General features: G+C 73.8%; 52 protein-coding genes (1 of these 52 only partly in view). 18 read left to right on the top strand and 34 right to left on the bottom strand.

Annotated elements, in window-relative coordinates:
* Window positions 1–240: 240 nt before the first annotated feature.
* Window positions 241–1,161, bottom strand: a complete 921-nt coding sequence (locus tag ACR80Q_RS14775) for a DMT family transporter (protein WP_435378403.1) — start codon at window positions 1,159–1,161, stop codon at window positions 241–243.
* A 68-nt stretch (window positions 1,162–1,229) separates the two neighbouring features.
* On the opposite strand from ACR80Q_RS14775, the gene ACR80Q_RS14780 reads away from it, so the two are divergent.
* The 4 genes from ACR80Q_RS14780 to ACR80Q_RS14795 are packed head-to-tail and all read left to right on the top strand — an operon-like array spanning window position 1,230 to window position 6,403.
* On the top strand, window positions 1,230–2,588 hold the full coding sequence (locus tag ACR80Q_RS14780) for a magnesium transporter MgtE N-terminal domain-containing protein (protein WP_435378404.1): 1,359 nt from the start codon (window positions 1,230–1,232) through the stop codon (window positions 2,586–2,588).
* On the top strand, window positions 2,581–3,264 hold the full coding sequence (locus ACR80Q_RS14785) for a DUF1003 domain-containing protein (protein ID WP_435378405.1): 684 nt from the start codon (window positions 2,581–2,583) through the stop codon (window positions 3,262–3,264). The genes ACR80Q_RS14780 and ACR80Q_RS14785 overlap by 8 nt, the downstream gene beginning before the upstream one ends.
* A 53-nt stretch (window positions 3,265–3,317) precedes the next feature.
* The gene (locus tag ACR80Q_RS14790; protein ID WP_435378406.1) at window positions 3,318–5,261 is read left to right on the top strand and encodes an ATPase, T2SS/T4P/T4SS family; all 1,944 of its coding nucleotides are present in this window, start codon (window positions 3,318–3,320) and stop codon (window positions 5,259–5,261) included.
* Window positions 5,258–6,403: an Mrp/NBP35 family ATP-binding protein gene (locus ACR80Q_RS14795; RefSeq protein WP_435378407.1), complete on the top strand. Its 1,146-nt coding sequence runs from the start codon at window positions 5,258–5,260 to the stop codon at window positions 6,401–6,403. Before ACR80Q_RS14790 ends, ACR80Q_RS14795 begins: the two co-directional genes overlap by 4 nt.
* A 39-nt stretch (window positions 6,404–6,442) precedes the next feature.
* Here ACR80Q_RS14795 and ACR80Q_RS14800 read toward each other — a convergent pair whose 3' ends face one another.
* From ACR80Q_RS14800 to sigE, 4 genes are read right to left on the bottom strand one after another with little or no spacing between them, the layout of a single operon-like run.
* Window positions 6,443–7,000: a twin-arginine translocase TatA/TatE family subunit gene (locus ACR80Q_RS14800; protein WP_435378408.1), complete on the bottom strand. Its 558-nt coding sequence runs from the start codon at window positions 6,998–7,000 to the stop codon at window positions 6,443–6,445.
* A 44-nt stretch (window positions 7,001–7,044) separates the two neighbouring features.
* Window positions 7,045–8,670: a S1C family serine protease gene (locus ACR80Q_RS14805; protein ID WP_435378409.1), complete on the bottom strand. Its 1,626-nt coding sequence runs from the start codon at window positions 8,668–8,670 to the stop codon at window positions 7,045–7,047.
* A 12-nt stretch (window positions 8,671–8,682) separates the two neighbouring features.
* Entirely contained in the window at window positions 8,683–9,282 is a 600-nt protein-coding gene (locus tag ACR80Q_RS14810; protein ID WP_435378410.1) for an anti-sigma factor family protein, read from the bottom strand.
* A gap of 9 nt (window positions 9,283–9,291) precedes the next feature.
* Complete coding sequence (sigE, locus tag ACR80Q_RS14815; protein WP_435378529.1) at window positions 9,292–9,954, bottom strand: RNA polymerase sigma factor SigE; 663 nt, start codon at window positions 9,952–9,954, stop codon at window positions 9,292–9,294.
* A gap of 184 nt (window positions 9,955–10,138) precedes the next feature.
* On the opposite strand from sigE, the gene ACR80Q_RS14820 reads away from it, so the two are divergent.
* Window positions 10,139–10,774, top strand: a complete 636-nt coding sequence (locus tag ACR80Q_RS14820) for an O-methyltransferase (RefSeq protein ID WP_435378411.1) — start codon at window positions 10,139–10,141, stop codon at window positions 10,772–10,774.
* 84 nt (window positions 10,775–10,858) lie between these two features.
* On the opposite strand, the gene ACR80Q_RS14825 is transcribed toward ACR80Q_RS14820, so the two are convergent.
* Entirely contained in the window at window positions 10,859–11,026 is a 168-nt protein-coding gene (locus tag ACR80Q_RS14825) for a DUF3117 domain-containing protein (RefSeq protein ID WP_380166139.1), read from the bottom strand.
* Between the two features lie 193 nt (window positions 11,027–11,219).
* On the opposite strand from ACR80Q_RS14825, the gene ACR80Q_RS14830 reads away from it, so the two are divergent.
* A complete protein-coding gene (locus ACR80Q_RS14830; protein WP_435378412.1) occupies window positions 11,220–12,035 on the top strand; it encodes an enoyl-CoA hydratase/isomerase family protein in 816 nt (271 codons plus the stop codon).
* A gap of 13 nt (window positions 12,036–12,048) precedes the next feature.
* On the opposite strand, the gene ACR80Q_RS14835 is transcribed toward ACR80Q_RS14830, so the two are convergent.
* The 8 genes from ACR80Q_RS14835 to dapE all read right to left on the bottom strand — a co-directional run bounded on the left by ACR80Q_RS14835 (window position 12,049) and on the right by dapE (window position 19,749).
* The gene (locus ACR80Q_RS14835; protein ID WP_435378413.1) at window positions 12,049–12,642 is read right to left on the bottom strand and encodes a DNA-3-methyladenine glycosylase I; all 594 of its coding nucleotides are present in this window, start codon (window positions 12,640–12,642) and stop codon (window positions 12,049–12,051) included.
* The gene (locus ACR80Q_RS14840; protein WP_435378414.1) at window positions 12,639–13,064 is read right to left on the bottom strand and encodes a hypothetical protein; all 426 of its coding nucleotides are present in this window, start codon (window positions 13,062–13,064) and stop codon (window positions 12,639–12,641) included. Before ACR80Q_RS14840 ends, ACR80Q_RS14835 begins: the two co-directional genes overlap by 4 nt.
* Window positions 13,065–13,120: 56 nt before the next feature.
* Window positions 13,121–13,561 carry a DivIVA domain-containing protein gene (locus tag ACR80Q_RS14845; RefSeq protein ID WP_435378415.1) on the bottom strand — a complete coding sequence of 147 codons (441 nt, stop codon included), beginning with the start codon at window positions 13,559–13,561 and terminating at the stop codon, window positions 13,121–13,123.
* A 42-nt stretch (window positions 13,562–13,603) separates the two neighbouring features.
* Window positions 13,604–14,704: a glucosyl-3-phosphoglycerate synthase gene (locus ACR80Q_RS14850; RefSeq protein ID WP_435378416.1), complete on the bottom strand. Its 1,101-nt coding sequence runs from the start codon at window positions 14,702–14,704 to the stop codon at window positions 13,604–13,606.
* The gene (gene folP, locus ACR80Q_RS14855; protein ID WP_435378417.1) at window positions 14,701–15,606 is read right to left on the bottom strand and encodes a dihydropteroate synthase; all 906 of its coding nucleotides are present in this window, start codon (window positions 15,604–15,606) and stop codon (window positions 14,701–14,703) included. Before folP ends, ACR80Q_RS14850 begins: the two co-directional genes overlap by 4 nt.
* A gap of 214 nt (window positions 15,607–15,820) precedes the next feature.
* Window positions 15,821–17,662 carry an LVIVD repeat-containing protein gene (locus tag ACR80Q_RS14860; protein WP_435378418.1) on the bottom strand — a complete coding sequence of 614 codons (1,842 nt, stop codon included), beginning with the start codon at window positions 17,660–17,662 and terminating at the stop codon, window positions 15,821–15,823.
* A 131-nt stretch (window positions 17,663–17,793) separates the two neighbouring features.
* The gene (locus tag ACR80Q_RS14865) at window positions 17,794–18,570 is read right to left on the bottom strand and encodes an LOG family protein (RefSeq protein WP_435378419.1); all 777 of its coding nucleotides are present in this window, start codon (window positions 18,568–18,570) and stop codon (window positions 17,794–17,796) included.
* Between the two features lie 60 nt (window positions 18,571–18,630).
* On the bottom strand, window positions 18,631–19,749 hold the full coding sequence (gene dapE / locus ACR80Q_RS14870) for a succinyl-diaminopimelate desuccinylase (protein ID WP_435378420.1): 1,119 nt from the start codon (window positions 19,747–19,749) through the stop codon (window positions 18,631–18,633).
* A gap of 71 nt (window positions 19,750–19,820) precedes the next feature.
* On the opposite strand from dapE, the gene dapD reads away from it, so the two are divergent.
* The 3 genes from dapD to ACR80Q_RS14885 all read left to right on the top strand — a co-directional run bounded on the left by dapD (window position 19,821) and on the right by ACR80Q_RS14885 (window position 25,815).
* Window positions 19,821–20,798 carry a 2,3,4,5-tetrahydropyridine-2,6-dicarboxylate N-succinyltransferase gene (gene dapD, locus ACR80Q_RS14875; RefSeq protein ID WP_435378421.1) on the top strand — a complete coding sequence of 326 codons (978 nt, stop codon included), beginning with the start codon at window positions 19,821–19,823 and terminating at the stop codon, window positions 20,796–20,798.
* 89 nt (window positions 20,799–20,887) lie between these two features.
* On the top strand, window positions 20,888–21,883 hold the full coding sequence (locus ACR80Q_RS14880) for a hypothetical protein (RefSeq protein WP_435378422.1): 996 nt from the start codon (window positions 20,888–20,890) through the stop codon (window positions 21,881–21,883).
* A 140-nt stretch (window positions 21,884–22,023) separates the two neighbouring features.
* Complete coding sequence (locus ACR80Q_RS14885; protein ID WP_435378423.1) at window positions 22,024–25,815, top strand: reprolysin-like metallopeptidase; 3,792 nt, start codon at window positions 22,024–22,026, stop codon at window positions 25,813–25,815.
* 74 nt (window positions 25,816–25,889) lie between these two features.
* Here ACR80Q_RS14885 and ACR80Q_RS14890 read toward each other — a convergent pair whose 3' ends face one another.
* From ACR80Q_RS14890 to fdxA, 3 genes are all read right to left on the bottom strand, one after another.
* Window positions 25,890–27,182 carry a citrate synthase gene (locus ACR80Q_RS14890; RefSeq protein WP_435378424.1) on the bottom strand — a complete coding sequence of 431 codons (1,293 nt, stop codon included), beginning with the start codon at window positions 27,180–27,182 and terminating at the stop codon, window positions 25,890–25,892.
* 71 nt (window positions 27,183–27,253) lie between these two features.
* Window positions 27,254–28,411, bottom strand: a complete 1,158-nt coding sequence (dapC, locus tag ACR80Q_RS14895) for a succinyldiaminopimelate transaminase (protein ID WP_435378425.1) — start codon at window positions 28,409–28,411, stop codon at window positions 27,254–27,256.
* Window positions 28,412–28,434: 23 nt separating this feature from the next.
* Window positions 28,435–28,767: a ferredoxin gene (gene fdxA / locus ACR80Q_RS14900; protein WP_435378426.1), complete on the bottom strand. Its 333-nt coding sequence runs from the start codon at window positions 28,765–28,767 to the stop codon at window positions 28,435–28,437.
* A gap of 88 nt (window positions 28,768–28,855) precedes the next feature.
* Here fdxA and ACR80Q_RS14905 point away from each other — a divergent pair, with 88 nt between their 5' ends.
* Window positions 28,856–29,116 carry a hypothetical protein gene (locus ACR80Q_RS14905; RefSeq protein ID WP_435378427.1) on the top strand — a complete coding sequence of 87 codons (261 nt, stop codon included), beginning with the start codon at window positions 28,856–28,858 and terminating at the stop codon, window positions 29,114–29,116.
* Between the two features lie 30 nt (window positions 29,117–29,146).
* Here the strand turns inward: ACR80Q_RS14905 and ACR80Q_RS14910 are convergent, their stop codons facing one another.
* The 8 genes from ACR80Q_RS14910 to ACR80Q_RS14945 all read right to left on the bottom strand — a co-directional run bounded on the left by ACR80Q_RS14910 (window position 29,147) and on the right by ACR80Q_RS14945 (window position 39,602).
* On the bottom strand, window positions 29,147–30,886 hold the full coding sequence (locus tag ACR80Q_RS14910) for a VanW family protein (protein WP_435378428.1): 1,740 nt from the start codon (window positions 30,884–30,886) through the stop codon (window positions 29,147–29,149).
* A gap of 170 nt (window positions 30,887–31,056) precedes the next feature.
* A complete protein-coding gene (locus tag ACR80Q_RS14915) occupies window positions 31,057–31,587 on the bottom strand; it encodes a flavin reductase family protein (RefSeq protein WP_435378429.1) in 531 nt (176 codons plus the stop codon).
* Entirely contained in the window at window positions 31,584–32,036 is a 453-nt protein-coding gene (locus ACR80Q_RS14920) for a hypothetical protein (protein WP_435378430.1), read from the bottom strand. The genes ACR80Q_RS14915 and ACR80Q_RS14920 overlap by 4 nt, the downstream gene beginning before the upstream one ends.
* A gap of 85 nt (window positions 32,037–32,121) precedes the next feature.
* On the bottom strand, window positions 32,122–34,119 hold the full coding sequence (locus ACR80Q_RS14925; RefSeq protein WP_435378431.1) for an AAA family ATPase: 1,998 nt from the start codon (window positions 34,117–34,119) through the stop codon (window positions 32,122–32,124).
* Window positions 34,120–34,298: 179 nt separating this feature from the next.
* Window positions 34,299–35,285 (bottom strand): PIG-L family deacetylase, encoded by a 987-nt coding sequence (locus ACR80Q_RS14930; protein ID WP_435378432.1) that lies wholly within the window; start codon window positions 35,283–35,285, stop codon window positions 34,299–34,301.
* A gap of 110 nt (window positions 35,286–35,395) precedes the next feature.
* Complete coding sequence (typA, locus tag ACR80Q_RS14935; RefSeq protein WP_435378433.1) at window positions 35,396–37,342, bottom strand: translational GTPase TypA; 1,947 nt, start codon at window positions 37,340–37,342, stop codon at window positions 35,396–35,398.
* Window positions 37,339–37,830 carry a (deoxy)nucleoside triphosphate pyrophosphohydrolase gene (locus ACR80Q_RS14940; RefSeq protein ID WP_435378434.1) on the bottom strand — a complete coding sequence of 164 codons (492 nt, stop codon included), beginning with the start codon at window positions 37,828–37,830 and terminating at the stop codon, window positions 37,339–37,341. The genes typA and ACR80Q_RS14940 overlap by 4 nt, the downstream gene beginning before the upstream one ends.
* On the bottom strand, window positions 37,827–39,602 hold the full coding sequence (locus ACR80Q_RS14945) for a BCCT family transporter (RefSeq protein ID WP_435378435.1): 1,776 nt from the start codon (window positions 39,600–39,602) through the stop codon (window positions 37,827–37,829). Before ACR80Q_RS14945 ends, ACR80Q_RS14940 begins: the two co-directional genes overlap by 4 nt.
* Before the next feature lie 145 nt (window positions 39,603–39,747).
* On the opposite strand from ACR80Q_RS14945, the gene ACR80Q_RS14950 reads away from it, so the two are divergent.
* On the top strand, window positions 39,748–40,452 hold the full coding sequence (locus tag ACR80Q_RS14950) for a 4a-hydroxytetrahydrobiopterin dehydratase (RefSeq protein ID WP_435378436.1): 705 nt from the start codon (window positions 39,748–39,750) through the stop codon (window positions 40,450–40,452).
* Window positions 40,449–41,159 (top strand): VIT1/CCC1 transporter family protein, encoded by a 711-nt coding sequence (locus ACR80Q_RS14955; protein ID WP_435378437.1) that lies wholly within the window; start codon window positions 40,449–40,451, stop codon window positions 41,157–41,159. Before ACR80Q_RS14950 ends, ACR80Q_RS14955 begins: the two co-directional genes overlap by 4 nt.
* Here the strand turns inward: ACR80Q_RS14955 and ACR80Q_RS14960 are convergent.
* The 6 genes from ACR80Q_RS14960 to ychF all read right to left on the bottom strand — a co-directional run bounded on the left by ACR80Q_RS14960 (window position 41,156) and on the right by ychF (window position 49,256).
* On the bottom strand, window positions 41,156–42,211 hold the full coding sequence (locus ACR80Q_RS14960; RefSeq protein WP_435378438.1) for an ABC transporter ATP-binding protein: 1,056 nt from the start codon (window positions 42,209–42,211) through the stop codon (window positions 41,156–41,158). The two genes, ACR80Q_RS14955 and ACR80Q_RS14960, sit on opposite strands and share 4 nt — an antisense overlap.
* Window positions 42,208–43,383: an ABC transporter ATP-binding protein gene (locus ACR80Q_RS14965; RefSeq protein ID WP_435378439.1), complete on the bottom strand. Its 1,176-nt coding sequence runs from the start codon at window positions 43,381–43,383 to the stop codon at window positions 42,208–42,210. The genes ACR80Q_RS14960 and ACR80Q_RS14965 overlap by 4 nt, the downstream gene beginning before the upstream one ends.
* A complete protein-coding gene (locus ACR80Q_RS14970; protein ID WP_435378440.1) occupies window positions 43,380–44,405 on the bottom strand; it encodes an ABC transporter permease in 1,026 nt (341 codons plus the stop codon). The genes ACR80Q_RS14965 and ACR80Q_RS14970 overlap by 4 nt, the downstream gene beginning before the upstream one ends.
* A gap of 46 nt (window positions 44,406–44,451) precedes the next feature.
* Window positions 44,452–45,978 carry an ABC transporter permease gene (locus ACR80Q_RS14975; protein WP_435378441.1) on the bottom strand — a complete coding sequence of 509 codons (1,527 nt, stop codon included), beginning with the start codon at window positions 45,976–45,978 and terminating at the stop codon, window positions 44,452–44,454.
* 239 nt (window positions 45,979–46,217) lie between these two features.
* Complete coding sequence (locus ACR80Q_RS14980; RefSeq protein ID WP_435378442.1) at window positions 46,218–47,972, bottom strand: ABC transporter family substrate-binding protein; 1,755 nt, start codon at window positions 47,970–47,972, stop codon at window positions 46,218–46,220.
* Between the two features lie 186 nt (window positions 47,973–48,158).
* Window positions 48,159–49,256: a redox-regulated ATPase YchF gene (gene ychF, locus ACR80Q_RS14985; RefSeq protein ID WP_435378443.1), complete on the bottom strand. Its 1,098-nt coding sequence runs from the start codon at window positions 49,254–49,256 to the stop codon at window positions 48,159–48,161.
* An 86-nt stretch (window positions 49,257–49,342) separates the two neighbouring features.
* On the opposite strand from ychF, the gene ACR80Q_RS14990 reads away from it, so the two are divergent.
* Both ACR80Q_RS14990 and ACR80Q_RS14995 read left to right on the top strand, forming a co-directional pair.
* Entirely contained in the window at window positions 49,343–50,581 is a 1,239-nt protein-coding gene (locus ACR80Q_RS14990) for a DNA recombination protein RmuC (RefSeq protein ID WP_435378444.1), read from the top strand.
* A 61-nt stretch (window positions 50,582–50,642) separates the two neighbouring features.
* Complete coding sequence (locus ACR80Q_RS14995) at window positions 50,643–51,617, top strand: HNH endonuclease (protein WP_435378445.1); 975 nt, start codon at window positions 50,643–50,645, stop codon at window positions 51,615–51,617.
* 19 nt (window positions 51,618–51,636) lie between these two features.
* On the opposite strand, the gene ACR80Q_RS15000 is transcribed toward ACR80Q_RS14995, so the two are convergent.
* Entirely contained in the window at window positions 51,637–51,894 is a 258-nt protein-coding gene (locus tag ACR80Q_RS15000) for a hypothetical protein (RefSeq protein WP_435378446.1), read from the bottom strand.
* Between the two features lie 25 nt (window positions 51,895–51,919).
* Window positions 51,920–52,903 (bottom strand): 4-hydroxy-3-methylbut-2-enyl diphosphate reductase, encoded by a 984-nt coding sequence (locus ACR80Q_RS15005; protein ID WP_435378447.1) that lies wholly within the window; start codon window positions 52,901–52,903, stop codon window positions 51,920–51,922.
* Window positions 52,904–52,926: 23 nt separating this feature from the next.
* Here ACR80Q_RS15005 and xseA point away from each other — a divergent pair, with 23 nt between their 5' ends.
* Together xseA and ACR80Q_RS15015 are read left to right on the top strand one after the other, a co-directional pair.
* Window positions 52,927–54,303: an exodeoxyribonuclease VII large subunit gene (xseA, locus tag ACR80Q_RS15010; RefSeq protein WP_435378448.1), complete on the top strand. Its 1,377-nt coding sequence runs from the start codon at window positions 52,927–52,929 to the stop codon at window positions 54,301–54,303.
* Window positions 54,300–54,530, top strand: a complete 231-nt coding sequence (locus ACR80Q_RS15015) for an exodeoxyribonuclease VII small subunit (protein WP_435378449.1) — start codon at window positions 54,300–54,302, stop codon at window positions 54,528–54,530. Before xseA ends, ACR80Q_RS15015 begins: the two co-directional genes overlap by 4 nt.
* Here the strand turns inward: ACR80Q_RS15015 and ACR80Q_RS15020 are convergent.
* The gene (locus ACR80Q_RS15020; protein ID WP_435378450.1) at window positions 54,527–55,300 is read right to left on the bottom strand and encodes a DUF4245 family protein; all 774 of its coding nucleotides are present in this window, start codon (window positions 55,298–55,300) and stop codon (window positions 54,527–54,529) included. The genes ACR80Q_RS15015 and ACR80Q_RS15020 overlap by 4 nt on opposite strands.
* Here ACR80Q_RS15020 and ACR80Q_RS15025 point away from each other — a divergent pair.
* A complete protein-coding gene (locus ACR80Q_RS15025) occupies window positions 55,223–56,167 on the top strand; it encodes a carbohydrate kinase family protein (protein WP_435378451.1) in 945 nt (314 codons plus the stop codon). The genes ACR80Q_RS15020 and ACR80Q_RS15025 overlap by 78 nt on opposite strands.
* A 68-nt stretch (window positions 56,168–56,235) precedes the next feature.
* Window positions 56,236–56,853 carry the 5' portion of a carbonic anhydrase gene (locus tag ACR80Q_RS15030; RefSeq protein ID WP_435378452.1) on the top strand. The gene runs 42 nt beyond the window's last position, so only the first 618 of its 660 coding nucleotides appear in the window; the start codon lies at window positions 56,236–56,238; its stop codon lies off the right edge, out of view.

Below are 56,853 nucleotides of genomic sequence, written 5' to 3' on the forward strand. Positions count from 1 at the left end.
CCCACGTCCCGACAGCAGCCGCCGCCGTCGTCCCGCATCGCCCTGCCGATCAGAGCGACCCGGTCGCGCCGGGGCTGCCCCTGACCCTGGGGACCCTCGAGCCGGACGACCCGCCGCCCTTCTGACCCGACATGCACGGCCGACCGAGACGTCGGCCGGCCGTGCATGGTCGGACGGGGTGCGGTCTGGCCGGCATACCCCGTCACAGGCTGCCCGCCGCCCATCGGGCGCCCGGTACCGCTAGGCCGGTGACTCCGTCGGTTGTCGCCGCCCGGTGACCACCACCGCGAGACCCAGCAGCACCAGCACCGCGCCCGGCACCACGAGCACCGGCGGCAGGTCCCCCAGCCAGAGCCAGGCGATGAGCGACGCGGTCGGGGTCTCGAGCAGGATCGCCAGCGTCACGGTCGTCGCCCCGGCCCGCAGGATCGCCAGGTTGAGCAGCGCGTGCCCGATGATCTGCGACGCCACGGCGATCACGGCGACCTCGACCCAGGTGACCGCGTCGAACCCCAGCAGCGGGACCCCCAGCGACAGGCACACCAGCAGCGTCAGCGTCGCGCAGACGCTGTTGGCCACCGCCGAGTACGACGCGGTCGACATCTCCCGTCGTGCCGTCTCGGCCGTCAACGAGTACCCGGCCGCCGCCGCCCCGCCCGCGAGCGCCATGGCGTCGCCCAGCAGGGCTGTCGCGGACACGGTCGCGTCCACGCCGGTGATGAGCAGCACCCCGCCGAAGGCGAGCAGCACCCCGACCAGGACCCGTCTCGACACCGGCCGGCCGCGCAGCCGCTGGATGAGCACCACCCACAGCGGGGTGGTCGTGACCAGGGCGGTCGAGGCCGTGACGCTGGTCAGCCGCAACGACGGGATCCACAGCATGAAGTGCACCGACAGCAGCGCCCCCGACCAGAGCACGGCGGTCACGGCCTGCCGGGACAGCGGGCCGTGGCGGAGGCGACGACGACGCAGGCCCCGCAGCCCGGCCGGCAGGTAGAACAGCGCGCCGGCGAACGTCCGCCAGAACGCCACCGCCAGCGCGGGCGCCAGCGTCGCTCCCGCCACGGGTGCCGCCACGGAGACCCCGACGACACCGACGGCGATGACGGCGAGGTCGACGCCCGTCAGCCGGTGCGGCACGGGCTCGGGGGGCAGGCTCACGAGGGGGAACTGTGCCTCACCACGCACGTGCCCCGTCAGTCGGCCGACCTGCGGGATACTTCCCGATCGTGAGCACATCCCCGACGCGCGTCTTCGCCGCCCGCCTCGCCGGCCTCGCGGTGTTCGACCCGTCGGGCGACCAGGTCGGGCGGGTCCGCGACGTCGTGGTGGTGCTCGGCGCCACCCGCGCCCGCGCGGTGGGTCTGGTGGTGGAGGTCCCCGGTCGACGTCGGGTCTTCCTGCCCCTCACCCGGGTGACGTCGATGGAGGCGACCCAGGTCATCACCACGGGCCTGGTCAACATGCGCCGCTTCGAGCAGCGGGCCGCGGAGACCCTGGTGCTGGCCGAGCTGCTCGACCGCCAGCTGGAGCTGACCGACGGCAGCGGCCCGGTGACCGTCGAGGACGTCGGGCTCGAGCAGTCACGCGGCCACGACTGGGTCATCACCCGGTTGTTCGTCCGTCGCTCCCGCCCCAACCGGGGCAGCGTCCGGCTGCGCCGACGGGGCGAGACCTTCCTGGTCGAGCTGGACGAGGTGAGCAGCCTGGTCACCCAGGGCAGCGGCCCGCAGGGGGCCGCGAGCCTGCTGGCCGCCTTCGACGAGCTCAAGTCCGCCGACCTCGCCGAGGTGCTGCACGCCATGGCGCCCAAGCGACGCCTCGAGGTCGCCGCCGCCCTGGACGACGAGAAGCTCGCCGACGTCCTGGAGGAGCTCCCCGAGGACGACCAGATCGAGATCGTCACCGGCCTCAAGTCCGAGCGCGCCGCCGACGTGCTGGAGGCGATGGAGCCGGACGACGCCGCCGACCTGCTGTCGGACCTGCCCGAGGAGACCGCCGCCAAGCTGCTGGCGATCATGGAGCCGGAGGAGGCCGCGCAGGTCAGGCGGCTGCTGGCCTACGACGAGGACACCGCCGGCGGCATCATGACCAGCGAGCCGGTGGTGCTCCCGCCGGAGGCCACCGTCGCGGAGGCGCTGGCCATGGTGCGCCGGGCCGAGCTCGCCCCGGCCATGGCCGCCGCGATCTTCGTCTGCCGTCCGCCGCTGGAGGCCCCCACCGGTCGGTTCCTGGGCGTGGTTCACGTCCAGCGACTGCTCCGTGAACCACCCCACTCCCAGGTCGGGAACGCCGTCGACCGCGCCCTCGAGCCGCTGCCGACCGACGCGAAGCTGCTGTCGATCAGCCGCCACCTCGCCACGTACAACCTGGTGTCGGCCCCCGTGGTCGACACCGACGGTCGCCTGGTGGGCGTGGTCACCGTCGACGACGTGCTGGACCACCTGCTGCCGGACGACTGGCGTGAGCAGGAGGACCCCGCCGAGGTCGTGCGCAGCTTCGCGCGGCGCCGCGCCGCCGCACTGGCCTCGACCACGGCCGAGGGGCTCGTCGGGCGACGTCGGAGCGAGGACCGGGCCGATGGCTGAGGACGACCGTCAGGACAAGGGCGCGCGGCAGGACAAGAGCGCGCGGCAGGACAAGAGCGCGCGGCAGGACAAGAGCGCGCGGCAGGACCGGGGCCCGCGCCGGAACGGCAGCGGCCGCCGCGGCGAGCGGGCTTCCCGCCCGGGTCTGGACACCCCCCAGCCACGGACGCGGCGTCGCCTGCGGCTGCGTCCGAACGTCGACCCGGAGAGCTTCGGCCGCGGCGCCGAACGGTTCGCCCGCTTCATGGGCACGGCGCGGTTCCTGGTCTACATGTCGGCCTTCGTGGCCGTCTGGCTGCTGTGGAACACGCTGGCGCCGACCGACGCGCAGTTCGACCCGCGCGCCCTCAACTACACGCTGCTGACGCTGATCCTGTCGCTGCAGGCCTCCTACGCGGCCCCGCTGATCCTGCTCGCGCAGAACCGGCAGGACGACCGCGACCGGGTGCAGGGGGCCCAGGACCGGGCCGAGAGCGCCCGGGCGCTGGCCGACACCGAGTTCCTGACCCGCGAGGTCGCCGCCCTCAAGATCGCCCTGCGGGACGTCGCCACCCGCGACTTCCTGCGCTCGGAGCTCCGCACCCTGCTGGAGGAGCTGGACGAGCGCCGCGACGAGGACCGCCGCGACGACGACCTGCCGCCGGTCGCGCGCGAGGACCCCCGCGACCAGGCCTGAGCCGCCGACGCCCCGACCTAAGGACCGGGGCCGCTCCTGCCGATCCCCCTGGGGTGAGCCTCATCGACGCCCCAGACGGCCTCCGCCCCCCGCAGGACGACGACGACCGTCGACGTCTGGGCGACCTCCTCGTCGACGCGGGCGTGGTCAGCGCCGAGCAGCTGCAGCAGGCCCTGGCCGCCCAGCAGCAACCCGGACCGCGCCGCCGGCTGGGTGAGATGCTCATCAACCTGGGTTTCGTCGACGAGCGAGACATCGCCGTCACCCTCGCCGAGCAGCTCGGCATGGACACCATCGACCTGTCGACGCTGGCCATCGACGCCGCCGTGGTGCGCCGCCTGCCCCAGCAGCTGAGCGAGCGCAGCGGCAGCGTCGTCGTGCAGCAGCTCGGCGACGGCCGCTACGTCGTCGCTATGTCCGACCCCACCAACGTGCTGGCCATGGACGACGTCCGGCTGACCCTCGGCACCGAGGTGCTGCCGATCATCGCCATCGAGTCCCAGATCCGGGACCAGCTCCGGCGCGCCTGGGGCCTGTCCGCGGGCGGCGGCGGGCTGAGCGAGATGGTGTCGAACATCGGCGAGGACATCGCCGACGACATCGACACGGGCGGCGTCGACGACGCCCCGACCGTCCAGCTGGTGACCAAGATCCTCCACGAGGCCGTGCAGCTCAACGCCAGCGACATCCACGTGGAGACCCAGCGCGACAGTCTGCGCGTCCGGTTCCGGGTCGACGGCATCCTCCGCGACGTCATGACGGCCCCCCGCAAGGCGGCCGGGGCGGTGCTGAGCCGCATCAAGATCATCTCGGGCCTCGACATCGCCGAACGGCGGGTGCCGCAGGACGGCCGTACCCAGATCGTCGTCAACGGCACCCGGGTCGACACCCGCGTCTCGACCCTGCCCAGCCTGCACGGCGAGAAGGCCGTCATCCGCATCCTCGCCAAGGGTGACGACGTCCCGACGCTGGCGGTCCTGGGCTTCGAGCCGGACCAGCTCGCCGCCTTCCGGCGCGCCCTGGCCACGCCCCAGGGCCTGGTCCTCATCACGGGCCCGACCGGCTCGGGCAAGACGAACACGCTGTACGCCGGCATCTCGGAGGTCCTCGACCCGGAGAAGAACATCGTCACCCTCGAGGACCCCGTCGAGGTCCAGCTGCCCGGCATCACCCAGGTGCAGGTCAACAACAAGGCGGGGATGACCTTCCAGGCCGGGCTGCGCTCCATCCTGCGGCAGGACCCGGACATCGTCCTGGTCGGCGAGGTCCGCGACGGCGAGACCGCGGAGCTGGCCCTCAAGGCCGCCCTGACCGGTCACCTGGTCCTCACCACGCTCCACACGAACTCGGCCGCGGCGGCCCTCACCCGGCTCATCGACATGGGCTCGGACCCGTTCCTGGTCGCGAGCTCCCTCAGCCTGGCCATCGCCCAGCGCCTGGTGCGCCGTCCCTGCTCGCGGTGCAGCGAGCCCTACGTCCCCGCGGTGGACCTGCTGGCGCTGCTCGGGCTGCGGGTCGAGGACATCCTGGAGGCCACCCCGCGCCGCGGCCTGGGCTGCGACGACTGCGGCGGCACCGGCTACAAGGGCCGGACGGCCGTCTACGAGGTCCTGGTCGTCGACGCGGAGATGCGCCGCATCCTGGTCCGGGACCCCTCCGAGGACGCCGTCCTGGCCCAGGCCAAGGTCGCCGGCATGCAGACGCTGCGGGCGTCGGCGCTGGCCAAGGCCATGGACGGCCGGACGACCTTCGAGGAGGTGCTGCGCGTCACCACCAGCGACCACACCGGCGCAAGCGCCTGCTCGGTGTGCGAGCGTCCCGTCGAGCGCGGCATGGTCGCCTGCCCGTGGTGCTCCGCCGACCTCGAGGCCGCCCGCTGCCGGTCCTGCGCCAAGGAGCTCGACCCCGCCTGGGCGCTGTGCCCGTGGTGCCGCACCCCCCACCCGCACGGGGCCGGGTCGGGCCACGCGGTTCCGGCTCCTACCCTGGAGGGGTGACCACCTCCCTCACGGCCCCCCCGAGCGCCGACGCGGTCCGCACCGCTCTGGCCTCGGTCGACGACCCCGAGATCCGCCGCCCGATCACCGAGCTGGGCATGGTCAAGGACGTGGTCGTGGGCCCGGACGGTCAGGTGCACGTCGCGCTGTACCTGACGGTGGCCGGTTGTCCGATGAAGGACACCCTGACCAGCTCCGTCACCGCGGCGGTGAGCGCCCTGGACGGCGTCGGCGAGGTCACGGTCGAGCTCGACGTGATGAGCCCGGAGCAGCGGGAGGAGCTGCGCACCCTGCTGCGCGGCGGCACCCCCGAGAAGGAGGTGCCGTTCTCGCGGCCCGGTTCGCGCACCCGGGTCTTCGCGGTGGCCTCCGGCAAGGGCGGCGTCGGCAAGAGCAGCGTCACGGTCAACCTGGCCCTGGCGATGCAGCAGCAGGGGCTGTCGGTGGGGGTCCTCGACGCCGACGTCCACGGCTTCTCGGTGCCGCGGATGCTGGGCGTGGACCGCCCGCCCACCCGCGTCGACGAGATGATCCTGCCGCCCATCGCCCACGACGTGAAGGTCATCTCGATCGGCATGTTCGTCCCCGGCAACCAGGCCGTGGTGTGGCGCGGGCCGATGCTGCACCGGGCGCTCCAGCAGTTCCTGGTCGACGTGTTCTGGGGCGAGCTGGACGTCCTGCTGCTCGACCTCCCGCCCGGCACCGGTGACATCGCGATCAGCGTCGCCCAGCTGCTGCCCGGCTCGGAGCTGCTGGTCGTCACGACCCCGCAGCAGGCCGCGGCGGAGGTCGCCGAGCGGGCCGGGTCGATCGCCGCGCAGACCCGTCAGCACGTGGCCGGCGTGATCGAGAACATGTCCTGGCTGGAGCTGCCAGACGGCTCCCGGATGGAGGTGTTCGGCCACGGCGGCGGTCAGCAGGTCGCGGACTCGCTCAGCCGCTCCCTCGGCACCGACGTGCCGCTGCTGGGCCAGGTGCCGCTGGACGTCAGGGTCCGTGAGGGCGGCGACGCGGGTCGTCCCGTGGTCGTCGGCGCCCCCGACTCCCCCGCCGCGACGGCCCTGCGCGGCATCGCCCGCGGGCTGTCACGACGTCGTCAGAGCCTGGTGGGCAAGCCGCTGGGTCTGAACCCGGCCGGCTGAGCGGAGCGCTCACGCCTGGGTGCGACGGGACGCCGAGGTTCAGGTCGCGTCGTCGTCGACGCCCACACGGCGGGCGGCCTCGGCCCAGCTGGTCGGCGCCGGGCTGGGACCCACCGACGCACCGCCGTTGCTGCCGCGGGCGCTGTCCCGCGCCGCCGAACCGGGCCCGGCGCCTGCGGCCCTCGTGGTGCCGCCCGGGCGGACCGTGCCACCGGGGCGAGTGGTCGGGGTGCCGGCCGGAGCCGTCCGGGCCGCCTCGGCGCGCTTGGCGGCCGACGCGGCCGCTCCCGCCTTGCTCCCCGCCGCGCTCGAGCCCGTGCGGGGCGGGCCGTCGTCCTCCTCGAAGGCGTCGCTGAGCGCGTTCTGGACGATCCTCCGCGGGTGGTACTGCCGCGGGTCGTAGCGGCGCCAGTCGACCCCGTCGAGGTCTACACCCATCTCGTCCTTCATCTGCGCCGACGCCCCGGTGGCGAAGTCGCGGCCCCGTCGGATCAGCCGCGCCGCCCCCCGGGCCAGCTCCGGCAGCCGGTCCGGCCCCAGCAGGAGGGCGGCGAGCAGCGCGAGGACCACGAACTCGCCACCGTTGATGTCCAGCACAGCGCACCTCCTGCAGGGGTCGACCTGAGCCTAGCCGTGCCGACTCAGTCCTGGTCGCCGGCTTCGAGCACCAGGCTCACGTCGAACACGTCGTCGTCCCGACGGACCGTCAGGGTGACCTCGTCCCCGGGCTCCCGCGCCCGGATGGCCACCACGAGCTCGTCGGACTCCGTCATGGGTCGGCCGTCGAAGGCCAGGATGACGTCGCCCGCGCGCAGCCCGGCGGTGTCGGCCGGCCCGCCCGGGGTCACAGGCGCAGCGTCGGTGGCGTCCTCCTCCGTCACGATGCGGACGCCCTCGCCGGTGTACGAGCGGTCCAGCAGGACACCGACGACCGGGAACGTGGCCACCCCGTCCTCGACCAGCTGTCCCGCGGTGCGGGCGGCCTGGTTGCTGGGGATCGAGAACCCGAGCCCGATGCTGCCGCCGGTCTGCCCGCCCGGCGCCTGCGCGATGGCCGAGTTGACGCCCACGACCTCGCCGCGCATGTTGACCAGCGGTCCGCCCGAGTTGCCGGGGTTGATGGCGGCGTCGGTCTGGATCGCGTTGATGAAGGCCGTCTGCTGCGCTCCCCCTCCGGCCGACACGGGCCGGTTGAGCGCGCTGACGATGCCGGTGGTGACGGTCGCGTCCAGCCCGAGGGGGGCGCCCACGGCCACCACCTGCTCGCCGACGACGACGCGGTCGGAGTCGCCGAACGGCAGCTCGGTCAGGCCACCGGTGTCGTCCGGGTCGACCCGGAGGACGGCGATGTCGTAGGAGGCGTCCGCCCCGACCACCTCGGCCGCGGCCTGCGAGCCGTCCGACAGCTCGACGACGATGTCCCCCGCGGGCTCCGTCCCACCTGCGGCGATGACGTGGTTGTTGGTGACGATCAGGCCCTCGTCGTCGATGACGAACCCGGAGCCCGTGCCGTTGCCCTGCCCCGTGCTGACGCTGATCGACACGACGCTGGGCAGGACCCGCGCGGCGATTTCCGCGACGGACCCGGTGTCGGCGGCGGGGGCCGCGGCGGGGTCGGCACCGTCGGGCTCGTCGGCCGAGGAGGCACTGCCGTCACCGCTGCCGCCGGTGCTCCGGCCCTCGCCGACCAGTGCGGACAGGCCGTCGCGGTCGACCACGAGGGAGCCCATGACCCCACCGACGAGACCCGCCACCAGCGCCAGGGCGACGACGAGGGCGACGAAACCGCCCCGTCCTCCCCGGCCGCGACGGGTTCGTCCCAGCGTGTCCACGGCCGGTGCGGGCCCGTTCGAGGGCGGCGCCCACCCGGCTCCGCCGTCCCAGCCCACCCGCTGCGGCCCGGGGGGCTGGGCATAGGGCTGCGCGTAGGGCTGGGCGGGCTGCTGGCCGGGCTGCTGGGCCCAGGCCGACGGCTCCGACGCCCACGGCTGGGCCGCGACCGGTGGGAGCGGCTGGGTGCCGTCGTGGTCGTCATGGGCACCCCAGCCCTCGGAGCCGTCGCGGCCGTCGCGGCCGCCGTCGCGGCCGCCGTCGCGGCCGTCGCCAGTACCGCGGCCCTCGGAGCCGTGGCCGGGCTGCGGCCGCGACCACGGGTCGGCCGGTTGCGCGTACCGGGGCTGCTCGGCCGCCCACGGGGACGGCTCGGGCGTGGGGTCGTCGAGCGAGCCTCCCGGACGGGCCGGGGGCGTGGGCTCGGTGTCAGTCATGAGGACCTCTCGTCAGGGACGGTCGCCATTGTCGACCGGTCGCACGGTCGCCGCAGCGCCAGGGTCCACGGGCCAGGACAGCAGGCGCGGGAGCACGGTGGTCAGCGAGGCCCGCGGGGGCGTACCGGGCGCGGGGGTCGTCACCCCGGTGACCAGCGCCCCGGCCCCGGCGGCCCCCAGGACCACCAGGCAGGCCGCCATCACGCCCACGGCGCCCACGAGCGGTCGTGGGGACGCTCGGTCGGTGCCCGGGGCGTCGGCCGGGTCCTGCGCGGAACGCTGCGCCGCATCGTGCTCCGGACCCTGCTCGGAACCCTGCTCCGGTCCTTGCGTCAGCCCCCTCACAGACCCCGGTCCCGACGCAGGTCCCGACGCAGGGTCGGGCCGCTCGTCGGCACGGGCGATCCCCAGCAGCCGGTCCTGCAGGCCCGGCGGCACCTCGGGAGCGGCTGGCGAGGCCAGGAACACCCGCAGCGCCCGGATCTGCGCGACCTCCAGGGCGCAGCGCGTGCAGCCCACCAGGTGCCGTTCCACCACCGCCCGGCGCCAGGACGGCAGCCGACCGTCGACGTACGCGCTCAGCGAGAGACAGGGATGCGGCGGCCCGGGCACCAGGACGCCTCAGGCGACGCCGCCGGAGAGCAGCGACGTCATGGCCGCGCCTCGCCGGGGACGGCGGTGCTCGAGCGCGCGACGGAGCTGGGCGCGTCCCCGGTGGATCCGGGACCGCACCGTGCCGAGCTTGATCCCCAGCGTGGTGGCGATCTCCTCGTACGACAGCCCCTCGATGTCGCTGAGCACCACCGCGGCCCGGAAGTCCGGCGACAGCGCGTCCAGGGCCGCCTGCACGTCGTCGGTGAGGTGGCGGAACTCGTACTCGCGCTCCGGACCGGGCTCACGGCCGGGCAGCCGCTCGGCCGCGTCCTCGGCCAGGGCGTCGGTGCGCTGGCGCTGCTTGCGCCGCACGGTGTCCAGGAAGAGGTTCGTGGTGATCCGGTGCAGCCAGCCCTCGAAGGTGCCGGGACGGTAGGAGTCCAGGGACCGGAAGACGCGGACGAAGACCTCCTGGGTGATGTCCTCGGCGTCGTACGGGTTGCCCGTGAGCCGGTAGGCCAGGCGGTACACACGACCGGAGTGGTCGCGGACGACCTCCTCCCACGTCGGCTTCACCCAGACGTTGCCCTCGGCGTCGAGCAAGGGGGTCTCGACCACGGCCGTCGTGCCGGACCGTTCGGGCGTAGAAGCCACCGTGCCTGTCGTCGCGCTGCCACCACTGGTGTCCATCACGCCACCTCCTCGCCCCATGGTCCCCGTAGAACCTGGGGACAACCTGTGAGCGCCCGGTGCGGTCGGTCCATTCCCCCGGTTGCCGCGGTGGCCTGTCCGGGTGGCGCTCCGGCGACCTCGCGGGCGGTCGGTTGCTCGTGGCGGCGCGGCGAGGGGCCGTGTCGTCACTAGGGTGAGGCGCATGAGCGCGTCGAAGGCAGGCAGCTGGACGTGGACCGAGGGCTGGGTCGAGGAGTCCACCGCCGTGCTCGACGCCCGCACCCGGGCCGCCGAGCTGGGCGTGGCAGCCGTGTCCCCGGGGACCGGGGCCCTGCTGGCGGTGCTGGCGGCGTCGCTGCCCGGACGGGCCGTGGTCGACGTCGGCACCGGTGCGGGCGTGGCGGCGCTGCGGATGCTGGAGGCCATGCCCGACGACGGGGTCCTGACCAGCATCGACACCGAGGTCGAGCACCAGAACGCGGCCCGCGCGGCGCTGACCGCCGCCGGGGTCCGGGGCAACCGGGCCCGGATCATCCACGGCGACGCCGTCGACGTGCTGCCCCGCCTCGCCGACGGCGGGTACGACCTGGTGCACGTCGACGTGGACGACCCCCGCGTCAGCGCCCTCGTGCTCGCGGAGGCGCTGCGGCTGCTGCGGCGCGGCGGAATGCTGGTGGTGTCCGACGCGCTGGCCCGGGACCGGGTGCCGGACCCCGCCCAGCGGGACCAGCGGACGACGGCCTCGCGGGAGCTGCTCAAGGCGGTCGCCGAGGACGAGAGCCTGGTCAGGACGGTCGTCCCGGTGGGCGACGGGGTCCTGCTGGCCGTCCGGCGCTGACCCCGGACGCCGGACGACCGGCCCCCGGGCTCTCGCCCGGTGGACCGGTCGCGGTGCGGGGACGGTCGGTCTCCTGCGGCTACGTCAGCTGACGACGGCCTTGAGGGCGTCGCCGAGCTCGCCGGCCTCGGCCGGCGTCATCTCGACGACGAGTCGTCCACCGCCCTCCAGCGGCACCCGCATGACGATCCCGCGGCCCTCCTTCGTGACCTCCAGAGGCCCATCCCCCGTGCGGGGCTTCATCGCGGCCATTTCCACTCCTTCGGTGTCGTGACCGTTCGGCCACCTCGCAGCCGACCACGAGGTGCGGACGGCGGTGATGGACCATTATCCCCCTCCGACGGCCCACGGTGCGGCCATCCCGCCCACGTCCACCACCTCGGCTAGCGTCGCGGGCACCACGAGGCCCTTCCGAGGGCACCACCACGAGCACCGGGAGCACGGCGTGAGCGAGCAGGACAGCACTTCCCAGGACGCCCCCGTGCGGGTCGAGACCACCGGCGCGGTCGCCACCGTCGTCCTGGACCGGCCCGCGGCCATGAACTCGATGACCACCCCGGTCAAGGTCGCGCTGCTGGCGGCGCTCGAGCAGGTCGCGGCCGACGACGCCGTCCGCTGCGTCGTGCTCACGGGCACCGGACGGGCGTTCTCGGTCGGGCAGGACCTGCGCGAGCACGCCGAGGTGCTGGACTCCGGCGACCTGACGTCGCTGTGGTCGACGGTGCCCACCCACTACAACCCGATCAGCACGCTGCTCGCGAGCATGCCCAAGCCCGTCGTGGCCGCGGTGAACGGGGTCGCCGCCGGCGCCGGGGCGTCGTTCGCGATGGCCGCCGACCTCCGGCTGGTGGGCAGCTCGGCCGGGTTCAACCTGGCCTTCACCGGGATCGGGCTGTCGGCGGACTCCGGGTCGACCTGGTACCTGCCCCGCCTCGTCGGCAGCGGCCGGGCGATGGACCTGCTGCTGCGCCCGCGGACCGTCCGGGCGGAGGAGGCGCTGGCCATCGGCCTGGCGTCGGAGGTCGTGCCCGACGCCGACCTGCCGGCCCGGACCGCCGAGGTGGCCGCGACCCTGGCGGCCGGTCCGACGCTGGCCTACGCCGCCGTGCGGCAGGCCGTCGCCTTCTCGGCCAGCCACGACCTGGCCGCGTCGCTGGCGAACGAGTCGGACCGGATGACCGCGACCGGTTCCACCCAGGACCACGCCGACGCCGTCCGGTCGTTCCTGGCCAAGGAGCGGCCCACCTTCCACGCCCGCTGAGGGCGGGCCCGCGTCAGGCGCGCGTGCCGGGGGCGGGCGGGACGTGGCAGCCCGCCAGGTGGTCGTCGACCAGCCCGCAGGCCTGCATGGCCGCGTAGGCCGTGGTCGGCCCGACGAACGTCATCCCCGCCCGCTTCAGCGCCTTGGCCAGGGCGACCGACTCCGGTGTCGTGGCGGGCACGTGCTCCAGGTAGACCGGACGCCCGACCCGGGGGGCGGGTCGGTGGGCCAGCACCAGGTCCTCCAGCCCGCCGGTCTCGCGCAACGCCACCATGGCGCGCGCGTTGGCCAGCGTGGCGCGCACCTTGGCCCCGTTGCGGACGATCCCCGCGTCGGCCATCAGGCGGGCCTCGTCGGCGGCGTCGAACCGGGCGACCGCGTCCGGGTCGAACCCCGCGAACGCAGCCCGGAAGGCCTCACGCTTGCGCAGGATGGTCAGCCAGGACAGCCCCGACTGGAAGGCCTCGAGGCTGAACCGCTCGAACAGGGCCTGCTCGCCGCGGACCGGGCGACCCCACTCGTCGTCGTGGTAGGCCGCGTACTCCGGCGGCGCGACGCCCCAGGGGCAGCGGGCCAGGCCGTCCGGCCCGGCCACGACACCGGTCACCGGCGGGCCGTCAGCTCGCGACCCATGGTCCGCAGCGTGGCGGTGAAGGCCAGCCGCCCGGCCAGGGCCACCAGCGGGGCCAGGAACCGGGTGAGCGCACGGGGGGCGATCTGGATGTCCTCCTCCCACACCACCCGGGTGAGCGGGCGGCCGTCGTCCTGGGGCACCGGCACCACGTCGAACGCCGCCGTGCCCGTCACCACCCGCCCGAGCTTGCGGACCTCGCACCGGCCGGGGCCCGTGCCCGACGGCGGCCGCCAGAGCGTCACCTCCATGGGGTCGTCGAAGCCCAGCACGTCCAGACCGACCACGGCCAGGGAGCTCCGCCCGACGAACCTGGCCCCCACCCCGCCCGCGAGCGGTGTCAGCACCCGCACGGTGGTCATCGGCACCCACCGGCCGTGGGCGGGCCAGTCCGTCATCCGCGCCCACACGTCCTCCACAGGGGCACGGACGTCCGTGCTGGCGACGAACCGGGTCATGATCGGGTGTCGCGGCGCTGGAAGGGGTCGGCCTCGACGGGCTGCTCGCGCCCGCCGGGCTGCTCACGCCCGACGGGCTGCTCACGCCGGACGGGCTGCTCAGGCTCGAGCGCCTCGCGGCTGTCGGCCGGCTGGTGGGCCGCCGCGGGCTGCGGCTCGGCCGGCAGGAGCTGGTGCAGCCGGGCGATCTCGTCGTCCCGGGCCACGAGCAGGTCGCGCGCCTCGTCGAGCACGGCGTCGACCTGGTCCATCCGGTACCCGCGCACCGCGAGGGTGAAGCGGGCCCGGTCCAGGTCGCCCGGCCGGCTGAGCGGCTCGTCGAGGGCCGGGGCGGCGTCCGGCTGGACCGGGGCCAGACCGCCGCCGACCTTGCCGAGCGCGACGACGACGACCGCACCCACGGCGGCCAGGAGGAGGGCGATCAGGAGCAGGTCCACCCGCGGATCGTCCCATGCACCGTCCGCGTGCGCCTCACGCCCTCAGGCCGACCGTGCCCCCACCCCGGCCGGCCAGCTGCCGGAGCGCAGCGCCGCCAGCACGTCCAGCATCGGTGGCCGGTCGTGCACCATGACGTGCGTCGTCTCCGGGCGCCACCGACCGTCCGGCGCCTGGTCGAACTGGACCAGGTCCACCCCGCCGTCGGCGCCGGGACCGCCCCGTGCGATGGCCCGGGCCAGCTCCAGCCCGGCGGTGCGCCGCGCGATCGTCAGCATGATCTCCTGCGCGGCGACGCCCAGGCTGAGCAGGTCGCGGTGGCGGTGCTTGCGGACCCCCACGTCGACCTGCGCGATCGCGTCGAGGCCCATGCAGGTCAGGGTGTCCAGCAGCAGCCCCACCTCGACGCCGTAGCCACCGGCGAACGGCACCTGCTCGAGCAGCTCGCGGGTGCCGGCGTACTCGCCGCCGAGCGGCTGGACGACGCCGCCCAGCTCGGGCGCGAACGTGGCGAGCGCCGGGCGGGCCAACAGCTCGGTGACGCGGCCTCCCCCGGCGCGCTGGGTGGCGGTCTCCAGCCGGAGCGGGCGGGCGTAGAACGCCTTGACCAGGTGCACGCCCTCCGCGCGCAGGATCGGGCCGAGCAACCCGGTGACCAGGCTGGCGTGGACGTCGACCAGGTCGGAGTCCGCGTAGACGATGACGTCGGCGTCGGTGGCGGTCAGCGCCCGCCACAGCACCTCGCCCTTGCCGGCCCGCACGGGCACGTCGGGGAGCGCCTCCTCGCGGGTGACGACGCGGGCGCCGGCGGCGCGGGCCACCTCGATGGTGCGGTCGGTCGAGCCGGAGTCGACGACGACGATCTCGTCCACCAGCGGCCCCAGACCGGGCCCCTGGCGCAGGGTCAGCGGCTGGAAGGCCCGCACCACCCCGGCCACGGTCGTCTCCTCGTCCAGGGCCGGCAGGACGACGGCGACCGTGCGGCCGCCCTTGGCCCGGACCAGGTCCTGCGCGGACCAGGTGACGTCGTGCCAGGTGCGGTTGCGGTACCAGTCGGCCAGACCGGGGACCCCGAGCGCATCGGGGTCGTCGGGGACCGCGGTGACGGCTGCGGGCGGGGCGAAGTGGTGCTCGTAGGGGTTCATGCGAGTCCTCTCAGGGCTCGGGGCGGGACCAGGTCGCCCCGGACGGCCTCGACGACGTCGAGGGCCCTCCGGGTGGCGCGGGCGTCGTGGCAGCGGAAGACGGTGGCCCCCAGCCAGGCCGCCACCGACGTGGCGGCGAGGGTGCCCTCGAGGCGCTCGTCGGGCGGTAGGTCGAGCGTCTCGCCGATGAAGTCCTTGCGGGACAGCGCCATCAGGACCGGGTGCCCGATGGCGACCACCGCGTCGGTCCGGCGCACCAGGGTCAGGCTGTGCCAGGTGTTCTTGCCGAAGTCGTGGGTCGGGTCCACCAGCACCGAGGCGGGGTCGACGCCGGCCGCCACGGCGCGCGCGGCCCCGGCGGTGAGCGTGCGCACCACGTCGTCGACCACGCCGTCGGGGTGGCTGCCGTAGGTGACCCGGAAGGGCCGGGTGCGCGGCGTCGCCCCGCCGGTGTGCGACACCACGTAGCCGGCGCCGTGACGGGCGGCGACGTGCACCAGGTCGGGGTCGTGACCGGCCCAGGTGTCGTTGACCAGGCCGGCGCCGGCCGCGCAGGCGTGCTGGGCGACCTCGGCCCGCCAGGTGTCCACCGACAGCACGACGCCCGGGTGGCGCTCCCGCACCGCGGCGACGAAGCCGACCACCCGGTCGACCTCCTGCTGGGGGGACACGTCGTCGCCGGGGCCCGCCTTGACGCCGCCGACGTCCAGGACGTCCGCGCCCGCGGCCACGGCCTCGTCGACCGCGGCGAACGCCACGTCGTCGTCGAGCTGCCGCGCCCCGGCGAAGAACGAGTCCGGGGTGCGGTTGACCACGGCCATCACCACCGTGCGACCGGGCGCGAACGCCCGACCCCCCAGCCGTAGCCCCGTCACGGGCGAGGCCTCACCGTCGCGTGCCATGGCGTGAGGGTGACACGAGGGAGGCCCCCCGGCACCGGCAGGAGGGCCGATGGGGCCGATCGTCATCGTGGCGCCCGGATCGTCACCTGGGTGAAACACCGGCGACCCGGCGGCGTCACGCACGGGCCCCGACAGCACGGCGCCGCCGCCCGACGACATGGCGCCGCCCCCGCCGCGGTTGCGACGGGGGCGGCACCGAGCCGGGAGCCGGACCTCAGGGGAGGGTGTCGGCGAGCTCCTGGAGGTCGGCGATCAGCAGCTGCTGACCGTCGACGTTGCGCAGCTGCCGCGCAGCCGCGTCGAGCTGGGCGGAGGCGGCCCGCCGCTGGGGGCCGGCCGCGAACTGCTCGGCCCGGTCGATGAACTTCTGGACCCGCTCGCCGTCGCGCTCGCTCAGCGTGCCCGCCCGGACGTTCTGGTCCAGCCGGGAGCCGACGACCGCGTAGCTGATGTCGGCGGTGAGCTCCGACTGCAGCTGGGCGTTGAACTGGTCCTGCCCGACCTCACGCGCCGCGTCGATCTCGTTCTGCGACATGTGGTCGCTGGTGGTGAGACCGAAGGAGTCGATGCCGCGCGCGATCTCGGTGCCGAGCACCTCGCCGTCGTACCAGTAGGTCGACCAGAACCCGCCGAGCACGATGTTGGTCGGGCTGATCGGGCCGCGGTCGAAGTACGCGATCTCCTGCGGGTCGGTCGGGTCGGTGAAGTCGAACATCGACATGCCGCCCTGGTACCAGGCCTGGACCATGATGTCGCGGTTCGGGACCGGGACGATCGACCCGTTGTGGGCCACGCAGTTCTCGGAGCTCGTCTGCGGCACGGGCAGCTTGTAGTAGCTGGCGAACTCCATCTCACCGTCGACGATGTCGAAGATGGCGTTGGCGCCCCACTCGGGCCGGTCGGTCACCCGGCAGCGAGCACCGGTGCCGCCGCCCCACTCGTCGGTGAAGACGACCTTGGTGCCGTCGTTGCTGAAGGTGGCCGAGTGCCAGTACGAGAAGTTGGGGTCGGACACCGCGTCGATGCGCTCCGGGTTCACCGGGTCGCTGATGTCGACGAGGATGCCGTTGCCCTGGCAGGCGCCGGCCAGCAGGCCGACCTCGGGGAACGCCGTCACGTCGTGACAGGTGTTGGTGTTGGGCAGCGGGCTGTAGTTGGTCGGGCCGTAGACCTCGCTGGCCGGGTGCCGCGTGCCGGGCAGGGTGTTCTGCAGCCCGTTGTAGGCACCGGTCGCCTCGTCGGTGAAGATCCGGGGCTGGCTGACGACCGCGGCCGAGGCCGGGTCGTCCAGGGGCACCTCGATGACGTCGATCCGCCACTGGGTCGGGTTGCCGGTGGTCACGGGGGCCTGGGTGAGGCCGGCGTTCTCGCAGCCCGCGAGCTCGGCAGCAGGACGGACGCCCGCGGTGCCGGAGTTGTAGACGTAGACCTTGCTGTCGTCGTCCGGGTCCGTCACGAGGGTGTGCGTGTGCGAGCCGCGGCAGGTCTGGACCGCCGCCACCTGCACGGGGGCGTCGAGGTCGCTGATGTCGAAGATCCGGACGCCGCGGAAGCGGTCGGGGTTCACCGACCCGGGCGCACCCTGGGTGCCGCAGTCGATGCGTCCGCGGGTCTCCTCGACGGAGATGAAGAGCAGGTCGCCGTAGACCGACGGGTCACCCTGCCCGCCGGGGCAGAGCACCTCGGTGCGGAGCTCGATGTCGGAGGGGTCGGACACGTCGAAGATCTGAAACCCGCCGAAGTTGCCGGCGATCATGTGGTCCCCGGTGAACGCCGCGTCGGACATGGCGAACGCGAAGCTGCCGACGTTGGCGGGGTCGAACAGGCCGCCCTCGCTCTTCTTCCACTGGTCGAGCTTCTCGACGCCGCTGATCGCCTCCCCCGCGTCGTCGAAGCCGGGCGAGAGGCCCACCCGGGGGTCGTTCTCCTGCGCCTGGGCGCCCACGGGCACCAGGGCCACGGCGACGAGCGCCGTCGCGGTCGCGAGCTGGACGGACCTGCGCGCCAGGTGGCGCGAGGCGGGGCCGGAGCTCGTCCGGCCTCTTCTGATCGACATAGCTGCTCTCCTTTGAGTAGCTGCCCTTCACCCAGGGCCACGGGCCGACGTCGGGAGCCGTCGTGGGGTCACCCGACCGAACGTTAGTACGGTGAGTCGACGTGAGACCAGGGTCTCGGCATCTGCTCGTCTCAGGTCCGGGGGTCGGCGTCCCGCGCGGCCACCATCAACGCCACGGCTTCCTCGGGGTCGTCCGTGAGCTGCAGCAGGTCCAGGTCCTTCTGCGCGATCGTCCCGGTCGCGAGCTGGGTCGAGCGCACCCAGTCCAGCAGCCCGCCCCAGTACTCGCTGCCCACCAGGCACAGCGGGAACGCGCTCACCTTGCCGGTCTGGACCAGCGTCAGGGCCTCGAACAGCTCGTCGAGGGTGCCGAAGCCGCCCGGCAGCACGACGAAGCCCTGCGAGTACTTGAGGAACATCGTCTTGCGCGCGAAGAAGTACCGGAAGTTCACGGCCAGGTCGACCCAGTCGTTCATGCCCTGCTCGTGGGGCAGCTCGATGCCCAGGCCCACGCTGGTGCCACCCGCCTCGCAGGCGCCCTTGTTGGCGGCCTCCATCAGACCGGGGCCTCCCCCGGTGACGACCGCGAACCCGGCCTCGACCAGCAGCCGGCCGACCGTCACGCCCGTGGCGTAGATCTCGCTGTCGACCGGGGTGCGGGCGGAGCCGAACACCGACACGGCCGGCCCGAGCTCGGCCAGCGCGCCGAAGCCCTCGACGAACTCGCTCTGGATCCGCAGCACGCGCCACGGGTCCTGGTGCAGCCAGCTGGAGTCCCGGGGGGTCTCCAGGAGCCGCTCGTCGGTGGTCTGCGCCGGGACCTGGCTGCGGCGGAACCCGATGGGTCCGCGGCGGTACCAGGGGTCGTCGTCCCCGGGGCGGCGGGTGGCTCCGGCGTCGGCGTCCATGGGGCGAGCCTAGGCGCACCCCGGCGTCCGGCCGGTGGCCGCCGACGCCTCGTCAGGCCCTCACCCTCGGAGCCAGCGCACCAGGGCGTCGCTGCAGGCCTGCAGCTGCGCGATCGGCACCCGCTCGTCGTCGGCGTGGGCCAGCTGCGGGTCCCCGGGGCCGAAGTTGACCGCCGGGACGCCGAGCGCGGCGAAGCGGGCGACGTCGGTCCAGCCCAGCTTGGCCCGCGGCGGCTGCCCGGCCACGGGCGCGACCGCGTCGACGAAGGCCTGCGCGGCCGGACGGTCCAGACCGGGTCGAGCGCCCGCGGCGGAGTCGCGCAGCTCGAGGGTGACGTCCAGGCCCGCGAGGACCTCCTGCACGTGGGCGAACGCCTCCGCGACGCTGCGGTCGGGCGCGAAGCGGTGGTTGACCTGCACGGTGCTCACGTCGGGCACGACGTTGCCCGCGATGCCACCGGTGATGCCGACCGCCTGCAGGCCCTCGTGGTACTCCAGGCCGTCGACCACGGGGCGACGCGGCTCGTAGGCGGCCAGGCGGAGGAGCACCTCGCCCAGGCCGTGGATGGCGTTGACGCCGCGCCAGGCCCGCGCGGAGTGCGCGGCCCGGCCCCGCGCGGTCACGTCGACCCGCAGCGTGCCCTGGCAGCCGCCCTCGACCAGTCCTTCGGTGGGCTCGCCGAGCACGGCGAGGTCGGCCACCAGCCAGTCGGGCACGGTGCGCGCCAGCCGGCCGAGGCCGTTGCGGTCCGCCTCGACCTCCTCGCAGTCGTAGAACACGTAGGTCACGTCGCGGACGGGCTCGGGCACGGTGCAGGCCGAGACCAGCGCCATCGCCACACCGCCCTTCATGTCGGTGGTGCCCCGGCCCCACATCAGCTCACCGCCCTCGGGGTCGTCCCCCTCGCCCGGGACCGCCCGCCACGAGGGGACGTTGTCCTTGACCGGCACCGTGTCCAGGTGCCCGGCCACCACGACCCGCTCGGCCCGGCCCAGGTCGGTCCGGGCCAGCACCGCGTCGCCGTCGCGCCGCACCTGCAGGTGCGGCTGGGCGCGCAGCAGCGCCTCGACCGCGTCGGCGACGGCGGCCTCGTCCCCGGACACGCTCGGCAGGTCGACCAGGGCCGCGGTCAGCGCCACCGGGTCGTCGACGGGCAGGGCGGCAGGCTGGGTGCTCACCACCGGACCGTACCGACCGGACCGCACCGGCTGGACCGAGGTGGCCCCGGGGCCTGTCTAGGCTGTCGACCATGAGCCGACCTGCCTCCGGAACTGCACTGGTCACCGTCGTCGACGGGTCCGTCCACGGCGCCGAGCACGACGGCCGGGTGCTCGACGCCTGGTTCCCCGCGCCCGCCCTCGGCGAGGCCGGCGTCGACGCCGCCTGGGAGGAGCGGCTCGCCGCGCTCGCCGGCGCGGACGAGGCGCGCGGCGTCCGACGTGAGGTGCGCACCACGACGATCGACCTGGACGTCGCCCCCGCCGACGCCGTCGACTCCTACCTGCGCCTGCACCTGCTCAGCCACCGGCTCGTGCACCCGCACGAGGTCGCCCTGGACGGGCTGTTCGGCACGCTGTCCAACGTCGTCTGGACCTCGCTCGGGCCCTGCCCGGTCGAGGGCTTCTCCGAGACCCGCGCCCGCCTGCTGGCCGCGCACCCCGGCGAGCGCGTGGTCGTCACCAGCGTCGACAAGTTCCCCCGGATGACCGACTACGTCGTGCCCAGCGGGGTCCGCATCGCCGACGCCGACCGGGTCCGCCTCGGCGCGCACCTGGCCGAGGGCACCGTCGTCATGCACGAGGGCTTCGTCAACTTCAACGCCGGCACGCTGGGCACGTCGATGGTCGAGGGCCGCATCAGCGCGGGCGTCGTCGTCGGCGAGGGCTCGGACGTGGGCGGCGGCGCGTCGATCATGGGCACCCTGTCCGGCGGCGGCAGCGAGGTCATCCACGTCGGGGAGCGCTGCCTGGTCGGCGCCAACGCCGGGCTGGGGATCAGCCTGGGCGACGACTGCGTGGTCGAGGCGGGCCTGTACCTGACCGCCGCCACCAAGGTCGCGCTGCTGCCCGGGGCGCAGGACGGTGTGGCCTCCCAGACGGTGGTCAAGGCCAGCGAGCTGAGCGGGGCCAGCGGGCTGCTGTTCCGCCGCAACTCGGTCACGGGTCAGGTCGAGGCCCTGCCGCGCAGCGGCGTCGGGGTGCAGCTCAACCCGGCGCTGCACAGCTGAGCCGGGACGACGGCATCGCCACCACCGACCCCGGACCCCGCCGCGGCGGCCACGGGCGGCGCGCCCCTTCGCGGCTCGTCCGGGCACTGGTGGTGCTGCTGGTCCTGCTGCTGCTGGTGGTGGGGCTGGTCGTCGGGCTCGTCGCCGCCGCGGCCCGGTTGTTCGCGCCCGACCCCGCCGCCCGGGCCCAGTCCTGCGTCGCGACGGTCGCGCCGCCCGAGGCCGACGAGGAGGAGCTCCGCGCCGAGCTCGCGCCGGACCAGGCCGTCTACGCGGCGCTGGTCGTCGGCGTGGCCAACCAGCGGGGTCTGCCCGCCCGGGCCGCGACGATCGGCATCGCCACCGCCATCCAGGAGTCGGGGCTGCGCAACATCGACTACGGCGACCGAGACTCCCTCGGCCTGTTCCAGCAGCGGCCCTCGCAGGGGTGGGGCAGCGAGGAGCAGGTGCAGGACCCGCTGTACTCCACGAACACGTTCTACGACGCCCTCGTCGAGGTCGACGGGTACACCGAGCTCGACGTCACCGTCGCCGCCCAGGAGGTCCAGCGCAGCGGGTTCCCCGACGCCTACGCCGACCACGAGGGCGAGGGCCGCGCCCTGGCCAGCGCCCTGTACGGGTTGTCCCCCGCGACGCTGACCTGCGACCTGCGACCGGTCGAGGACGACCCGGACCGGGCGACCCCGGACGAGCAGGCGGCCGAGCTGCTCGCCAACCTGGGCGACTTCGGCCCGCTGGGCTGGGAGGCCGGGGACGTCGCCCCGGTCGGCACCGGGGACGACGCGGCGGGACCGACGGCGTCGGGCACCGGCCGCGCGGCGGTGGTCGTCGACCTGTCCGTCGCCGGCGCGGCCGACCCGGACCGGGTGGCCTGGGCGCTCGCGCACGCCTCGGTGGCGATGGCCTCCGCCCGGGACGTCGTGCTGGTCGAGGTGGACGGCCAGGTGTGGGACCGCACCCGCCCCGGGGACGGCTGGACGTCCGTGGCCGACGGGACCACGAACGGGTCCGAGACCGGGTCCGAGGCGGGGTCCGACGAGCGGCCCGCGCCCGCCGCGGGGACGGTCCGCGTCACCGTCGGCTGAGCAGGACCGCGGCACTCCGGACCAACCGGGCACGCTCGGGCGATTTCACCCGAACGGCCTACCCGGACGGTCGGTGAGCACCTACTGTCGCAGCGAGTCGGACCCCGTCGTGTCCGGTCCCGCCACGGAAGGTCACCCCCATGCGTCCTCGCTCCACGTTCCTGCCCGGACTACGACGGCAGGTGGGCGGGGTCGCGACCGCCGCCCTGGTCGCCGCCGCCCTCGTCATGGTCGACCTGCCCGCGGGCGCGTCCGCCGACGACGCCCTGGACCCCTCGGCCACCGCGGAGGTGTGGTCGTCGGTGCGCGGCACCCCCGCCCCCGAGGTCGAGGGCGCCGAGCCCGTGCTGGAGCCGGAGCAGTTCCGCGCCGTGCGCCTGGACCGCGACGCCCTGGTCGAGGCCCTGGCGACCGCCCCCGTCGAGGAGGGCGCCCCGGCGGCCACCGCGCTGGGCGGGCTGTCCGCGCGCCGCGCCGCCCCCACGGCCGAGCCGCTGGAGCTGTCGCTGCCGCGCCCCGAGGGCGGTTTCGAGCGGTTCGCCGTCGAGGCCGTACCGATCATGGAGCCCGGCCTGGCCGCGCAGCACCCTGACATCGCGACCTTCGCCGGCCGCGGCATCGACGACCCCACGACGACCGTGCGCGCCGACATCACCGGGCTGGGCTTCCACGCGTCGGTCCGCGGCTCCGACGGCGCCTGGTACGTCGACCCGTACTACCACCTGGACGACAGCCTCTACTCCAGCTACTACGCCGCCGACGTGCCCGAGAACCCGCACGGCGTGTTCGTCGAGCACGGCGACGAGGGCCTGGCCAGCGTCGAGACGCACGTGGGCGACCTGCTGGACGGCGCCGTCGCGTCGGAGCAGTCCGTGCAGGCCGTCGACGGGCCCGTCGTGCAGCTGCGCGAGTACCGCCTGGCCCTGCTGTCCGACCCGACCTACGCGGGCTTCTTCGGCGTCGAGAACGTCATCGACGCCAAGGTCACGCTGATGAACCGCGTCAACCAGATCTACGAGGACGAGTCCGCCATCCGGATGCTGCTCATCGACGGCACCGAGCGGATCAACCTCGACACCGCCGCGCAGATGACCGGCGCCGACGGCCCCTGCGGCAGCTCGCCCTGCTTCACCCCGCAGCAGGCCCGCGGCTGCAGCGGCGCCACCCTGCAGCGCAACCGGATCGTCATCGGCCAGCTCGTCGGCGCCAGCGCCTACGACGTCGGGCACATCATCTTCGGCCTCGCCGGCGGCGGCATCGCCAGCCTCGGCGCCGTCGGTGGCAACGCCAAGGCCCAGGGCTGCACCGGTCTGCCCCAGCCGGTGGGCGACTTCTTCGCCGTGGACTACGTGGCGCACGAGATCGGTCACCAGTTCGCCGCGAACCACACCTTCAACGGCAACCAGGCCAACTGCGCCGGCGGCAACCGCAGCGCCGCCAACTCCGTCGAGCCCGGCAGCGGGTCCTCGATCATGGCCTACGCCGGCATCTGCCGGCAGGACGACCTGCAGCCCCACACCGACCCCTACTGGAGCCAGCGGAGCTACCAGGAGGTCAACACCTTCGTGAACGCGGACCGCCCGGCCATCAACGAGGTCCAGACGGTGTCGCTGCGCAACTTCGACACCGACGGCGACGCGTTCCTGCTGCGGTGGGACCGCACCCTCACCCGCCCGGTCGTCCGGGGCCCCGGGTACACGCCGGCCGCGATCAAGGCCGCCATCGAGGGCCTGCGGGACTTCCCCGTCGGGGGCACCGTCACCGTCGCCCCGTGGGGCGGCGGCGGCGCCACCGCACCCCTGAACGACTTCGGCTTCCAGGTCACCTTCGGCGGCACCCTCGCCCAGACCGACGTGCCGATCGAGCTCGAGGTCGTCGGCCGCAGCGGGGTGCAGGCCTTCACCGGCGAGACCGCCAAGGGCGGCCCCGTCGACAACCAGGGCCACACCGTCACCGAGACGTCCAACCGCGCCCCGGTCGTCGAGACGGTGGGTTCCTGGACCATCCCCTACCGCACCCCGTTCGCCCTGACCGGCAGCGCCACCGACGCCGACGGCGACGAGCTCACGTACCTGTGGGAGCAGAACGACCGCGGGCTCACCGCGGTCGGCCTGGTCGACCAGGCGAAGACCTCCGGCCCGCTGTTCCGCCAGTTCGGCACCGCGCTCGACATGAGCCGGTACGCGCCGTCGGAGTACTTCAACGCCGGCACCAACGCGGTGAACGGCAACCCCGAGCGCGTCTTCCCCGACCTGGCCCAGGTCCTCGCGGGCAACACCAACGCGGCGACCGGGTCCTGCCCGCAGGCCGTGCCGCCGTCGCCGACCCCGCTGCCGGCCGACCTCAAGGACTGCCTGTCGGAGTTCCTGCCGACGTCGGTCTACGCGGGCCCGATGAACTTCCGTCTCACCGCCCGTGACGGCAACCCCGGCGCCGGCGGCGTCGGCAGCGCCGACACCCAGGTGTCCCTGGCCCCGGGCTCGGGCCCGTTCCTGGTCACCTCGCAGACCGAGGGCACCGCGCTGGCGGCCGGCTCCACGCAGACCGTCACGTGGGACGTCGCCGGGACCGACCAGGCCCCCATCAGCACCAGCCAGGTGCGGATCAGCCTCACCACCGACGGTGGCGAGACCTGGGAGGTCCTGACCGAGACCGCCAACGACGGCACGGCGGACGTGCAGCTGCCCGACGTGAGCGTGGCCGCGGCCCGCATCAAGGTGGAGGCCGTCGGCAACGTCTACTTCGCCGTCAACGGCGCCGACTTCGCGGTCCGCGCGGCCCCGGTCGTCACGACCGACGCCGCCGGTGACGTCACCGTGCAGTACAGCGACGCCCTGGTCCCCGCGGTCACCGTCAGCGCCACCGACACCGACAGCGACGGGTCCGACCTGGCCGCCGTCGCCGAGGGCCTGCCCGCCGGGCTGAGCCTGCTGGCGAGCGCAACGAGCGCCGACGACACCCGCCCGGGCACCCGGACGTGGACCGTCGCCGGCACCGTCGACGCGGAGCCCGGGACCTACCCGGTGACCGTCACCGTGACCGACGACGCCGGGATCACCGGCACCGTCGCGCTCACGGTGGTCGTGACCGCCGAGGACGCGGCCCTCACCCCGGTCGGCGACACCCTCGTCACCGCCGGCACCGGGACCGCGACCGGCACCGCCCAGGTGTCGCTGCGGGCCACGGTGCGCGACGGCGGGGTGGTGGCCGGGTCCACCGACACCACCCCCGGCGACATCACCCGGGCGACGGTGACCTACTCCACCTCGGCGGGGCCGCTGTGCGGCCCGGTCGCGGTCGACGAGGTCGTCGCGGGCACCGCCACGACCGGCTCGGCGACCTGCGACGTCGACCTGGCCCCGGGCACGTACACCGTGCTCGCCCAGGCCGGCGGCAGCTGGACCGGCAGCACCAGCTGGCAGCTGCGGGTGCTCCCCGCCCGCACCGGCCTGGTGTCCGGCACCGGTCAGGCGACCACGACCACATCGGCCGGCACGGTCGCGGCCGACCCCGGCACCGCGGTCGCCACCACCGTCAACGTCCGCAGCACCGCCGGGCGGGACCTGACGGGCTCCGTCACCGTCCGCACCACCGCCGGCGGCACCGTCTACGAGGCGCGCAGCACGTCGCTGGACGCCCTGGGCACGTCGCTGCAGACCGCCTCCGGGGCGACCTGCGGCAGCACCAGCCAGACCTGCACCGGCACCTCGGAGGTCCGCGCGACGGTCTCCGTGCTCGACGTGGCCACCGGCACCACCGTCGCGACGGGTCTGGAGCTGCGGCTGGTCGTGTCCGACCGGGGCACCCCGGGCGGCAACGACGCGGTGTCGGTGACGCTGTGGGACGGGAGCACCCTGGTGCACTCCTCGGCGTGGGACGGCGCGGGCACGACGCCGCGCACCCTGTCCTCGGGCAACCTCACGGTGCGATGACCGCACGCTGAGCACGACGAAGGCCCCCACCTCGGTGGGGGCCTTCGTCGTGGTGGTGCTGGTGGTGCTCCGGCTCAGCGCTGGCCGAGCGCCACGTAGTCGCGCTCGGTGGCGCCGGTGTACACCTGGCGCGGTCGGCCGATCTTGGTCGCCGGGTCCTGGATCATCTCGCGCCACTGCGCGATCCAGCCGGGCAGGCGCCCGATGGCGAACAGCACCGTGAACATCTCGGTCGGGAACCCGAGCGACTGGTAGATCAGGCCGGTGTAGAAGTCGACGTTCGGGTACAGCTTGCGCTCGACGAAGTAGTCGTCGGCGAGCGCGATGCCCTCGAGCTCCTTGGCGATGTCGAGCAGCTCGTTGCCCTGGGTTCGCTCGAACATCTCGTCGGCGGTCTTCTTGATGATCGCCGCGCGCGGGTCGTAGTTCTTGTAGACCCGGTGCCCGAAGCCCATGAGCCGGACGCCCGGCTCCTTCTTCTTGACCTTGGCCATGAACGACTCGACGGTCTCGTCGGAGTCCCGGATGGTGGTGAGCATCTCGAGCACGGCGGAGTTGGCGCCGCCGTGCAGCGGTCCGGACAGGGCGTGGATGCCCGAGGACACGCTGGCGAAGAGGTTGGCCTGGGCGGAGCCGACCAGGCGCACGGTCGAGGTCGAGCAGTTCTGCTCGTGGTCGGCGTGCAGGATGAGGAGCTGCTCCATCGCCTTGACCGTCAGCGGGTCGGCCTCGTAGGGCTCCGCCGGCAGGCCGAACGTCATCCGCAGGAAGTTCTGGACCAGCGACAACGAGTTGTCCGGGTACAGGAACGGCTGCCCGACGCTCTTCTTGTAGGCGTAGGCGGCGATGGTCGGCAGCTTGGCCAGCAGCCGCACGGTGGTGATCTCGACCTGCTCGGCGTCGAACGGGTCGAGGGAGTCCTGGTAGAAGGTCGACAGCGCCGACACGGCGCTGGACAGCACGGGCATCGGGTGGGCGTCGCGCGGGAACCCGTCGAAGAACCGCTTGAGGTCCTCGTGGAGCAGGGTGTGACGCTGGATCCGCTCGGTGAACGCGGACAGCTCGGTCTCGCTGGGCAGCTCGCCGTAGATCAGCAGGTAGGACACCTCGAGGAACGAGCTCTTCTCGGCCAGCTGCTCGATCGGGTAGCCGCGGTAGCGCAGGATCCCCGCGTCACCGTCGATGTACGTCACCGCGGACGTGCACGACGCGGTGTTGACGAAGCCGGTGTCGAGGGTCACCTTGCCCGTCGTCTTGAGCAGCTTTCCGATGTCGAGGCCGTCGGAACCCTCGGAGGCCCCGACGACGGGCAGCTCGAGGGGCTCGCCGGGTCCGGTGATCGCGAACGGGCTCTGGGCGTCGGGCATCGCTGCTCCTGGTGTCTGGCGGTTGGTCGGGCGGCGCACCGGTCGGGCAGGGGCCGCGGTCGCGCCCGAGGTTACCGGTTGGTACCGGGGCCAGCAGGCGTTAGCCGCCGGGCGGCGGCCCGGACCCGCTCGTCGGGGGCGGTCAGGGCCATCCGGACGTGACGTGCGCCACGCGGACCGTAGAAGCTGCCGGGGGCCACCAGCACCCCCAGCTCCGCCAACCGGGCGACGAGGTCCCAGCCGTCGGAGCCCGCCGGGGCGGCCGGGTCGGTGACCCACAGGTACAGCCCGGCCTCGGAGCCGTCGACCCGTAGCCCGGCCTGCTCGACGGCGGGCAGCAGGACGTCGCGGCGGGCCCGGTAGCGCGCCTTCTGCTCCGCGACGTGCGAGTCCTCGCGCAACGACGCGACGAGGACCGCCTGGACGGGCGCCGGGACGATCATGCCGGCGTGCTTGCGCACCTGGACGAGCCGCTCGACCAGCACGGGGTCCCCGGCCACGAAGGCCGCCCGGTAGCCGGCCAGGTTGGACCGCTTCGACGCGGAGCAGACCGCCAGCACCCCGCTCAGGTCCCCGCCGGTGACCCGGGGGTCCAGGACGCTGGGGACGCGCTCACCGCCGACGGACGGGTCCCAGCGCTCGTGCCAGCCCAGGTCGCAGTAGCACTCGTCGGAGGCGACCACGGCGCCACGGGACCGCGCCCACGCCACCACCTTGGCCAGGTGCTCCACACCCAGCACCTGACCGGTCGGGTTGCCGGGGCTGTTGAGCCAGACCAGCCGCACCGTGCTGTCCGGGCCCAGCGCCGTCGTCGCGTCGGCGGCCACGGGGGTGGCGCCGGCGAGGCGGGCGCCCACGTCGTACGTCGGGTACGCGATCTCCGGGTGGACGACGGTGTCCCCGGCCCCCAGGCCGAGCAGCGTCGGCAACCACGCCACCAGCTCCTTGGAGCCGATCACCGGCATCACGCCGAGGCCCGGCAGCGGACCGGTGCCCCGCACCCGCTCGAACCAGGCCGCGACGGCGTCATGCACGTCCTCGGTGCCGGCCACCGTGGGGTAGCCGGGCGCGTCCGCGGCGTCGGCCAGCACCTGCTGCAGCAGGGCGGGGGTGGCGTCGACCGGGGTGCCGACGGACAGGTCGACGACGCCGTCCGGGTGCTGCCGGGCCCGCTGCGCGTAGGGGCGCAGCGAGTCCCAGGGGAAGTCGGGCAGTCCGGTGACGGGCACGGTCGCGGGCCTGAGGCGGGGCCTCAGGCGTTCTCGCCCTGCGGCTGCGGGGGCAGGGCCGCGACGACCGGGTGGTCGTAGTCCAGCGCGCCGGTCTTGGCCGCACCGCCGGGGCTGCCCAGCTCGGAGAAGAACTCGACGTTGGCGTCGTAGAACGGCTTCCACTGCTCGGGGACGTCGTCCTCGTAGTAGATCGCCTCGACGGGGCAGACCGGCTCGCAGGCGCCGCAGTCCACGCACTCGTCGGGGTGGATGTAGAGCGACCGCTTGCCCTCGTAGATGCAGTCGACGGGGCACTCCTCGATGCAGGCCTTGTCCTTGAGGTCGACGCACGGCTGGGCGATCACGTAGGTCACGGTGGGGTCTCCTCGGGGCTGCGGGCGGGGTGGGTCCCGACCTGGTCCTGGCGGCTGCGGTCGGGTCGCTGTCCATAGGATGCCGGACGTGGAGCGCTCTGTCGTCGCCGGGCTGCCCGGCTGGGTGGGTCGGCGTGTCGTGGTGCGGCACCTGCTGCCGGACGGGCGAGCCACCGACGCGCTCGGGACCCTGCTGCGGGTGGACGACGAGCACCTGACGGTGCGGCGGGACCGGGTCCCCGCGGGCGACGAGGACGGGACGGCTGACGTCGAGGTGGCCCTGGCCGACGTGGTGCTGGCCAAGCCCGTCCCGCCGCCCCCGGCACGACGGGCCAGCCGTCGGGCCTGAGCGGCCCTGCGTCGGGCCGCGGGCCGGGGCTCAGGCGTCGGGGTCGGTCCCGCAGATGATCCGGTCGCCCTCGGAGTAGCGCCAGGTGTTGGTCTCGCGCTTGACCTCCTCGCCGCTGTCCAGGTCGCGCCAGATCCGCGTCGTGTCGACGGTGAACCCGGTGTTGGCGGCCTGGCCGGTGCACTCGTCGGAGTCGTCGTAGCGGACCCCGCCCTCGCGGACGTCGCGGCGCGAGGACGTCACCGACTCCACGTCCCAGGTCTTCGTGCCCCAGAACGTCACGGTGATCTCGCCGCCGCCGATGCCGGCCTGCACGAGGATGCCGGTGTCGGTGTCGTTGCGGAAGCGCATGTCCACCGGCGGGCTGTAGTTCAGGGTGGCCTCGCGGCCCACCGGGTAGCGGTCGATGTAGTAGCTGTGCGGCTTGAAGTCGAGCACCTCGAGCCCGGCGAAGAACGCCGCGTTGTACGTCGTGGTCGAGACCTGCGACACCCCGCCGCCGACACCCTCGGTGAAGACGCCGTCGCTGATGACCCCGGCGGCCTGGTAGCCCTTCGCGGTGGTGCGCTCGCCCAGCACCTCGTTGAGGTCGAAGACGTCGTCGGGCGCCAGGAGCGTGCCGTCGATCGTCTCCGACGCGACCCGCAGGTTGTTGGTCCGGGGCGCGTTGTCGGCCGGGTACTCGGTCGTGAAGGTCGACACCACCTCGACGATGCCCAGCGCCTCCGCGTCGGCGGTGCTGAACTCCGGCTCGACCGTCGCGCCCTCGACCAGGGCCCGGCGGTCCCCGTCCGGCGCGAGCGCCACCACGGCGGCCGCACCGAGCGCGTCCTCCGGCAGGCTCCGCCCGACGGTGCCGGGGACGACCGTCGGGGCACCGTCGGCCAGCACCACCTGGGCGTCGACGGCCTCGGTCTCCAGCTCCGGGTCGGCGGCGAGCGTGACGGCCCGCAGGGCGCTGACGTCGACCGCGAGGCCCAGCCCGCCGGCGTCCACCGGGTCCATCACCAGCGTGGGCCCGTACTGCGCCGGCGTCAGGGCGACCTCGCGGTCGCCGACCACGACCACCAGGTCCCCGGCCACGGCGGCCTCGGCGGTGAGCAGGGCCGCGTCGACGTCGTCCTGCCCGATCTGCACGGCCACGGTGTCGGCGGGCAGCGGGATCGGTCCGTCGGTGGCCAGCCACATGGACCGCACGGCGGCCGACGCGCCGGCCACGTCGACGGCCCGGCCCTCGACCGGGTCCACCCGCGTGGGCACGCCCTCGGGGAACGTCACGTCGCCGTCCGCGGCGGGCACGTCGAGCCGCGCGGCCACCTCGGCCAGCTCGGCGTCCAGCCGGGTGGCCTCGACGTCGGTGAGCAGGTCGAGCCGCCCCGCCCCGACCACGTGGCGCCACATCCGCTGCGGGGCGAGCGAGAAGCCGGTGACGGAGCCGACGGTGGACTCCAGGTCGACCGCGAGCCCGGCCTCGGCCGGGTCGATCTCGTCGACGTCGGCGCCCACGGACACCTGGACGGGCCGGGTGGCGCGGTCGCCGACCTCGGACTCCAGCAGCGCGACGGCCTCCTCGGCCGACCGGCCACCGATGGCCACCCCGGCCGCCGTCGTGTTGAACGGCACCCGGTCGGCCAGGGCGTAGGCCGCACCGACGTAGATGCCCCCCAGGGCGACGACCACGGCGAGGACGGCCAGGACGGGACCGACCCAGCCGCGGCGGCCCCCGGCCGTACCGGTGACGTCGGACGGGGTGGTGGTCCGGGTGCTCATCGACGCTCCGCTGGTCACGCTGCTGGGGCGGGCACTCCCCGCCGCGGCCCAGGATAGGTCGCCCGCACCGCGATCAGGCGCCTCTGCCCCCGCCGGGGTCGACGTCGGGGGGCAACGATCTGGTCACGGCCGGGGCTGCCACCCCTCACCGGGACCGGTGCCGCCGCCCCTCACCGGGACCGGTGGTGCGGCCCCTCGGACAGGCCTCGGTAGGCGCTCGCGAACCACAGCAACGGGTCGGCCGGGTGCTCGGGGACCGTGAGGCCCCTCACGGTCCCGATGACCACGCTGTGGTCCCCCGCCGGGTGCACGTCGGTGACCTCGCACTCCAGCTGCGCCAGGGCGCCCTGCACCAGCGGCAGGCCCAGGACGGCCCCGGTCCGCGTCGGCACCTGGTCCAGCTGACCGATCAGGGGGCGACCGCGCGAGGCCAGCCAGTCGCTGATCCTCGCCTGGTCGTGGGCCAGGACCGACACCCCGAACCGACCGTCGTCCACCACGGCGTCGTGGACCCGGGCGTCCTGCTCGATGCAGACCAGGAGCATGGGCGGCTCCAGGCTCACCGACGCCACGGCGTTGGCCGTCATGGCGTGGGGATGACGGCCGCGGGCGGTGACGATGGTGACCCCGGTGGCGAACCGGCTCATCGCGGTCCGGTAGCGGTCGCGCTCGACCGGGGGCGGGCCCGGGTCGGGGTTCACGGGACGGCCAGCGCGCCGGCGCGGGCGGGGGCGAGCCGGCTGCGGGTGCCCAGTGCCACGGTCATCGGGGCCGCGAACGACGGCACCAGCACGGACAGCAGGATCCACGCCGTCGACGCGGGCAGCCCGGTCAGCACGAGGTCGCCCGCGGGGCGGGGCAGCAGGAGCAGCCCCAGCAGCAGTCCCCGCCCGAGGCCCACCGCGAGCAGCGAGGCGCCCGGGCCGGGCCGGTGCCGCCCCACGGTCGCCGCGGCGACCGCGACGTCCGTGGCCAGGACGAGCGCCACGGCCAGCACGACGCCGTACGGGACCAGGAGCCCCAGCACGGGCTCGCGGGTCAGGTGGACGGCGCTGCCCAGCACGCCGGTCAGCACCCCGACCAGGCCGAGGGCCAGCAACCGTGCCACCAGGGGTCCGCGGCGGGGCGGAGGACGCAGACCGGCAGGCACCAGACCAGCCTACGCAACGCCCCGGACGCCCCCCGTCACCACGGGGACGACCGCCCGTCGCCGCGGGGGTGGCGGGCGGCCCGGTTCAGCCCTGCGTCGGGGCGACGGTGCTCCTCTCACGCAGGTCGACCACGACCGGTCCGGGACCGCCGGTGGGGACCGGCCCCGCGGGGACCACCTCTGCCGCGACGACACCCACCGGGGTGGGGGCCCCGGCCGCGTCGGCGGCCTGCTGCAGGACGTCGGTGATCTCGTGGCCGATCAGCTCGTGACGGGCCAGCAGCGCGTCGCGGAGCGCCTCGACCAGGTGCCGGTTCTGCGCCAGCAGCCCCCGGACGACCGCCTTCTGCTCATTGAGCAGCGCGTCCATCTGCTCGCGACCCTGCCGGTCCCCCAGCACCCGGGACACCAGGCCGCCGCCGAACGGCCCGCCGCCGGCCGCGACCATCGACACCAGGCTGTCGCACATGCCGGCCGCCCCGACCATCTGGGCGGCGACGTTCGTCGCGTAGGCCAGGTCTCCGCCCGGACCGGTCGACACGTCCCCGACGAACAGCTCCTCGGCGACCTGCCCGCCGAACGCGATCTGGACCAGGCCCTCCAGCTCGTGCTTGGACCGGGTGTACACGTCCTCGCGGTCGCCGTGGGCGAGCAGGCCCAGCGCCGAGGCCCGCTTGACGATGGTGAGGATCTCCAGGCGGCGATGCGGGGCGACCAGCCAGGCCACCGTCGCGTGGCCGGCCTCGTGGGTGGCGATCAACCGCTTCTCGTGCTCGGTGTATCCCACGGGCTGCCCGAGCCCGACCTCGACCAGCATCCGGGCCTGCTCGACGTCGGCCCACGCCATCGCGCCCTCGCCGCGGGTCATGGCCCCGATCAGGCCCTCGTCGAGGAGGTTCTCGATCATGACCGGGGTGTAGCCCTGCGTGACCCCGGCGAGCGCGTCGCGTCGCTCGGGGTCGTCCAGCTCCACGTCGTGCTTCTTGCGGCCGAGGTAGAAGTCGATGATCTCGCGGCGACCGGCCTTGTCCGGCGGGTCGAAGCTGAGCCGACGGTCGAAGCGGCCCGGGCGCAGCAGCGCCGGGTCCAGGTTGTCGGCCCGGTTGGTGGCGGCGATGAGCAGGATGTCGGCCGAGGCGGGCTTCGGCCGGCGCAGCCGCCGCGACTCCGGGAGCAGCAGGTTGACGGCGTCCACCAGGGCGACCTGCAGCCGCTGCGCCGGGGACGGGGTGTCGAAGGACTGCATCTGCACCAGCAGCTCGTTGACCACGCCACCGACGCCCTCGCTGGTCATCGAGCCCAGGCGGACCGGGCCGGGGTCCACGGTGGGGGCGGCCGCGACGTACGCCGCGGGCAGCCCCTCCAGCCCGCCGCAGCCGAGCTGGGTCGTCCCGGCCGGGGACAGGCCCGTCGGGGCCTGCGTGGCCGACATGCCGCCGCGCGTCATGGCGATGGCGTCGATCTCCTCGATGAAGCCGATCGCCCCGCCCTCGGTGCGGGCGGCCTTGCGCAACGCCGCGAAGTAGGAGCGGATCTTGCCGGCGGTGGCCCCGTAGTACATGGACTGGAACGACGTGGCCGACACGAACAGGAACGGCACCCCGGCCTCCCGGGCCATCGCCTTGGCCGTGTACGTCTTCCCGGTCCCGGGCGGGCCCTCGAAGAGCACGCCGCGGCGGGGCGTCCCGCCCAGCTCCTCGCGGAAGGACCGACCCGCCAGGAACAGGTCGAGGGTGCGGTCGACCTCGTCGCGCACCGGCCCCAGGCCCTTGACGTCGTCGAGCCGCACGTCGATCTCGTCCGGGCGGTACGTGACGTGCGGGCTGCGGCGGGCCACGACCTGCATGCCCACCATCACGAAGATGAGGACGAGGAAGAAGAACCCGACGATGAGGAGGAACGGGTCGACGGCGGGCAGCTGCGGGAAGAACGGTGCGCCGATGATGATCCGGAACCACATCCAGGCCAGCAGGGGCAGCAGGAGCAGGGCCACCTTGCCGAGCCGCCGCTGCCGCAGCCTCTCCCGGGCGATGCCGACGTCGGCGCTGGAACGCCGCCGGGTCGTGGGGGCTGGTGCGCTCACGGGACCTCCTCCTGACGCGGCCGGGGGGACCCGACCGCTCGGGGACAGGTTTCCCCCGGGGCACGCCCGACGACACCCTGCCCGGTCCGTGACCTGCGGTGATGCCGCGGGGTTCACCCGGCTGGGGCAGCGGCCCGGGAGTGCTGGTCACGGGCCGTGACCGGGTGCGCACACCACGGTCACGGCCTGGGCGTGGTCCCCGGCGGCAGCAGCAGGGCCCGGACGGGGTCGTCGACCGGGCCGTCGGGCAGGTCGTCGACCGGGCCGTCGGGCAGGTCGGCGTCGCCGGGCACGGCGCGCAGCAGCCGCCCGGGCTCGACCCCCGACAGCGGCTGGGGCACCTCGTTGGACAGCACGAACGCCGGCTCCTGCGCGGGGTCCGGTGGCAGGACCCGCACCTGCGTCGGCAGCGCCCGCAGCGCCTCGGCCTTGACCTCGAGCCACCGCGAGGCGTCGACGGTCGCGTCGATCGAGGTCGGTGCCACGAACATCTGCGGCAGCGGGCCGTCGGGGTCCCACGCGGCCGGGTCGACGCGGCGGCGCAGCCAGCGGCGCAGCGCCGTGACGTCGCCGGCCGCGCCGTAGGCCCACGGGACCCGCCACGACGCGTCCGCGAGCGCGAGCGCCCGCAGCGCGACCCGGTGGGCCATCACGTGGTCCGGGTGCCCGTACCCGCCGTGCGCGCCGTAGGTGAGCAGCACGTGCGGCCGACGACGCACCACCAGCCCCGCCAGCCGGGACGCCGCCTCGTCCAGGTCCGCCACGGCGAAGCCCTCGGGACGCACGTCCGGCGGCACCCCGGCGCGGCCGCCCGGCAGCACGACCATCCCGCTGTCGCGGTAGCGGTCCCCCGGCCGGGCCGGCGAGCCGGGCGCGGACGGCAGCCCGTCCAACCAGTGGTGGGCGACCGCGGCCCCGTCGGGCGAGGCCGTCCCCAGCACCCGCAGCGCGGCGGCGAGCTCGGCCTCGCGCGCGTCCGCCAGGGTGTCGTCGCCGTGGCTGACGCGGTGCGCGTGCTCGGCCCCGATCACCTCGCCCTCCTCGCCCCGGGTGCACGTGACGAGGTCGACCTCGTGACCGGCCGCGAGCGCCGCGGCCACGGTCGCCCCGTGGTTGAGCGTCTCGTCGTCGGGGTGGGCGTGGACCAGCAGCAGCCGGAGCGTCACGTGCCCCTCCCCCGCCGCCGCACCCGAACCGCCGAGACCGCGACGGTGCGCGGTCCCGGGGCGGGACGAGCGGGCATCACCGCGGTCTCGGCGGGGGCTGGGGCCGTGGGTCAGCCCTTCTTGTTCTTGCCCTTGGCGCGGCCGCGCTCGGTGGCGTCGAGGATGACCTTGCGCAGCCGGACCGCCTCGGGGGTGATCTCGACGCACTCGTCGTCCCGCAGGAACTCCAGGGCCTGCTCCAGGCTCATCAGGCGCGGCGGCACGAGGCGCTCGAACTCCTCGGAGCTGGCCGCTCGCATGTTGGTGAGCTTCTTCTCCTTGGTGATGTTGACGTCCATGTCGTCGGTGCGGGCGTTCTCACCGATGATCATGCCCTCGTACACCTCGGTGGCGGGCTCGACGAACATCGAGCCCCGCTCCTGCAGGTTGACCATCGCGAAGCTGGTGGCCACGCCCGTGCGGTCGGCGACGAGCGAGCCGTTCTGCCGGGTCATGATCTCTCCGGCCCACGGGCCGTAGGAGTCGAAGACGTGGTGGGCGATGCCCGTGCCGCGGGTGTCGGTGAGGAACTGGGTCCGGAACCCGATCAGGCCGCGGGCGGGGACCTTGAACTCCATCCGCACCCAGCCCGTGCCGTGGTTGCTCATCTGCTCCATCCGGCCCTTGCGGGCGGCCAGCAGCTGCGTCACGGCGCCCAGGTACTCCTCGGGCACGTCGATGGTCATCTGCTCGAACGGCTCGTGGACCTTGCCGTCGACCTCGCGGGTGACGACCTGGGGCTTGCCGACGGTCAGCTCGTAGCCCTCGCGGCGCATCTGCTCCACCAGCACGGCCAGCGCGAGCTCACCACGGCCCTGGACCTCCCACGCGTCGGGCCGCTCGGTGGGGAGGATGCGGAGCGACACGTTGCCGATGAGCTCCTTGTCGAGGCGGTCCTTGACGAGGCGGGCGGTGACCTTGGTACCGCGGGCCCGGCCGGTCAGCGGCGAGGTGTTGGTGCCGATGGTCATCGAGATCGCCGGCTCGTCGACCGTGATGAGCGGCAGCGGCTCCGGGTTCTCGGGGTCGGCCAGGGTCTCGCCGATCATGATGTCGGCGATCCCGGCGATGGCGATCAGGTCGCCGGCCCCGGCGCTGGCGACCGGCACGCGCTCGAGCGCCTCGGTCATCAGCAGCTCGGACACCTTGACCTTCTGGAACGAGCCGTCGGTGCGGCACCAGGTGACGGTGTCGTTCTTGTTGATGGTGCCCGAACGAACCCGGCACATGGCGATCCGGCCCAGGAAGGGGGAGGCGTCCAGGTTGGTGACGTGCGCCTGCAGCGGCTGGTCACGGGTGTCCAGCGGGGCGGGGATGTGGGTCATCAGGGTCTCGAACAGCGGCTCGAGGCTGTCGCCGTCGATCGGGGTCCGGTCCTCGGGCCGCGTCATGGACGCCTTGCCGTCGCGGGCCACGGCGTAGACGATCGGGATCTCCAGCAGGGACTCCTCGTCCACGCCGGTGCCGTCGGCCACGTCCAGGATCAGGTCGAAGGTCTCGTTCACGACCTCCTCGATGCGGGAGTCGGGCCGGTCGACCTTGTTGACGACCACGACGATCGGCAGGTGCGCCTGCAGGGCCTTGCGCAGCACGAAGCGCGTCTGGGGCAGCGGACCCTCGGACGCGTCGACGAGCAGGACGACGCCGTCGACCATGGACAGACCGCGCTCGACCTCGCCGCCGAAGTCCGCGTGGCCGGGGGTGTCGATGATGTTGATCGTCACGCCGTCGGGGGCGCCGTGGCGTGCCGCGGCCGGCCCGGTGTACCGGACGGCCGTGTTCTTGGCGAGGATCGTGATGCCCTTCTCACGCTCCAGGTCGCCGGAGTCCATGACGCGCTCGCGCACGCTGTCGTTCTCGGCCTGGTGCGCGGTGAACGACCCGGACTGCCACAGCATGGCGTCGACGAGGGTCGTCTTGCCGTGGTCGACGTGGGCGACGATCGCGACGTTCCGCAGGTCGTGGCGCAGTGCGGAGCCGGGCGTTGCGTGTGCGGGAGCAGTTTCAGAGGTGGTCACGGGGTACCAGTGTGCCGCAGAGACGGCACGATCAGGTCCGCGAGCGTCCTGACGGCCTCGGCGTCGGCCGGCAACCAGGCCACGTCCAGCAGGGTGGAGGCGTCCAGCCAGCGCAGCCGGTCGTGGTCCTGCAGGGGCTCGGGGAGGTCGGGCGGGCTGATCCCGACGAGCTCGGCGAACCACAGCCGGAGCACCAGCGAGGACCCCAGGGGCCAGACCTCGCCGTGCACGGGGTCGGTCTCGCCGGCCCCGCCCGGGGCGACCTCGTGGCCCAGGACCACGCGGACCCCGAGCTCCTCGGCCAGCTCGCGGTGCAGCGCCTGCTGCGGTGTCTCCCCACGGTCGACCTTGCCCCCCGGGAACTCCCAGAACCCCGCCAGCTCGGCCGGTGCGGTCCGGCGCGCCGCCAGCAGGCGCGTGGGCGAGGCGAGGCTGTCGACCACGGCGGCGCCCACCACGAGGCGGCGGGCGCCGGGCTGCGGGCTCACGCGCCGGCGGGCCGCTGGTCGTCGGGGACGACGGCGCCGCTGGGCACCGGGTCCTCCGAGGCCACGTCCGCCGTCGGCACGGGGCGGTCGTCGTCGGTGTGGAAGCTGGTCAGCTGCAGGTCGGAGGCGATCTGGTTGGTCAACCGCCGCTGCCGCAGGCGACGACGGTCGCGGTCGACCTCGGCCCACTCCCCCCGGAAGGCCTTGAACGTCGCGACCATCATCATGATCATGACGAACGAGAACGGCAGGGCGATGATGACCGCCATGGTCTGCAGCGCCAGCAGCGCCCCGTCCTCGGCCCCGGACAGCGTCCCGACCGTGAGCAGGGCGGCCGCGACGAGCCCGGTCAGCGAGGCCCACATCGCCCGGCTCCAGGCCGGCGGGTTGGTGTTGCCGCCGGAGGCGAGCATGTCGATGACCAGCGACCCCGAGTCCGCCGACGTCACGAAGAACGACACGATGAGCAGGAGCGCCACGACGGCGACGACCCCGCCGAGCGGCAGCCCGTCGAGCACGAGGAAGAGCGACAGGTTGGTGTCCACGCCACCCTCGTCGTCGATCAGGCCGCCGGAGCCGAACAGCTCGCGGTGCAGCGCCGTGCCGCCCAGGACCGAGAACCACAGGAACGTGATCAGGGTCGGGACCGCGAGCACGCCCAGGACGAACTGCCGGACGGTCCGCCCGCGCGAGATCCGGGCGATGAAGACCCCGACGAACGGCGCCCAGGACATCCACCAGCCCCAGTAGAACGTCGTCCACGACGCCTGCCACGCCTGCCCCTCGGCCCCCTGCAGCGAGGAGGTGTCGAAGGTGAGGCGCAGCACGTCGGTGGCGTAGGCGCCCAGGCTGGCCACGAACTCGCGCAGCAGGAACAGGGTGGGTCCGGCGACGAGCACGAAGAGCAGCACGACCGCGGCCAGCACCATGTTGACGTTGGACAGGACCCGGATGCCCCTCGCGACGCCGGTCACCACGGAGATGACCGCGAGCCCGGTGATCGCCGCGATCAGCACGTTCTGCCAGAGCAGGCCCTCGGCGGGCAGGCCGACGAAGCCGAGCCCGGCCGACAGCTGCAGGACACCGAGCCCGAGCGAGGTGGCGACGCCGAACAGCGTCCCGACGACCGCGATGACGTCGACGACGTCACCGAAGGCACCGCGGGCGACCTTCTCGCCCACCAGCGGCTCGAGCGCCCAGCGGATCGAGATGGGGCGGCCCTTGCGGTGCACGGAGTACGCGACCGCCAGGCCGACGACGACGTAGATCGCCCAGGCGTGCACGCCCCAGTGCAGGTAGGTGGTGGTGAGCGCCTGCATGGCGGCGTCGTTGTCGTTGCCCTCGAAGCCGGGGCGCGGGGAGGCGAAGTGGTTCAGCGGCTCGGCCACCCCCCAGAACACCAGGCCGATCCCCATGCCTGCGCTGAACAGCATCGCGAACCAGGACCGCAGCCCGAACTCCGGCACCTCGTCGTCCCGTCCGAGGCGGAGGTCCCCGTAGCGGCTGAACGCCACGAAGGCCGAGAACGCGACGAAGGCGGCGATCAGCAGCACGTAGTACCAGCCGAACACCCCGATGACGGCTCCCTGGACGGCACCGATGACCTCGCCCGTGGTCCCGGGCAGGACGACGGCGAACAGCACGAACACCGCGATGATGGCGGCGCTGGGCCAGAACACCCGTGCGGCCACGGCCGACCCCTTGGTCGCCTCGGCGGTGGCGGGGACCTCGTGGTCGTGGCCTCGGTCGGACGGTGCGGGCGGTGCAGACATGACTACTCCTCCGTCGCCGGGGAGACGACGCGTGGCGGGCTGGGGGCCCTCCACCATCGCGCGCATCGGCCTCGTTCTCAACTTCGGTCAGGCCCGTGACGTCTGCCCCGCGCCTGTGTCACCCCTGCCCCGTAGCGTGGCCGTCATGCCTTCGACCGAGCCCTCGCCGCCTCCCGGTCCTCGCCGGCTCACCCACTCCGACGTCGCCGCACAGCTGGTCGACCTGCCCGGCTGGCGGCACGTCGACGGTGCCCTGCAGGCCCGTTTCGACGCCCCGGACGTCCCCGCGGCGGTCCGCCTGGTCACCGAGGCGTTCGACGTCGCGGAGGAGATGGACCACCACCCCGACACCGACCTGCGGTGGAAGCGGGTCCGGTTCGCGCTGTCCACCCACACCGCGCGCGGCGTCACGCAGCTGGACGTCGAGCTGGCCCACCGCCTCTCCCGGGCCGCGGACGCGCTGGGCGCGGCCACCCTCCCCGCCGCGGCCCAGGCCGTCGAGATCGGCGTCGACACCGCCGACCCGTCGCGGATCAGCCCGTTCTGGCAGGCCGCCCTCGGCTACCACCCGCACCCCGAGGACAGCGAGGTGCTCGTCGACCCGCACGGCCGCGGGCCCGACCTGTGGTTCCAGGTCACGGCGACCCCGGGCGCACCCGCCGGGCAGCGCAACCGCCTGCACCTCGACGTCTCGGTCGGCAGCCTGGAGGAGGCCGCCGAGCGCCGTACCGCGGTGGAGGCCGCCGGGGGTCGGCTCGTGTCGGACGAGCGGGCGCCGGCCTGGTGGGTCTACGCCGACGCCGACGGCAACGAGGTGTGCGTCTGCACCGGGTTCGGGCGGGAGTCATGAGCTCCGAGGTGCACCGCGAGGAGACGACGCTGGCCGAGGTCAGCGCCAAGATGAACTGGCTGCGCGCGGGTGTGCTGGGCGCCAACGACGGCATCGTGTCGACCGCCGGGCTGGTCGTCGGCGTCGCGGGCGCCACCTCCGACACCACCGCGCTGCTGGTCGCCGGCGTCGCGGGGCTCGTGGCCGGGGCGCTGTCGATGGCCGGCGGGGAGTACGTGTCGGTCAGCACCCAGCGCGACAGCGAGCGCGCGCTGCTGGCCAAGGAGGCCCGCGAGCTGGAGGAGACCCCCGACGAGGAGCTGGCCGAGCTGGCCGGGTTCTACCGGGACAAGGGGCTGTCGGAGCAGACGGCCCAGCAGGTGGCCGAGGAGCTGACGGCCCACGACGCCCTGCGCGCCCACGCCGAGATCGAGCTCGGCATCGACGGCGACTCGTTCATCAACCCGTGGCACGCCGCGTGGGCGTCGCTCATCGCGTTCACCCTCGGCGCCCTGCTCCCCCTGCTGGCCATCGTCCTGCCGCCGACCGGGATGCGGCTGCCCGTCACCGTCATCGCCGTCGTCGCGGCGCTGTCGGTGACGGGCTTCGTCAGCGCCCGCCTCGGCGGGGCCCGGCCGTGGCCTGCCGTCGCCCGCAACGTGGGCGTCGGGGCGCTCGCGATGGGCCTGACCTTCGCCGTCGGGACGCTGGTCGGCGGCGCGGTCTAGAACCCGGTCGGGCCCTCCTCGGGGAAGTGGCAGGCCACCAGGTGGCCCGCGGCCGTGCCGCGCTCCACCAGCGGCGGCGTCTCGGACGCGCAGATGTCCTGCGCCTTCCAGCACCGGGTCCGGAACCGGCAACCGCTGGGCGGGTTGAGCGGGCTGGGCACGTCCCCGGTCAGGGTGATGCGCTCGCGGTGCCGCTCCTTGACCGGGTCGGCCACCGGGGCCGCCGACAGCAGGGCGCGGGTGTACGGGTGACGCCCGGCGGCGTACAGGTCGTCGCGGGTGGCGACCTCGACGATCCGCCCCAGGTACATCACGGCCACGCGGTCGCTGATGTGTCGCACGATCGACAGGTCGTGGGCGATGAACAGGTAGCCCAGGTTCATCCGCTGCTGCAGGTCCTCCAGCAGGTTGATGACGCCGGCCTGCACCGACACGTCCAGCGCCGACACCGGCTCGTCGAGCACCAGCATCTTGGGCTCCAGCGCCAGGGCCCGGGCGATGCCGATGCGCTGCCGCTGCCCGCCGGAGAACTCGTGCGGGAACCGGTTGCCGTGCTCGGGGTTGAGCCCGACCAGCTTGAGCAGGTCGGCGACCCGCTCCTTGCCCTCCTTGTTGCGCCACTCCTTGTGGATCTTGAGCGGCTCGGCCACCAGGTCGTTGACCGGCAGCTTGGGGTTGAGCGAGGCGTAGGGGTCCTGGAACACGATCTGCAGGTCGCGGCGGAACGGGCGCAGCTTGCGGGCCGACATCTCGGTCAGCTCGTGGCCCTGGAACCGGACCGAGCCGGACGTCGGCTTGTGCAGCTGCAGCACCGCTCGTCCGGTCGTCGACTTGCCGCAGCCGGACTCCCCCACCACGCCGAGGGTCTCGCCGGCGTCGACGCTGAACGACACGCCGCTCACGGCCTGGACCTGACCGACGGTCCGCCGGATGAGGCCGCCGCCGCGGACCGGGAAGTTCATGACGAGGTCCTCGACCTCGAGCAGGTGCCCGGTGCCGGGGCCGGGGCCGGAGGCGGCGCGGGCGCCGCCCGTCGTGGTCTCGGTGCTCATGCGCTCGTCCTTCCGACGGTGGCGCCCGGGTCGACGCGGAACATGGCCGTCGCGTCCTCGTAGCCGGCGACCTCCTGCCAGCGGTGGCACGCGGCCTCGTGGTCGCGGCGGTCGGTCTCGGTCAGCGGCGGCTCCTCGCTCGCGCACTGCGCCACCGCGATGGGGCAGCGGGGGCGGAACGGGCAGCCGCTGGGCAGCCTGATCAGCGACGGCGGGGTGCCCTCGATGGGCCGCAGCCGCTCCCCGATCAGGTCCGTGGTGGGCATGGAGCCCAGCAGGCCCGCGGTGTACGGCATCCGCGGGTCGGTGAAGATCTCGTCCACGCCGGCGGTCTCCACGGGCTTGCCCGCGTACATCACGAGGACCCGGTCGGCGACGCTGGCGATGACCCCCAGGTCGTGGGTGATGAAGACGATGGCCGCGTCCACGGCGTCCTTGACGTCGAGCAGGGTGTCGAGGATCTGCGCCTGCACCGTGACGTCCAGGGCGGTGGTCGGCTCGTCGGCGAAGATGACGTCGGGGCGGTTGATGACCGCCATCGCGATCATCGCCCGCTGCCGCATCCCGCCGGAGAACTCGTGCGGGTAGGACCGCAGCCGGGTCTTGGCCTGGGGGATGCCGACCAGGTCGAGCATCTCGGTGGCCCGCGCCAGGGCCGCGGCCTGCGAGATGTGCTCGTGGCTGCGGACGGCCTCGGCGAGCTGGTTGCCGATGGTGAGCACCGGGTTCATCGCCGTCATCGGGTCCTGGAAGATCATCCCGATCTTGCGACCGCGCAGGCCACGCTGCTGCTCCGGACGCATCTTCAGGACGTCGTCGCCGCGGAACAGGATCCGGCCCGACACCTTGGCGCTGCGGGGCAGCAGCCCCATCACGGCCATGCTGGACACGGACTTGCCCGAGCCGGACTCGCCGACGATCCCGAGCACCTCGCGCGGGTGCAGCGTGTAGCTGACGCCGCGGACGGCGTTGACGACGCCGTCGTCGGTGGGGAACCGGACCGTCAGGTCCTCCACCTTGAGGATCTCCGTCGAGGGGTCCGCCCGCTCGGCGTCGGAGTGGTCGGTGATGCTGCCGGCCGGACCCGTGTGGCTGATCCGTCCGGTCTGGTGGGTGGGGCCCGTGGGTCCGGGCGTCGTGGGGCTCATGCCGTCGGCCTCCTGCTCGCTCATGCGCGGACCTTGTTCTGGCGCGGGTCGAACGCGTCGCGCAGGCCGTCGCCGATGAAGTTGATGCTGAGCGCGATGCCGATGATGAACAGGCCCGGGAACCAGAACAGCCAGGGCCGGGTGGCGAAGGCCGTCTCGTAGTCGCTGATCAGCAGCCCCAGGCTGGTGTCGGGACGCTGGACGCCGAAGCCCAGGTAGCTCAGCGCGGTCTCCAGCAGGATGGCCGCGGCGATGGTCAGCGTGGCGCTGACGATGATGGTCGAGATGGTGTTCGGCAGGATGTGCCGGACGATGATCCGGCCGGGGCTGGCCCCCATGGCCCTGGCCGCCTCGACGAACTCCCGTTCCTTGATGGACAGCACCTCCCCCCGGATCAACCGGGCCAGGCTCGTCCACACCACCACCCCGAGGAACAGACCCAGGGCGAGGGCGGTGCCGTCGGTCCCCCGGGCCACCACGGCGGCCAGGACGAGCAGGGGGATGGCGATGATGACGTCGACCAGGCGCATGAGGACGGTCTCGACCACTCCCCCGAAGTAGCCCGCGACCGCCCCGACGATCGTCCCGGACAGCGTGGAGACCAGCCCCACGAGCAGGGCGATCTGCAGCGACTGCTGGGCCCCGCGCATGGTCTGGGCGAAGTAGTCGCGCCCGATGGTGTCCTGGCCGAACGGGTTCTCGCCGATCGCGAACCCGTCACCGTCGACGAAGGCGGGCAGCACGTCCAACGTGGGGCGACCACCGTCGATGACGGGACCGGTGGTGGTGAACGTCTTGTCCCACCAGCCGGGGATGGGGCCCGCCCCGATGCTGGTCACGGCCATCAGGACGATGAAGAGGAAGACGAAGAGGCCGGCCATGGCGCCGCGGTGGCGCAGGAACCGCCGCATCACCAGCTGCCCCTGCGTACGGGCCTTGACGGTGAACTCCTCGTCGACGGCCGGGTCGTGGCCGGGGCCGCCCGCGGTGACCGTGGCGTCGTCCGGCCGCGGCTCGCCGGGGGGCTGGGGAGTGGGTGTCGTCATGAGGACTCCTGGAGGTCTCGGCGCAGGCGGGACGGTCGCAGCACCGTCATGACAACCGGATCCTCGGGTCGAGGTAGGCGTACGCGATGTCCGCCACCAGGTTGAAGATCACGATGAGGACCGCCGTCACGATGAAGAACCCCATCACCGGGTTGGGGTCGACGTTGGTCAGCCCGTTGCGGAACAGCGCTCCCATGCCGGACCACCCGAACACCGTCTCGGTGATGATGGCGCCGCCGATGACGGCACCGAAGTCGAACGCCGCCAGCGTGGTGACCGGGATCAGCGCGTTGCGGAACGCGTGACGGACGGTGACGGTGCGCTCCGTCAGCCCCTTGGCCCGGGCCGTGCGGACGTAGTCCATGTTGAGGACCTCGAGCATCGACGCCCGGGTGTAGCGGACGTAGGTGGCGAACGAGATGAGGATCAGGGCCGTGGTGGGCAGGATGAGCGCCGTCGCCTGGTCGAGGAACACCTCCCAGAACGTGCCCGTGAAGTTGGGCGTGCCGGAGCCGACCGTGCTGATGACCCGGCCGGAGACCCGGTCGGAGTAGGCCGAGAACGCGGCCAGCACGTAGTCCGCGAAGACCGTCGACCCGCTGAGCAGCGCGGTCAGCACACCGGCGCGCATGGCCTGGGGCCGGTCGAGGCCACCCAGCAGGAAGCCCGCCGCCAGGCCGGCCACCACGAGCCCGGCCGTGCACAGGATGATGATCAGCCAGGTGGGGTCCCGCAGCACGCCGGCCAGGGCCATGCTGCCCAGCAGGGCCGCCGCGGCGGAGGCCACCGAGGCGTACAGCACCCGGCGGTTGCGCAGCCCCGACGTCAGGAACGTCACGCCGACCGCCCAGGCCAGGCTGATGACGACCACGAGGACGGGACCCAGGGCGGGCCGGGCGAACCACTCGACCAGGTCGAGGTAGAAGAGCGTCGCGAAGGTGGCGCCCGCCGCCACCCCGGCGCTGATCAGCCGTCGCCGTGGTGGCCCTCCCAGGAGCGCCTGCCAGACCAGCGCTGCCACCACGGCCAGGCCCAGCATCACCGCCAGCGGGATCCCGGGGTCGGCGAGCCAGTCGTTGAAGCGGATGGCGCCGAACTCCTTGAGCAGCACCGCCACCCAGAAGATCGGCAGGGAGAAGAAGAGGAACGCCAGGAACGTCACGGCGTAGTCGAACCCGGTGTACTGCCGCAGCGCCGAGATGATGCCGATGGTGACGCCGAGGATGATCGCCAGGACCGTGGAGACGGTCACGAGACGCAGCGTGGAGGCCATGGCCTGGGCCAGGAGCGTGGTGACGTCCTGCTGGGCGATGGTCTGCCCCAGGTCGCAGGCCCCCACCAGGCAGCCCGCCGCACCGGCGAGCCAGCCGAGGTAGCGCTGCAGGACCGGCTGGTCCAGGCCCAGCAGGGCGATGCGCGCCTCGACGGCGGCGTCCTGCTGCGCCTGGTCGGGGATGGCGTACAGCTCCACCAACGGGTCGCCCGTGTTCGCGACCAGCACGTAGACGATGAGCGTCGCCGCCAGCAGGGTGAAGATCGAGATGATGACGCGACGTGCGATGAAGGCGCCCACCGCAGACCTCCTGACGAGTGTGGGCCTCCCGGCCCCGCTGCCCCCGGCCCGCTCGTGGCGGGCTCCTGTGCGGCGGGTCCGGTCGACGTGGTGCGACACGGTAGCCACTTCTGCGTGACCGTCTTGTTTCGTGGTGCCAGTGCCGCACGTGCGACGGGGCCTCACCCCTCGGGCGAGACCCCGTCACGCGTGCTGTGGTGCTGTGGTGCTGTGGTCCTACCTGCTCAGCAGGAGACCGGTCACTCGGCGGTGCGGGCCCACTCGTAGGCGTTCCAGGTCAGACCGGCCTGCGTGGGGTTGTACTGCACGCCCTGCGCGTCAGCGGCCGTCGCGATGACACCCGGGAAGGAGAAGACCGGGATGGTCGCGAGGTCGTTCCAGAGGATCGTCTCGATCTGGATGATCAGGTCGTTCTGGGCGTCGGGGTCGGGCTCCTGGTTGAGGGAGGCGATCAGCTCGTCCACCTCGGGGTTGGAGTAGTACCCGTTGTTGTTGCCCTTCGAGGCACCCTCGGCGACCGTGGTGTAGGTCGAGGAGGAGCCGGAGACCAGCGGGGAGCCGGCCCAGGCGAACATGGCCACGTCGAAGGCACCGGTGGCGAGCTCGCCCTCGGCCTCGAAGAAGTTCTCGTTGCCGATGTCCTGCACGTCGAAGCCGGCGCCGTTGGGGCCGCAGGCCTCGATCACGAGGGCCGCCTGCTGGGCGCGACGCTCGTTGGCGTTGTGACCCAGGCGCAGCGTGGTGCCCTCGAGGCCGTTGTCGGCCAGGAGCGCGGTCGCCGCGGCGATGTCCTGCTCGGCCTGGCCGCCGTAGGCGGCCTCGGACACCTCGGTGTAGCGCTCCTCGAACGGGAAGGCGTACCGGCTGTTGAGCACGGCGGCCTCGGGGTTCAGGGGCGCGATGAGGGAGTCGACGATCTGCTGACGGGGCAGGCAGAGGGCGAACGCCTCACGGAGCACCGGGTTGGCGAACTCACCCTGGAAGTTGAAGTCGAAGTGCTCGTAGGTGTACTGGTCCTGCGGCTCGACGGTGACCGAGTCCCCGATGGCCTCGAGCTGCGCGAGCAGGTCGGGGTTCGGCTGGGGGTCCATGGCCTGGATCTCGCCGTTCTGCAGCGCCTGGGCCTGCGCGTCCTGCGGGATGAACCGGATGACGACGGTGTTCGACGCCGGCGGGGTGCCCCACCAGCTCTCGTTGGCGACCAGCGTGATGGACTGCGCGGCCTCCCACGACTCCACCGTGTACGGCCCGGCGGACAGGGCGACGGTGTCGTCCCACTCGCCCGGGTTGAAGTTGAAGCCCGTGTTCCAGACCTCGGCCGCGCCGGCCAGGGCCTCGGCGTCACCGGCGTCCACGGCGGCGATGATGTCCTCGACGCCGCCGTTCTGCTCGACGATGTGCGCGGGGATGAAGTTGCCGTACTGCGACGTGTAGTCACCGAACGGGGTGTTGTAGACGATCGTGAAGGTCGTGTCGCCGTCGGCGCACTCGGGCCGGTCGGTCGCGTCGTAGCCCGCGGTGCCGGACTGGGAGAAGCCCTCGAAGTTGCCGGACATCGCGGCCCAGTACAGGACGGCGTCGTCGCAGTCGATCGGCTCGCCGTCGGACCACACAGCACCCTCGCCGAAGGTGTACTCCACCGTCAGCGGCTCCTCGGAGGTGACCTCGAAGCTGCCGAAGTCCTCGTCCGGCTCGATGGTCCCCTCGGGGCCGAAGTACCAGAAGCCACGCTTGATCTGGTTCAGCACGATCGCGTTGGCGGAGGCGTTGGTCTCGGCGGTGTCCTGGTTGTAGGAGAACACCTCCTGCTCGTAGCCGTAGGTGAAGACGGCGTCCGAGCCGCCCGCGGGGGCGCTGGCGTCGTTCTCGACTGGCTCTGCGCCGCCGACCGTTGCGTCGCCGTCCGACTCTCCGGACGTCGCGCAAGCGGCGAGCACGAGAGCGGAGCCGGCGAGCAGCGCGACGTACTTCGCGCTCTTCCGGGTGCTGATCACTAGTGATCCTCCATCAGGATTCGTCACTGCGCGGCGGATGGCCACGTCAGCGGTTGACCGACGAAACATGCCGCAGACCGGACACGGACGGCAAGAACCGCGCGCGGTGCGTTACCGAGATGCAACCGTTGTGCGCCTGCGCCCGTTACCGGCGGGTAGCCCGGGCGGGGTCCCGGGCCGCCACGGTCAGACGTTGAAGCGGAACTCCACGACGTCGCCGTCGACCATGACGTAGTCCTTGCCCTCGATCCGGGCCTTGCCGCGCGACTTGGCCTCGGCCATGGAGCCGGCCTCGACCAGGTCCTCGAACGACACCACCTCGGCCTTGATGAAGCCGCGCTGGAAGTCGGTGTGGATGACGCCGGCCGCCTCGGGCGCGGTCGCGCCCTGCGCGATGGTCCAGGCCCTCGACTCCTTGGGCCCGGCCGTCAGGTAGGTCTGCAGCCCGAGGGTCGCGAACCCGACCCGGGCCAGCTGGTGCAGGCCGGGCTCGTCCTGGCCGGACTCGGCTAGCAGCTCGGCGGCGTCGGCCTCGTCCAGGCCCGCCAGCTCCGACTCCAGCTGGGCGTCGAGGAAGATCGCCTCGGCGGGGGCGACCAGGGTGGCGAGGCGCTCACGGGTGGCGACGGCCTCGGGGCTGTCGCCGAGCGCGTCGGCGTCGACGTTGAACACGTAGATGAACGGCTTCGTGGTCAGCAGGCCGAGCTCGCGCAGGTTGGCGGCGTCGAGCTGCTTGCGGGCCACGGCCACCGACAGCGGGGTGCCTTCGGCCAGGACGGCCTCGGCCGCGCGCGCGGACTCCAGGACGGCCGCGTCGACCTTCTTGCCCCGCACCTCCTTCTCCAGGCGCGGGATGGCGTTCTCCACCGTCTGCAGGTCCGCGAGGACCAGCTCGGTGTTGATGGTCTCGATGTCCTCGGCCGGGTCGACCTTGCCGTCGACGTGCACGACGTCGTCGTCGACGAAGGCCCGGATCACCTGGCAGACCGCGTCGGCCTCCCGGATGTTGGCCAGGAACTTGTTGCCCAGCCCCTGCCCCTCGCTGGCCCCCCGGACGATGCCGGCGATGTCGACGAACGACACCACCGCCGGGACGATCTTCTCGCTGCCGAACACCTCGGCGAGCACCTTGAGCCGCGGGTCGGGCAGCGGGACGACGCCGACGTTGGGCTCGATCGTCGCGAACGGGTAGTTCGCGGCGAGCACGTCGTTGCGGGTCAGGGCGTTGAAGAGGGTGGACTTGCCCACGTTCGGCAGGCCGACGATCCCGATAGTGAGTGCCACGGTTGCAGGAGTCTACGGGGCTGCTGCGGGCCGGCCGACGAGCGCGCCTGCCCGGTTGTGTCCCGGGTGGGTCGCATCCTGCTGGTGTGGACCCCGGTACGTCAGACCTCCCCCTCCTCCTCGGCCTGCTCCTGGTCGGCCTGGTCGTCGGCCTGGTGGTCGGCACCGCGCTGTCGGTGGCGGTGCTGCGACCGCGGGCGGCCGCCCGGGGTGCCGCCGTGACGGCCGAGCGAGACCTGCTGGCGGCCCGGGTGGGGTCGCTGGAGACCGCGCTGGAGGACCGGGCGTCGCAGGAGCAGACGCTGGCCCCGCTCAGCTCGACCCTGGCCCGGGTCGAGCGGCAGGTGGCCGTGCTCGAGCGGGACCGCGTCGAGCAGTACGCCGGCCTGCGCGAGCAGCTGTCCGGGCTGGCGCTGACCAACGAGGCGCTGCGCACCCAGACGGCCGCGCTGGCCGGGGCGCTGCGCTCCCCCAACGCCCGGGGCTCCTGGGGAGAGGTGCAGCTGAGGCGGGTGGTCGAGCACGCGGGCATGCTCAACCGGGTCGACTTCACCGAGCAGGCGACCGGCACGTCGCGCTCGGGCGCAGCCGTGCGCCCGGACATGGTGGTCAACCTGCCCGGGGGCAAGCACGTCGTGGTCGACGCCAAGGCACCGCTGGCCGCGTTCCTCGAGCAGCGCTACGACGACCACGCCCGCGCCGTGCGGGCCCACGTCGACGCGCTGGCGGGCAAGCAGTACTGGACGGCCTTCACCGACTCCCCCGAGATCGTCGTGTGCTTCGTCCCCGGCGAGGCGTTCCTGGCCGCCGCCTGCGAGGCCGACCCGGCCCTGCTCGAGGCCGCCATGGCCAAGCGGGTGGTGCTGGCCACACCCACGACCCTGCTGGCGCTGCTGCGGACGGTCGCGCTGACCTGGCAGCAGGACGCCCTGGCCGGGTCGGCGCGGCAGCTGTTCGACGTGGGTCGCGAGCTGCACGCCCGCCTGGGCACGTTGGGCGGTCACGCCGGCAAGCTGGGCCGCGACCTGCAGCGGTCGGTCGAGGGCTACAACGCACTGGTGTCGTCGCTGGAGTCCCGGGTGCTGGTGACGGCGCGGCGGATGCGGGAGCTGGGGGTGGTCGACGACGACCTGCCGGTGGTGGCCCCGCTCGAGGTCGCACCGCGCCCCCTGACGGCCACCGAGCTGATCGACGACGCGCTGAGCGACGGGGCCACGCGCGACCACGACGGCCACGCCTACGACGACGAGGGGCTGCTCGGCCTGCTGGAGGAACCGCGCGGCCCGGGACAGCCGAGCGACCGACGGGACCGCGACGCGGGGTAGGCGGTCGTCCACATCGTCCCAGGTCAGGGGTTGTCTGGCTCGCCTGCCCTACTACGAGGTGGTGTCGCAGCTGACCGCCCTCGCGACCGGGTGGCGCGACCTGTCGCCGGCGGTGGGCGACGACGCCGACCGGATCGACCTGATCCGGGCGCTGGAGGTCGTCAAGGCCGCGGCGTCCGCCGCCCAGGCGTGCCTGGCGGCCGACCTGGACGCCAGCCAGCGGCAGGAGCAGGCGGCCGCGGGCGTGCCGGCGGCGGAACGTGGTCGTGGGGTCGCCGCGCAGGTGGCCCTGGCCCGCCGGGACTCGCCCCACCGCGGGGGCCGGCACCTGGGCCTGGCCAAGGCGCTGGTGCACGAGATGCCGCACACGCTCGCCGCCCTGCAGGCCGGACGCATCAGCGAGTGGCGGGCCGCCATCCTGGTGCGCGAGACCGCGGTCCTGACCGCCGACGACCGGGCGGCCGTGGACCTCGAGCTGGCCGGTTCCGCCGAGCGGGTGGAGGTGCTCGAGCAGCTCGGCGACCGTGCCCTCGGGGCCCGGGCGAAGCAGGCGGCCTACCGCCTGGACCCGCACAGCGTGGTGGAGCGGGCCCGGCGGGCCGTGGGCGAGCGCTGCGTCACGCTCCGCGCCGCGCCCGACACCTGGTGCGACGCACCCGTCCGCCACGTCGACCACGTGGTGCCTCACGCCGCTGGCGGCCCCACCAGCAGCCACAACTCACAAGGCCTGTGCGAGAGCTGCAACCACATCCGGCAGGCCCTCGGCTGGCACGGCGCCGTCCACGACCCACCGGCCGACCTCGCGGCACCCGGGAGCCCACGGCGGCACACCGTGATCACCACCACCCCCACCGGGCACACCTACGTCTCGACGGCCCCGCCCCTGCCCGGAGCACCACCGGGCCCGCCCGGGGCGGACGCAGCCGCCACCGCGGACGCCTCAGCCACCCGAGGCGCCCAGGACGCCGAGGGTCCGGATCCGTCGGGGAGCTGGGTCGAGGTGTGGATGCGCGAGCACCTGGCGACGGCCGCCTGATCCCCGGCCTCCTCATCCGCTAGGTGCGGAAGGTCCGCCGGGCCTCCTCGACCACCCGGGCCGCCGCGAGGCGCAACGGGTCGGTCGCCTCCGGGCCGTCGGGGGCGTCCGGTTCCTGCTGGGCCTGCCAGGCCCGCAGCAGTGCGGCCCGCGCGTCGGCAGGAGAGGTCCCGGGGACCGCCTCGACCACGGCCGGCACCAGCCAGTCCACGTCGAACGTGCCGGAGGGCGGGGCGAACACCCGCTCGCCGCTCACCCAGTCCGACGGGGTGCCCACGGGACCGGTCCTCAGCCTGGCCGGGTCAGCCGCGAGCCGCCGCGGCCTGCTGCTTGGCCGTCTTGATGTCCTTGCGCAGCTCCTTGGGCAGCGAGAACAGCAGGTCCTCCTCGGCCGTGACGACCTCCTCGCAGTCGGCGTAGCCGCGCTCGGCCAACCACTCGACGACCTCGCGGACGAGGATCTCCGGCACCGAGGCGCCGGAGGTGACGCCGACGGTGCTGACGCCGTCCAGCCACGCCTCGTCGATCTCGCGGCAGGTGTCGACCCGGTACGACGTGGCCGCCCCGTTCTCCAGCGCCACCTCGACCAGGCGGACGCTGTTGGACGAGTTCGCCGACCCGACGACGATGACCAGCTCGGCCTCGGTGGCGATCTTCTTCACCGCGACCTGACGGTTCTGGGTGGCGTAGCAGATGTCGTCGCTGGGCGGGTCCGCCAGCTCGGGGAAGCGCTCCCGCAGCTGCCGGACGGTCTCCATCGTCTCGTCCACGCTCAGCGTGGTCTGGGACAGCCACACCACGCGGGAGGGGTCGCGGACGACGACGTTGGCGACGTCCTCGGGCCCGTCGACGAGCTGGATCCGGTCCGGCGCCTCACCGGCCGTGCCCTCGACCTCCTCGTGGCCCTCGTGGCCGATCAGCAGGATGTCGTAGTCGTCGTCGGCGAACCGGACGGCCTCCTTGTGGACCTTGGTCACCAGGGGGCAGGTGGCGTCGATCGTCTGCAGCATCCGCTTGGCGGCCTCGGCGTGGACCTGCGGCGACACGCCGTGGGCGCTGAACACCACCCGGGCCCCCTCGGGAACCTCGTCGGTCTCGTCCACGAAGATCGCCCCGCGCCCGGCCAGGGTCTCCACCACGTGCTTGTTGTGGACGATCTCCTTGCGGACGTAGACCGGCGGGCCGTACAGCTCCAAGGCCTTCTCGACGGCGACCACCGCCCGGTCGACGCCGGCGCAGTAGCCCCGGGGAGCGGCGAGCAGGACACGCTTGCGCAGTTCGGTCACCCCCCCATCGTAGGTTGGCGCCGATGGAACGCGCCCCGGTACCGCCGTCCGGCCCCGAGCCGGTCCCCGAGCGGGCCTCCGACACCACGCCGAGCCGGCCCTGGCCGCTGCGGCTGCTGACCCACAACATCGGCGGCTACGTGGCCCGGATGCCCTCGCTGTGGGTCGAGGCGCAGATCGTGTCGCTCAAGCGACGACCCGGTCAGTCGATGGCGTTCCTCGACCTGCGCGACACCGACGCGGAGGTGTCGATGTCCGCGATGGCACCGGTCAGCACGCTGGACGCGGCCGGACCGGCGGTGCGCGAGGGCGCCCGCGTGGTGCTCCGGGTCGAGCCGCGCTTCTACGCCAAGCGGGGGACGCTGTCGCTGTGGGTCCAGGTGGCCCGCCCGGTCGGCGAGGGCGAGCTGCTGGCCCAGGTCGAGCAGCTCAAGCGCACCCTGGCCGGTGAGGGGCTGTTCGACCCGGCCCGCAAGAAGCCCCTGCCGTTCCTGCCCGCCGCGGTCGGGCTGGTCTGCGGCCGGGGCAGCGCCGCCGAGAAGGACGTCGTCGACAACGCCCGTCTGCGCTGGCCGGCGCTACGCATCGAGCTGCGCGAGGTCGCGGTGCAGGGGCCCGACGCCGTCACCCAGGTGTCGCGGGCCGTGCGGGACCTCGACGCCTCCGGCGCGGTCGACGTCATCGTCGTGGCCCGCGGTGGCGGGTCCATCGAGGACCTGCTCCCGTTCAGCAACGAGGCCCTGCTCCGGCTCGTGGCGGCCTGCCGGACCCCGGTGGTCTCGGCGATCGGGCACGAGGTCGACACCCCCCTGCTGGACCTAGTCGCCGACGTCCGCGCCTCGACCCCCACCGACGCCGCCCGCCGGGTCGTCCCCGACGCCGCCGCCGAGCAGGCCGTCCTCGAGCAGGTCCGCGCCCGGGGCCGCGTGGTGCTCCGCCAACGGGTCGAGCGCGAGCGGCGGCTGCTGCAGGACCTGCGGGCCCGCCCGGCCCTGACGGACCTGCGGGGTCTGTTCGTCGACCGGGTGGCCGCGCTGGACGAGTGGCGGACCCGGCTGCGCACGGCGACCGAGCGCGGGGTGCGTCGCCGGTCCGAGAGCCTCGCCGCCACGCTGGCGCACCTGCGGGCGATCTCACCCGCGGCGACCCTGGAGCGCGGCTACGCCATCGTCCGCACCCGCCCCGCCGGCGCGGACGACGTCTCGCACGTGGTGCGCGACCCCGAGCAGGCGCCGGACGGCGCGGTGCTCGACGTGACCCTGGCCCGGGGCCGGCTGGTGGTCACCGCGACGACGCCCGAGGGGGGCGGCCCCACCGGCACCAGCACCACCACCAGCACCACGACCGGCACCACGACCGGCACCACGACCGAGCCACCCGAGCGCAGGAGCAGCAGATGACCGACACGCCCGCCGAGGCGACGACCATGCCGTACGAGGCCGCACGGGACGAGCTCGTCGACGTCGTCCGGCGGCTCGAGTCCGGGAGCGCGGACCTCGAGGAGTCCCTGGCCCTCTGGGAGCGCGGTGAGCAGCTGGCCGCCCGCTGCCAGGAGGTGCTGGACGGAGCGCTCCGCCGCCTCGACGCCCAGGGGGCGCCCGGCCCCACCGGCCCGTCGGACGCCTAGTCGCCCAGCGAGGTCGCGACCAGTTCGACCACGGCCCGCAGGGCGTCGTGGTCCGACGTCCCCGACACCACCGTCGTCAGCCCCGGCGCGCTGCTGCCGTCGGCGGTCTCGGCGACGTGGGTGTACGCCGTGTCGCCGTCGCCACGCACCTGACGGCTCCACGACAGCCCACCCAGGTCGACCGGTTCGGGCGGGCCCACCGATCCCGCGTCGGCCCGGGTCAGCCACTCGTCGGTGGGCGCGACGGCCTGCTCCAGGTCCACCCGGCGCTCGTCGGGCGACAGCACCCCCAACCGCCAGGTCGCGACGTCGTCGGTGGTCTCGGTCCGGGCGTAGTCGAGCCGCCAGCCCTCGCCGACGTCGACCACGTCGGCCGCCTCGGGCACGTCCGCCGCCCCCAGCTCCTGCGCCGCGGGGCCGGCCACCAGCAGCAGCGGCGGGGCCCCGAGCGCCGACGCGGCCTCGTCGACCGCCGTCACGGCCTGGGTCCCCCCCACCTGCGGCTGCTCCACCGCGCCGGGCTGCGGCGCGAACAGCAGCACGGCCCCGACCACGCCCAGGATGACCGCCATGCTCACGACCATGTCGAACGCGGTCTGACGACCCCGTCGCCGCGCTGGTGCGGGGCCCGGTCCGGCTGCTGGTTCGGAGACGCTCACACCCCCATGGTGACCGATGACTAGCCTGCCCTCATGGTGAGGGCTCTGGTGGTCGGTGAGGCACTGGTCGACGTCGTGGTCGGACCGGACGGCGCGGCGCTCGGTCGCCACCCCGGCGGCAGCCCCGCCAACGTGGCCCTGGGACTGGCCCGGCTCGGTCACCGGGCCGAGCTGCTGACCTGGCTGGGACCGGACGAGGACGGAGACCTGGTCCGGGCGCACCTGGCCGCGTCGGGGGTCGGCCTGGTGGACGGCAGCGGGGCCGCGGCGGCGACCTCGACGGCCACCGCCCGGCTGGACCTGTCCGGCGTCGCGACCTACGACTTCGACCTGGACCCGTCCATGCCCGCGGTGGACCTGGACGCCCTCACCGGCGACGAGGGGTTCGACGTCGTGCACACCGGGTCCATCGCGGCCGTCCTCGCCCCGGGGGCGTCCGTCGTGGAGGGGCTGATCTCACGCACCCGCCACCGCGCCACCGTGTCCTACGACCCCAACGCCCGCCCCGCGCTGATGGGTGACGCCGACGTCGCACTGGCCAAGGTGCTGGCCTACGTCGGCATCTCCGACGTGGTCAAGGTCAGCGACGAGGACCTGGCGTGGCTGCGCCCGGGGGTCGACCCGCTCGACGTCGCCGGGTCGTGGCTGATGCGGGGGGCCGCCGTGGTCGTGGTCACCCGGGGCGAGGGCGGGGCCGACGCGCTCACCGCCGCCGGGCACACCCACGTCGACAGCCCGGCGACCGACGTCGTCGACACCGTCGGGGCCGGGGACTCGTTCATGTCCGGGCTGCTCGACGGGTTCGCCCGGCACGGCCTGCTCGGCGCCGACCGGCGGGACGCCCTGCGGGCGGTGCCGGACGACACCGTCCGCGACGTGCTGACCCACGCGGCCCGGATCGCCTCGATCACCTGCTCCCGTCCCGGCGCCGACCCACCGTGGCAGCGGGAGCTCGAGGCGAGCGACCCCGACGACTGACCCACCCCGATCCGACCGACTCGACCCGTTCGCCCCACCCGACCGAACGACCAGACCGAGGAGCCCGGATGACCCCTGTCCGCCCGTCCACCCCCTCCGACGCCTGGCGGGAGCTGTCGCTCGGCAACGCCAGGTTCGCCGCCGACCAGGCCGAGCACCCCAACGCCGGCGCCGACCAGCGCCGGCTCGTCAGCACCGGCCAGCGGCCCTTCGCGGTCGTGCTCGGCTGCTCGGACTCCCGGGTCGCCGCCGAGCTCGTCTTCGACCGGGGCCTGGGCGACCTGTTCGTCGTCCGGACCGCGGGCCACGCGCTGGACACCGCGGTGCTGGGCTCGGTCGAGTTCGCCATCGAGGTGCTGGACGTCCCGCTGCTGGTGGTGCTCGGGCACGACTCCTGCGGCGCGGTCTCGGCCGCCCTGCGGGCCCGGCACGAGGGCCGGGTGCCCGGGGGGTTCGTGCGGGACATCGTGGAGCGGGTCACCACGAGCGTGCTGGCGGCCGAGCACCGCGGCGCCGCCACGGTGGACGACATCGTCCGCGAGCACGTCCACGCCACCGCCCGCCAGCTGATCGAGCGTTCGGAGTCGGTCCGCGCGGCCCTCGACGCGGGGCGGCTCGGCGTGGTGGGCACGTACTACACGCTGGCCGACGGCGTGGTCGAACCCGTCTGGTGGGAGGGCCCCGAC

This window comes from Aquipuribacter aurantiacus (assembly GCF_051216895.1).
In the GTDB taxonomy this organism is placed as follows: Bacteria; Actinomycetota; Actinomycetes; order Actinomycetales; family JBBAYJ01; genus Aquipuribacter.

Excerpts from the sequence above, each read along its gene's own strand:
- ACR80Q_RS14885 (WP_435378423.1), top strand. The coding sequence starts at position 22,024 with ATGCGTCCTCGCTCCACGTTCCTGCCCGGACTACGACGGCAGGTGGGC.
- ACR80Q_RS14955 (WP_435378437.1), top strand. The coding sequence starts at position 40,449 with ATGAGCTCCGAGGTGCACCGCGAGGAGACGACGCTGGCCGAGGTCAGC.
- ACR80Q_RS14910 (WP_435378428.1), bottom strand. The coding sequence starts at position 30,886 with ATGAGCACCCGGACCACCACCCCGTCCGACGTCACCGGTACGGCCGGG.
- sigE (WP_435378529.1), bottom strand. The coding sequence starts at position 9,954 with ATGGACACCAGTGGTGGCAGCGCGACGACAGGCACGGTGGCTTCTACG.
- ACR80Q_RS15015 (WP_435378449.1), top strand. The coding sequence starts at position 54,300 with ATGACCGACACGCCCGCCGAGGCGACGACCATGCCGTACGAGGCCGCA.
- ACR80Q_RS14785 (WP_435378405.1), top strand. The coding sequence starts at position 2,581 with ATGGCTGAGGACGACCGTCAGGACAAGGGCGCGCGGCAGGACAAGAGC.
- ACR80Q_RS14865 (WP_435378419.1), bottom strand. The coding sequence starts at position 18,570 with ATGGACGCCGACGCCGGAGCCACCCGCCGCCCCGGGGACGACGACCCC.
- dapD (WP_435378421.1), top strand. The coding sequence starts at position 19,821 with ATGAGCCGACCTGCCTCCGGAACTGCACTGGTCACCGTCGTCGACGGG.
- ACR80Q_RS14960 (WP_435378438.1), bottom strand. The coding sequence starts at position 42,211 with ATGAGCACCGAGACCACGACGGGCGGCGCCCGCGCCGCCTCCGGCCCC.
- ACR80Q_RS15025 (WP_435378451.1), top strand. The coding sequence starts at position 55,223 with ATGGTGAGGGCTCTGGTGGTCGGTGAGGCACTGGTCGACGTCGTGGTC.
- ACR80Q_RS14950 (WP_435378436.1), top strand. The coding sequence starts at position 39,748 with ATGCCTTCGACCGAGCCCTCGCCGCCTCCCGGTCCTCGCCGGCTCACC.
- ACR80Q_RS14965 (WP_435378439.1), bottom strand. The coding sequence starts at position 43,383 with ATGAGCGAGCAGGAGGCCGACGGCATGAGCCCCACGACGCCCGGACCC.
- ACR80Q_RS14860 (WP_435378418.1), bottom strand. The coding sequence starts at position 17,662 with ATGTCGATCAGAAGAGGCCGGACGAGCTCCGGCCCCGCCTCGCGCCAC.
- ACR80Q_RS14820 (WP_435378411.1), top strand. The coding sequence starts at position 10,139 with ATGAGCGCGTCGAAGGCAGGCAGCTGGACGTGGACCGAGGGCTGGGTC.
- ACR80Q_RS14840 (WP_435378414.1), bottom strand. The coding sequence starts at position 13,064 with ATGACGGACTGGCCCGCCCACGGCCGGTGGGTGCCGATGACCACCGTG.
- ACR80Q_RS14825 (WP_380166139.1), bottom strand. The coding sequence starts at position 11,026 with ATGGCCGCGATGAAGCCCCGCACGGGGGATGGGCCTCTGGAGGTCACG.
- ACR80Q_RS14805 (WP_435378409.1), bottom strand. The coding sequence starts at position 8,670 with ATGACTGACACCGAGCCCACGCCCCCGGCCCGTCCGGGAGGCTCGCTC.
- folP (WP_435378417.1), bottom strand. The coding sequence starts at position 15,606 with ATGGCACGCGACGGTGAGGCCTCGCCCGTGACGGGGCTACGGCTGGGG.
- ACR80Q_RS14890 (WP_435378424.1), bottom strand. The coding sequence starts at position 27,182 with ATGCCCGACGCCCAGAGCCCGTTCGCGATCACCGGACCCGGCGAGCCC.
- xseA (WP_435378448.1), top strand. The coding sequence starts at position 52,927 with ATGGAACGCGCCCCGGTACCGCCGTCCGGCCCCGAGCCGGTCCCCGAG.
- ACR80Q_RS14945 (WP_435378435.1), bottom strand. The coding sequence starts at position 39,602 with ATGTCTGCACCGCCCGCACCGTCCGACCGAGGCCACGACCACGAGGTC.
- ACR80Q_RS14850 (WP_435378416.1), bottom strand. The coding sequence starts at position 14,704 with ATGAACCCCTACGAGCACCACTTCGCCCCGCCCGCAGCCGTCACCGCG.
- ACR80Q_RS14970 (WP_435378440.1), bottom strand. The coding sequence starts at position 44,405 with ATGACGACACCCACTCCCCAGCCCCCCGGCGAGCCGCGGCCGGACGAC.